Source organism: Xanthomonas sp. D-36-1, from assembly GCF_017746155.1.
GTDB lineage: Bacteria > Pseudomonadota > Gammaproteobacteria > Xanthomonadales > Xanthomonadaceae > Xanthomonas > Xanthomonas cissicola.
The window spans coordinates 1-57,671 of sequence record NZ_JAGHWR010000076.1; the positions used below are offsets into that span (position 1 = coordinate 1).

The 57,671-nt window shown below is 64.2% G+C and carries 52 protein-coding genes and 2 tRNA genes (1 of these 54 running past the window's edge); 6 read left to right on the forward strand and 48 right to left on the reverse strand.

Translation table 11 applies throughout. The features are described 5' to 3' along the window. Nucleotides 1-143: 143 nt before the first annotated feature. From ppnN to grxD, 5 genes are all read right to left on the reverse strand, one after another. On the reverse strand, nt 144-1,529 hold the full coding sequence (gene ppnN / locus J7367_RS18490; RefSeq protein WP_057661727.1) for a nucleotide 5'-monophosphate nucleosidase PpnN: 1,386 nt from the start codon (nt 1,527-1,529) through the stop codon (nt 144-146). A 106-nt stretch (nt 1,530-1,635) separates the two neighbouring features. Then, nucleotides 1,636-4,860 carry a TonB-dependent receptor gene (locus tag J7367_RS18495; RefSeq protein WP_057661725.1) on the reverse strand — a complete coding sequence of 1,075 codons (3,225 nt, stop codon included), beginning with the start codon at nt 4,858-4,860 and terminating at the stop codon, nt 1,636-1,638. Between the two features lie 627 nt (nt 4,861-5,487). Then, a complete protein-coding gene (locus J7367_RS18500; protein WP_003485603.1) occupies nt 5,488-6,087 on the reverse strand; it encodes a YhgN family NAAT transporter in 600 nt (199 codons plus the stop codon). After that, nucleotides 6,084-6,827: an SDR family NAD(P)-dependent oxidoreductase gene (locus J7367_RS18505; RefSeq protein WP_057661723.1), complete on the reverse strand. Its 744-nt coding sequence runs from the start codon at nt 6,825-6,827 to the stop codon at nt 6,084-6,086. The genes J7367_RS18500 and J7367_RS18505 overlap by 4 nt, the downstream gene beginning before the upstream one ends. Further along, entirely contained in the window at nt 6,824-7,144 is a 321-nt protein-coding gene (gene grxD / locus J7367_RS18510; protein WP_057661721.1) for a Grx4 family monothiol glutaredoxin, read from the reverse strand. The genes J7367_RS18505 and grxD overlap by 4 nt, the downstream gene beginning before the upstream one ends. Before the next feature lie 121 nt (nt 7,145-7,265). Here grxD and J7367_RS18515 point away from each other — a divergent pair, with 121 nt between their 5' ends. Then, complete coding sequence (locus tag J7367_RS18515; protein WP_057661719.1) at nt 7,266-7,844, forward strand: Fe-Mn family superoxide dismutase; 579 nt, start codon at nt 7,266-7,268, stop codon at nt 7,842-7,844. Nucleotides 7,845-7,984: 140 nt separating this feature from the next. Here J7367_RS18515 and J7367_RS18520 read toward each other — a convergent pair whose 3' ends face one another. Both J7367_RS18520 and purE read right to left on the reverse strand, forming a co-directional pair. Then, nucleotides 7,985-9,130, reverse strand: coding sequence for a 5-(carboxyamino)imidazole ribonucleotide synthase (locus tag J7367_RS18520; RefSeq protein WP_057661717.1), 1,146 nt, complete (start codon nt 9,128-9,130; stop codon nt 7,985-7,987). Further along, entirely contained in the window at nt 9,127-9,630 is a 504-nt protein-coding gene (gene purE, locus J7367_RS18525; RefSeq protein ID WP_003485592.1) for a 5-(carboxyamino)imidazole ribonucleotide mutase, read from the reverse strand. The genes J7367_RS18520 and purE overlap by 4 nt, the downstream gene beginning before the upstream one ends. Before the next feature lie 58 nt (nt 9,631-9,688). Here purE and J7367_RS18530 point away from each other — a divergent pair, with 58 nt between their 5' ends. The 3 genes from J7367_RS18530 (at nt 9,689) to J7367_RS18540 (ending at nt 11,957) form a co-directional block, all read left to right on the forward strand. Further along, nucleotides 9,689-9,958 carry a Trm112 family protein gene (locus J7367_RS18530; protein WP_008570984.1) on the forward strand — a complete coding sequence of 90 codons (270 nt, stop codon included), beginning with the start codon at nt 9,689-9,691 and terminating at the stop codon, nt 9,956-9,958. Then, nucleotides 9,955-10,842: a carboxylating nicotinate-nucleotide diphosphorylase gene (gene nadC / locus J7367_RS18535; protein WP_057661715.1), complete on the forward strand. Its 888-nt coding sequence runs from the start codon at nt 9,955-9,957 to the stop codon at nt 10,840-10,842. Before J7367_RS18530 ends, nadC begins: the two co-directional genes overlap by 4 nt. Nucleotides 10,843-10,904: 62 nt before the next feature. Then, nucleotides 10,905-11,957 carry a DUF2272 domain-containing protein gene (locus tag J7367_RS18540; RefSeq protein WP_057661713.1) on the forward strand — a complete coding sequence of 351 codons (1,053 nt, stop codon included), beginning with the start codon at nt 10,905-10,907 and terminating at the stop codon, nt 11,955-11,957. A 277-nt stretch (nt 11,958-12,234) separates the two neighbouring features. On the opposite strand, the gene pnp is transcribed toward J7367_RS18540, so the two are convergent. The 25 genes from pnp to tpiA form a co-directional block, all read right to left on the reverse strand. Continuing rightward, complete coding sequence (gene pnp, locus J7367_RS18545) at nt 12,235-14,349, reverse strand: polyribonucleotide nucleotidyltransferase (RefSeq protein ID WP_057661711.1); 2,115 nt, start codon at nt 14,347-14,349, stop codon at nt 12,235-12,237. 168 nt (nt 14,350-14,517) lie between these two features. Next, on the reverse strand, nt 14,518-14,778 hold the full coding sequence (rpsO, locus tag J7367_RS18550) for a 30S ribosomal protein S15 (protein WP_003485583.1): 261 nt from the start codon (nt 14,776-14,778) through the stop codon (nt 14,518-14,520). 156 nt (nt 14,779-14,934) lie between these two features. Next, on the reverse strand, nt 14,935-15,861 hold the full coding sequence (truB, locus tag J7367_RS18555) for a tRNA pseudouridine(55) synthase TruB (protein WP_057661709.1): 927 nt from the start codon (nt 15,859-15,861) through the stop codon (nt 14,935-14,937). A gap of 79 nt (nt 15,862-15,940) precedes the next feature. Further along, entirely contained in the window at nt 15,941-16,333 is a 393-nt protein-coding gene (gene rbfA / locus J7367_RS18560) for a 30S ribosome-binding factor RbfA (RefSeq protein ID WP_022559493.1), read from the reverse strand. Nucleotides 16,334-16,476: 143 nt separating this feature from the next. Continuing rightward, nucleotides 16,477-19,191, reverse strand: coding sequence for a translation initiation factor IF-2 (gene infB / locus J7367_RS18565; protein ID WP_003485576.1), 2,715 nt, complete (start codon nt 19,189-19,191; stop codon nt 16,477-16,479). Nucleotides 19,192-19,286: 95 nt separating this feature from the next. After that, nucleotides 19,287-20,798, reverse strand: coding sequence for a transcription termination factor NusA (nusA, locus tag J7367_RS18570; RefSeq protein WP_057661707.1), 1,512 nt, complete (start codon nt 20,796-20,798; stop codon nt 19,287-19,289). 4 nt (nt 20,799-20,802) lie between these two features. Next, entirely contained in the window at nt 20,803-21,393 is a 591-nt protein-coding gene (gene rimP, locus J7367_RS18575; protein WP_007963101.1) for a ribosome maturation factor RimP, read from the reverse strand. A 196-nt stretch (nt 21,394-21,589) separates the two neighbouring features. After that, nucleotides 21,590-21,666: transfer RNA gene (locus J7367_RS18580), tRNA-Met, on the reverse strand. A 198-nt stretch (nt 21,667-21,864) separates the two neighbouring features. Next, a complete protein-coding gene (gene nuoN, locus J7367_RS18585; protein ID WP_007963102.1) occupies nt 21,865-23,325 on the reverse strand; it encodes an NADH-quinone oxidoreductase subunit NuoN in 1,461 nt (486 codons plus the stop codon). 36 nt (nt 23,326-23,361) lie between these two features. Further along, nucleotides 23,362-24,864, reverse strand: a complete 1,503-nt coding sequence (locus tag J7367_RS18590) for an NADH-quinone oxidoreductase subunit M (RefSeq protein ID WP_057661706.1) — start codon at nt 24,862-24,864, stop codon at nt 23,362-23,364. 20 nt (nt 24,865-24,884) lie between these two features. Beyond that, on the reverse strand, nt 24,885-27,044 hold the full coding sequence (gene nuoL, locus J7367_RS18595) for an NADH-quinone oxidoreductase subunit L (protein ID WP_057661703.1): 2,160 nt from the start codon (nt 27,042-27,044) through the stop codon (nt 24,885-24,887). 7 nt (nt 27,045-27,051) lie between these two features. Further along, complete coding sequence (nuoK, locus tag J7367_RS18600; RefSeq protein WP_005914274.1) at nt 27,052-27,357, reverse strand: NADH-quinone oxidoreductase subunit NuoK; 306 nt, start codon at nt 27,355-27,357, stop codon at nt 27,052-27,054. Then, the gene (locus J7367_RS18605) at nt 27,354-28,016 is read right to left on the reverse strand and encodes an NADH-quinone oxidoreductase subunit J (RefSeq protein WP_016849582.1); all 663 of its coding nucleotides are present in this window, start codon (nt 28,014-28,016) and stop codon (nt 27,354-27,356) included. The genes nuoK and J7367_RS18605 overlap by 4 nt, the downstream gene beginning before the upstream one ends. A 4-nt stretch (nt 28,017-28,020) precedes the next feature. Next, nucleotides 28,021-28,509, reverse strand: coding sequence for an NADH-quinone oxidoreductase subunit NuoI (gene nuoI / locus J7367_RS18610; protein ID WP_003485557.1), 489 nt, complete (start codon nt 28,507-28,509; stop codon nt 28,021-28,023). A 3-nt stretch (nt 28,510-28,512) separates the two neighbouring features. Continuing rightward, nucleotides 28,513-29,604, reverse strand: a complete 1,092-nt coding sequence (gene nuoH / locus J7367_RS18615) for an NADH-quinone oxidoreductase subunit NuoH (RefSeq protein WP_057661702.1) — start codon at nt 29,602-29,604, stop codon at nt 28,513-28,515. Continuing rightward, entirely contained in the window at nt 29,601-31,835 is a 2,235-nt protein-coding gene (nuoG, locus tag J7367_RS18620; RefSeq protein ID WP_057661701.1) for an NADH-quinone oxidoreductase subunit NuoG, read from the reverse strand. The genes nuoH and nuoG overlap by 4 nt, the downstream gene beginning before the upstream one ends. Continuing rightward, nucleotides 31,832-33,166 (reverse strand): NADH-quinone oxidoreductase subunit NuoF, encoded by a 1,335-nt coding sequence (gene nuoF, locus J7367_RS18625; RefSeq protein WP_057661700.1) that lies wholly within the window; start codon nt 33,164-33,166, stop codon nt 31,832-31,834. Before nuoF ends, nuoG begins: the two co-directional genes overlap by 4 nt. A 3-nt stretch (nt 33,167-33,169) precedes the next feature. Next, nucleotides 33,170-33,697, reverse strand: coding sequence for an NADH-quinone oxidoreductase subunit NuoE (gene nuoE, locus J7367_RS18630; RefSeq protein ID WP_007963122.1), 528 nt, complete (start codon nt 33,695-33,697; stop codon nt 33,170-33,172). After that, nucleotides 33,694-35,001 (reverse strand): NADH-quinone oxidoreductase subunit D, encoded by a 1,308-nt coding sequence (locus J7367_RS18635; protein WP_057661699.1) that lies wholly within the window; start codon nt 34,999-35,001, stop codon nt 33,694-33,696. Before J7367_RS18635 ends, nuoE begins: the two co-directional genes overlap by 4 nt. Then, nucleotides 34,998-35,750, reverse strand: coding sequence for an NADH-quinone oxidoreductase subunit C (locus J7367_RS18640; RefSeq protein ID WP_007963134.1), 753 nt, complete (start codon nt 35,748-35,750; stop codon nt 34,998-35,000). Before J7367_RS18640 ends, J7367_RS18635 begins: the two co-directional genes overlap by 4 nt. 36 nt (nt 35,751-35,786) lie before the next feature. Continuing rightward, the gene (locus J7367_RS18645) at nt 35,787-36,341 is read right to left on the reverse strand and encodes an NADH-quinone oxidoreductase subunit B (RefSeq protein ID WP_005914280.1); all 555 of its coding nucleotides are present in this window, start codon (nt 36,339-36,341) and stop codon (nt 35,787-35,789) included. Further along, nucleotides 36,332-36,688 carry an NADH-quinone oxidoreductase subunit A gene (locus J7367_RS18650; protein ID WP_003485539.1) on the reverse strand — a complete coding sequence of 119 codons (357 nt, stop codon included), beginning with the start codon at nt 36,686-36,688 and terminating at the stop codon, nt 36,332-36,334. The genes J7367_RS18645 and J7367_RS18650 overlap by 10 nt, the downstream gene beginning before the upstream one ends. A 102-nt stretch (nt 36,689-36,790) precedes the next feature. Then, nucleotides 36,791-36,875 (reverse strand) — tRNA-Leu (locus J7367_RS18655). Between the two features lie 49 nt (nt 36,876-36,924). Beyond that, a complete protein-coding gene (secG, locus tag J7367_RS18660; protein ID WP_005914281.1) occupies nt 36,925-37,398 on the reverse strand; it encodes a preprotein translocase subunit SecG in 474 nt (157 codons plus the stop codon). Between the two features lie 33 nt (nt 37,399-37,431). Continuing rightward, complete coding sequence (gene tpiA / locus J7367_RS18665; protein WP_007963143.1) at nt 37,432-38,187, reverse strand: triose-phosphate isomerase; 756 nt, start codon at nt 38,185-38,187, stop codon at nt 37,432-37,434. Between the two features lie 112 nt (nt 38,188-38,299). Here tpiA and J7367_RS18670 point away from each other — a divergent pair, with 112 nt between their 5' ends. Continuing rightward, nucleotides 38,300-39,100, forward strand: coding sequence for an SDR family NAD(P)-dependent oxidoreductase (locus J7367_RS18670; RefSeq protein ID WP_007963144.1), 801 nt, complete (start codon nt 38,300-38,302; stop codon nt 39,098-39,100). Between the two features lie 184 nt (nt 39,101-39,284). Here J7367_RS18670 and J7367_RS18675 read toward each other — a convergent pair whose 3' ends face one another. The 10 genes from J7367_RS18675 to trpB form a co-directional block, all read right to left on the reverse strand. Continuing rightward, nucleotides 39,285-39,713, reverse strand: coding sequence for a group 1 truncated hemoglobin (locus J7367_RS18675; RefSeq protein ID WP_022559500.1), 429 nt, complete (start codon nt 39,711-39,713; stop codon nt 39,285-39,287). Continuing rightward, nucleotides 39,713-40,585: a DUF3034 family protein gene (locus J7367_RS18680; RefSeq protein WP_057661698.1), complete on the reverse strand. Its 873-nt coding sequence runs from the start codon at nt 40,583-40,585 to the stop codon at nt 39,713-39,715. Before J7367_RS18680 ends, J7367_RS18675 begins: the two co-directional genes overlap by 1 nt. Further along, entirely contained in the window at nt 40,582-42,948 is a 2,367-nt protein-coding gene (locus J7367_RS18685) for an EAL domain-containing protein (protein ID WP_057661697.1), read from the reverse strand. The genes J7367_RS18680 and J7367_RS18685 overlap by 4 nt, the downstream gene beginning before the upstream one ends. Further along, on the reverse strand, nt 42,945-43,628 hold the full coding sequence (locus J7367_RS18690) for a methylamine utilization protein (RefSeq protein WP_057661695.1): 684 nt from the start codon (nt 43,626-43,628) through the stop codon (nt 42,945-42,947). The genes J7367_RS18685 and J7367_RS18690 overlap by 4 nt, the downstream gene beginning before the upstream one ends. 205 nt (nt 43,629-43,833) lie before the next feature. Beyond that, a complete protein-coding gene (locus J7367_RS18695; RefSeq protein WP_007962912.1) occupies nt 43,834-44,772 on the reverse strand; it encodes a 2-oxoglutarate and iron-dependent oxygenase domain-containing protein in 939 nt (312 codons plus the stop codon). 123 nt (nt 44,773-44,895) lie between these two features. Further along, a complete protein-coding gene (gene glmM, locus J7367_RS18700; protein WP_007962913.1) occupies nt 44,896-46,245 on the reverse strand; it encodes a phosphoglucosamine mutase in 1,350 nt (449 codons plus the stop codon). Further along, nucleotides 46,242-47,129 (reverse strand): acetyl-CoA carboxylase, carboxyltransferase subunit beta, encoded by an 888-nt coding sequence (accD, locus tag J7367_RS18705; RefSeq protein ID WP_022559505.1) that lies wholly within the window; start codon nt 47,127-47,129, stop codon nt 46,242-46,244. Before accD ends, glmM begins: the two co-directional genes overlap by 4 nt. Before the next feature lie 255 nt (nt 47,130-47,384). After that, the gene (trpA, locus tag J7367_RS18710; RefSeq protein ID WP_022559506.1) at nt 47,385-48,191 is read right to left on the reverse strand and encodes a tryptophan synthase subunit alpha; all 807 of its coding nucleotides are present in this window, start codon (nt 48,189-48,191) and stop codon (nt 47,385-47,387) included. 43 nt (nt 48,192-48,234) lie between these two features. Continuing rightward, nucleotides 48,235-48,615: a hypothetical protein gene (locus tag J7367_RS18715; protein WP_022559507.1), complete on the reverse strand. Its 381-nt coding sequence runs from the start codon at nt 48,613-48,615 to the stop codon at nt 48,235-48,237. A gap of 44 nt (nt 48,616-48,659) precedes the next feature. Next, complete coding sequence (gene trpB, locus J7367_RS18720; RefSeq protein ID WP_057661694.1) at nt 48,660-49,877, reverse strand: tryptophan synthase subunit beta; 1,218 nt, start codon at nt 49,875-49,877, stop codon at nt 48,660-48,662. A 105-nt stretch (nt 49,878-49,982) separates the two neighbouring features. Between trpB and J7367_RS18725 the strand changes: the two genes are divergently transcribed. Further along, nucleotides 49,983-50,909 (forward strand): LysR family transcriptional regulator, encoded by a 927-nt coding sequence (locus J7367_RS18725; protein ID WP_057661691.1) that lies wholly within the window; start codon nt 49,983-49,985, stop codon nt 50,907-50,909. Between the two features lie 420 nt (nt 50,910-51,329). On the opposite strand, the gene J7367_RS18730 is transcribed toward J7367_RS18725, so the two are convergent. The 6 genes from J7367_RS18730 to J7367_RS18755 all read right to left on the reverse strand — a co-directional run. Next, nucleotides 51,330-51,998, reverse strand: coding sequence for a phosphoribosylanthranilate isomerase (locus J7367_RS18730; protein ID WP_022559508.1), 669 nt, complete (start codon nt 51,996-51,998; stop codon nt 51,330-51,332). Beyond that, a complete protein-coding gene (gene truA, locus J7367_RS18735; RefSeq protein ID WP_007973634.1) occupies nt 51,995-52,768 on the reverse strand; it encodes a tRNA pseudouridine(38-40) synthase TruA in 774 nt (257 codons plus the stop codon). Before truA ends, J7367_RS18730 begins: the two co-directional genes overlap by 4 nt. 175 nt (nt 52,769-52,943) lie before the next feature. Beyond that, nucleotides 52,944-53,351 carry a VOC family protein gene (locus J7367_RS18740; RefSeq protein WP_007973636.1) on the reverse strand — a complete coding sequence of 136 codons (408 nt, stop codon included), beginning with the start codon at nt 53,349-53,351 and terminating at the stop codon, nt 52,944-52,946. Continuing rightward, nucleotides 53,348-55,276, reverse strand: a complete 1,929-nt coding sequence (locus tag J7367_RS18745; RefSeq protein WP_057661689.1) for a FimV/HubP family polar landmark protein — start codon at nt 55,274-55,276, stop codon at nt 53,348-53,350. Before J7367_RS18745 ends, J7367_RS18740 begins: the two co-directional genes overlap by 4 nt. A 691-nt stretch (nt 55,277-55,967) precedes the next feature. Continuing rightward, nucleotides 55,968-56,993 carry an aspartate-semialdehyde dehydrogenase gene (locus tag J7367_RS18750; RefSeq protein ID WP_007962932.1) on the reverse strand — a complete coding sequence of 342 codons (1,026 nt, stop codon included), beginning with the start codon at nt 56,991-56,993 and terminating at the stop codon, nt 55,968-55,970. 83 nt (nt 56,994-57,076) lie between these two features. After that, nucleotides 57,077-57,671 carry the 3' portion of a D-glycerate dehydrogenase gene (locus J7367_RS18755; RefSeq protein WP_057661687.1) on the reverse strand. The gene runs 479 nt beyond the window's last position, so only the last 595 of its 1,074 coding nucleotides appear in the window; its start codon lies beyond the right edge, outside the window; its stop codon occupies nt 57,077-57,079.

Here is a 57,671-nt window from a genome sequence, read left to right on the forward strand (position 1 = left end):
TGCCGGCGATGGGGAGCGTGCGTCTGTGAACCGGGAAATTCCCGCGGAAAGCGCCAGAAATGGCGAAATTCCGAAGTTCCAAAAGCCACTCTTCGGAACGACGCCACCTTCCGCCCTGTCAGGTCTCGTTGTTCAGACCTTCCCTAGGTCACCACCCGATAACAAGGCCGATAGTCCCCCGAGATCTTCATCCGGCGCTGCTCGACAAAGCCACGCAGGAGTTCGTCCAGGGCCTGCATGATCTCGGGGTCGCCGTGGATTTCGAAGGGGCCGAATTCCTCGATGCGCCGCATGCCGTCTTCTTTGACGTTGCCGGCCACGATGGCGGAGAAGGCGCGGCGCAGGTCGGCGGCCAGGGCCGGCGCCGGGCGGCCGTGGTGTAGATCCAGCGCGGCCATCGCTTCATGGCTGGGCTCGAACGGTTGCTGATACTCGAGCGGGATGTGCACGGACCAGTTGAAGTAATACGAGTCTTTCTGGTCCTTGCGGTGCGCCCGCACTCCGTGCACCCCTTCGGCCATGCGGCGCGCCACGGCGACTGGGTCGCCGACGATGATCTCGTAGCGCGAAGCGGCAGCGTCCCCCAGGGTGAGGCGAATGAAACGGTCGATCTGCTCGAAGTACGGCGCGGCGATGGTCGGGCCGGTGAGGATCAGCGGGAACGGCACGTTCGCGTTTTCTTCGCGTAGCAGGATGCCGAGCAGGTAGAGAATTTCCTCCGCGGTGCCGACGCCGCCCGGGAATACCAGGATGCCGTGGCCGATGCGGACGAAGGCCTCGAGGCGCTTCTCGATATCCGGCATGATCACCAGATGGTTGACGATCGGGTTCGGCGATTCGGCAGCGATGATGCCGGGCTCGGTGACCCCGATGTAGCGGGTATTGTGCTTGCGCTGCTTGGCATGCGCGATCGTGGCGCCCTTCATCGGACCCTTCATGGCGCCTGGGCCGCAGCCGGTGCAGATATCCAGCCCGCGCAGGCCGAGCTCGTAGCCGACCTGCTTGGTGTACAGGTATTCGTCGCGCGAAATGGAATGGCCGCCCCAACACACGACCAGGTTCGGGTCCAACGGCTGCAGGATGCGCGCATTACGCAGCTGACCGAACACGGCATTGGTGATGCCTTCGCTGGTGTCCAGATCGCCGCGTTGCGCTTCGAGCTCGATGGCCATGTAAGCGAGGTCGCGCACGACGGCAAACAACAGCTCCGCCACGCCGCGGATGATCTCCCCATCGACGAAAGCCATTGCCGGCGCATTGGTCAGATCGATGCGGATGCCGCGATCCTGCTGGTTCACCTGAATGTCGAAATCCGGGTAGAGATCGCGCGCGGCGCGTGGGTCGTCCGATGCGCTTCCGCTGGTCAGCACGGCCAGTGCGCACCGGCGCAACAGCTCATGCATGCCACCGCTGGATGCGTCTCGCAACCGGGCTACTTCTGCCTTGGACAACACATCCAGACCACCACGCGGGTAGATCCGCGCATCCACCACCGGCAGCGCCCGTGCTGCCGTACTGCTGAGTTCCATAGCATGCTCCTGTCGTATGCACGGAACTTTAGCGTACTCACCCGCACAAAAGAAAACGGCCGGGAGATCCCGGCCGTTTTTGCAAACATCGACACGCTAGCCGGCTTTAGAACTGGTAGCGGAAGCCCAGCTGCAGCGCCCAGCGGGAGATGCCCTTGTCGTCGTAGATGGTCGCGGCATCCGGCTCGTTGAAGCGGTAAACGTACTTGCCAGTTGCTGCATCGATGCCGCCGTATTCAGCAACGCCCTTGAAGCCCGGGAATGCGTACTCATCGACGCGACCCCATTTTTTGTTGAGCAGATTGCCGACATTCATGACGTCGACCCAGATCTGCGCCTTGTTGCCATCGAAGAAGCCAGGAAGCTCCTGCTCAATGTGCAGATCGAATTGGTTGACCCACGAATTACGTACCGCATTGCGGCCGGCAACCTGGCCCTTGTGCGTGGACAAGTACTGGTCGTTGTTGACGTAGTTCCAGAACGCGTTTTCTTCAGCCGCGTTACGGAACAGCACATCGCCACGCGCCGCCGGGATGTACAACAGGTCGTTGGAGCGACCGTCGCCATTGGCGTCGTTGTCGAACGTATAGCTGTAGGGACGACCGCTGCGGCCTTGATACACAAGACCGACCTTCGTTGCAAAATCCCCGAAGAAATTATGCTTCCACTGCAGCGTACCCAGGAAACTGTCCTTAATTTCGTACGCGGAGGTTGCATTGACCTCTTCATTCGCCTGGAAGGTTGCGGTGTTGAGCAACTGCGAACTCGAAGTGGAACTGGTCAGACCACTGACTTCCTTCGCGTTGGAGTAGGTGTAAGCCAAACTCCACGACCAGTCGCTGTCATTGAACGGCTTGTTCAAGCCGACAGTGAAACTCTGCGAGCCACCCTGATCGGTGGAGCGCGCGATGATGGCATCGTTGAAGCTCGTGTTGCGACCAGCACGGATATCGGTACCGCTGTTCACACATGACGAACCAGCCGCCACGCCGGTCTCACGAAGACAGGCATTACCGAGGGAATTCCAGTTAGCCGGATTACGGCCATTGGCATTCCAGTAGATATCACGACCATCCTGGCCAACTGCCGTCGGATTACCAAGATTGAGCTGCTGGTAATAAATCGCTTCCTTGACCTTGGTCACCACACCTTCCATCGAGGCGACGATGCCGTACCACGGCAACTCGGTATCGAACGCGAGGTTTGCTTTCCAAACGGCCGGCTGACCCAGATCCTTGTCAACAAAGTCGACCGACTGCGTGGCGCCCGATGTTCCGCGCGGCTGGTTGTTGACATCCGGCGTGAAGCGGATACCACTGTTGGACGCGTTGTTGAAGTTGTAATCGGTATAAGCCAAACCAGTGTTGGAATACGGGTTGGACAACCAAACCGACGCGGCAGCACCCTGAAACAGACCAACGCCGCCACGCAGCTGGGTAGGACGATCTGCATCGAAGGTGTAGTTGAAACCAAAGCGCGGCTGCCACAAGCCGTTGCCGTCAATGGTTTCATCATTGCGGAGACCGAATGCGTTGAACGCAGCCTGGTTGAACTGTGGTGAGTTCTTCACCATCGGCTCGTCATAACGCAGGCCGAAGTTCAGTGTCAGGTTGCTATTGACGGCCCAAGAGTCCTGCAAGAACACGCCCACGTTCCGCATGCCCCACTTCGCAGCAATATTGTCGATCCCGGTCGGCGAATACGAGTAACGATACGCGTTCGGCAAATTTGCCTGGTAATTGGCCACCGAATTGAAGGTGTAGCTACCGAAGACGCGCGGCCCATACAAGTTGTAGATGTCGTTGTCTTCGTAGTCGAACCCGAACTTGACCGTGTGGTCGTTCAAGAACAGCGTGCCGGCGAAGAACGCGTTCCAGGTTTCGGTACGCAACTCGTTAGCCTGGGTATTTGCCTCAGTACCGAGGTTTAAGGTGTTGTTGCCGAAACGCACAGCGATAGCCGGCAACTGCGATGCCGCAGTACGAACTGCCGAGTAATCACGATACGACACCTTGGCTTCGGTCGAGAAGGTATCGGTCCAGTCGCTAAACAACTGACCGGTGTAGGTCTCGAGTTCGAAGTCGCGCACATAATGGTACGAGTTCAACGCCAGCTGGTTGTTGCCGAAACCGTTGAGATTGGCCGTGCTCTGCTCGGACTTGCCATAGCGGAACGAACCACGATGCTTGTCGCTGATGTTCCAATCCAGCTTGAAGCCCTTCTCTTCCGAATCAGAATCCAATGCCGGCAAGGCCAGGGTCCCAGGGTCGAAGCCATAGACATTGCGCGAGATATCGATCACCTGATCGACCTGCGCCTGGGTAATACCGACTTCATTGCTGGCACCAGAACCGGCCGGACCGTAGCCACTGTTACCGGTAAACACGCCCTTGCCCTTGTACTTCTCGTAGTTCGCGAAGAAGAACAATTTGTCCTTGACGATCGGGCCACCCAGGGTCAGACCATACGTCGCTTCATTGTCGAACAGCTGCGGGCGGATGTTGTTCTGGTTCTTGCCCGACCAATCGTTCTCGCGATAAGTGCCGTAGACCGAGCCGTGGAATTCGTTGGTGCCCGACTTGGTGACGGCATTGATCACGCCACCGGTGCCGCCACTGATCGTCACGTCGTAGTTCGCCACGTCCACCGAGATTTCATCGATGACGTCCATCGAGAACGGCTGGCGCGGGGTCGGCAGGCTGTTGGATTCCAGACCGAAGGCGTCGTTGGTGCTGATGCCGTCGACTCGGATCGCGTTGTAGCGCGGGTTCTGGCCGGCGATGGAGATTTCGTTGCGCGCCTTGTCGGTTTGCGCAACGCGCGGATCCAGGCGCACATAGTCCTGCAGGTTACGGTTGATCGACGGCAGCGACTCGATTTCTTCGCGGGTCACGTTGGTACCGGTACCCATCTTGTTGGCGCTGAAAATGGCCGAGCCGTAGTTGCCGGCGATCGCCTGCACGGTGCCCAGCGTCGCCAGATCGCCGCCCAGGGCGGCATCGACCTGGTTGACCTTGTCCAGATTCAGATACACGCCTTCGCGGGTGGTGTTGCCAGCGCCCGAGGCGGTGATGGTGATGGTGTACGGCCCGCCCACACGCAAGCCGCGCGCGTTATAGCGTCCGCTGGCATCGGTGGTGGCGCGGCTGACCGTTCCGGACTCCACGTGCGTAATGGTGACTTCGGCATTCGGGACGGGCTGGCCGCCACTGCCGGTCACCAGGCCGGCGACGCCAGCCGAGGTGCTTTGCGCAAACACAGGAGCGGCGGCGAGCGCAGCGACAAGGCCAAGCGTCAGCTTGGACATGCGGAGATAACGGGGGTGGGTCATTTCGGTAGCCTCGATACAGGTTGGGCAGTGACAAAAAGGCGCAGTCAGCCCAACCGTTCCCGGGGGTGGGCTGCCGATGATCTGGGGTCCCTTGCCGCGCGACTGGTTGCTGCCGCAACGGTTAACAACAGATTAACACGCTAAGGCCTGATTGTGACGGCGGCGTGACAAACTTCGCGCACTGCTACATGAATTGCGAAGGTAAAGGCGGAGTCGCCAGATCGTGCAAGATCGCAACCGGAGCGAGACGCGCGTCGCGCCTTTGGCGCTGCCGAGTCGGCAAACAGGATCAAGCGGTCCAAACGCCTGCCTTCGGCCAGCGCATGCGTGCCGCACGTGGGGGTGCCACATGGCCATGCACCTCGCCGAATATGACACTCCACTTGCCGTCTTGCTTCACTGACCGAGCAACCTCAAGACAGTCGCAAGCGGCCAAGGGCGACCCGTTCCCATCGTCCAGAAACCATCACGTGGCACCGCTACTGTCTGGGCGCCACGTTGCGCTGGTCAGTCGCTGGAACCATGGGCCTAGAGCACGTAAACCACGCCAGTGCGGGTTGAGACCTAGCCCATCGGCGCACATTGCGGCCATACGCCGAGGTAATCGGCAAGCCGCCGAGAGCTGCGCTAGATCGACACCGGCAGCTTGAAGTACGTGCCCAGGCCGTCCAGGAACATCTGTACCGAGATGGCGACCAGCAGCATGCCCATCAGGCGCTCGATGGCCGTCAGGGCGCGGTGGCCGAGCAATTTGTACAACAGCGGCGCGGCGGCCAGGATCGACGAGGCGCCGATCCAGGCGATCATCAGCGCAAGGCTCCAGTCCCACAGCCGCGTGGGCTCGTTGCTGCCCATGAGCATCACCGCGGCCATGCCGGACGGGCCGGCCACCAGCGGGATGGCCAGCGGCACGATGAAGGGTTCGCCGTCGGGGATTTCGCCCATCAGGCCTTCGGGCCGCGGGAAGATCATGCGGATGCCGATCACAAACAGCACGATGCCGCCGGCAATGGCCACCGATTCCTGGCGCAGGTGCATCAGCTCCAGCGCGTACTTGCCGCCCCACAGGAACGCCATCAACACGCACAGCGCGATCAGCAGTTCACGCGCAAGCACGAAGCGCTGGCGCTTGGGCGGCAGCGGCTTGAGCACGCTGAGAAACACCGGAATGTTGCCCAGCGGGTCGAGAATCAGGAACAGCAGCAGCGCCGCAGAAAGAATGGTCATACCGGCGGACTCCAGATCGCACCGCGATGCGTCGCCCCTGCGGCCGATAGCACGCTGACGCATGCAGGGGCGTAACGTGCGGCATCGAGCGCGTCGTTGTCTTCGTGATGGGTGAAAGCGCGTGCGCGCAATGCGGTGCGCATCGGGCCGGGCTGCAGGCCGCTGACACGCACAGGGCCGGCGGCGGTTTCATGATGCAAGGTGGCGATCAAGCCACGCTGCGCATGCTGGGCGGCGCCATACGCCCCCCAATAGGCCTGACCCACGCGCGCGGGGTCGTCCACCACGAAGACGACCGCCGCATCGTCCTGCTGCCGCAACAGCGGCAGACACGCCTGGGTCAGCCAGGCGCGCGCGGTCAGGTCCACGTGCAAGGTGCGTGCGAAATCTGCAGGTGGGACGAGTTCGGTCGGCGTCAGGCCGGAAAAGTCGGCGGCGCAGTGCAGCAGGCCATGCAGGCCACCAAGCTCGGTCTGCAACCGTTGCGCAAGCGTGGCGTAGTCGTCCGGCGTGGCGCCGGCCAGATCCAGCGGATATAGCAGCGGCTCGTCACCCAGCGCTGCAACCGCGTCGTAGATGCGCTCCAGCGGGCGCACCTTGCGACCAAGCAAGACCACCGTGGCGCCTGCCGCCGCGCATGCCTGCGCCGCAGCGGCGCCGAGGCCACCGGCGGCGCCGGTGATCAGCACGACGCGCCCCGACAAGGCAGCCGACTGCGCCTGGGCCTGCACCGAACTCACGGCTGGTACGCCTCGCTGACGATGCGCTTGAGCTCGCCGGCTTCGAACAGCTCCAGCGTGATGTCGCAGCCGCCGATCAGCTCGCCATGGATGAACAGCTGCGGAAACGTGGGCCAGTTGGAGTAGCGCGGCAGATTGGCGCGCATTTCGGGTTCTTCCAACACGTTGACCGTGCGCAGTTGGTCGGCACCGGCGGCGACCAGGGCCTGCACGGCGCGACTGGAAAACTCGCACATCGGAAATTGCGGGGTGCCTTTCATGAACAGGACGATCGGGTGTTGTTCGACTTCGGCCTGGATCCGTTCCATCACCGGCATTGGACTCTCCTGACTGGGAGCGGCAGGCCCGACCGCCGGGTCGGATAGACTTCCGCAAAGGCGCGCATTGTAAGCCTTCAGCGCGACCTATCGCCGCACTCCCTTCGCTGCCACTGCCATCATGCCGATCGAACACGTTGCACTGCCCTACTCCCGCGCTGCCCTGGAACCGCATCTGTCGTCTGCGACACTGGAGGCGCATCACGGCCTCTGTCACCGCAGCGAGGTCGAACAGCTCAACGCGCGCCTGGAAGGCAGCGAACTGGCCGAGTTGACGCTGGAAGAAATCATCGCCCAGGCGCAGGGCACGCTGTTTCATCTCGCCGCGCAGGTGTGGAACCACAATTTCTATTGGCAGTGCCTGCGTCCGCGCGCTGGCGGGGAGCCGCTTGGGCGGCTGGGCGACGGCATCGCCAAATCGTTCGGCGACTTCGTGCATTTCAAGCAGGAGTTCAATCGTGTGGCCTTGACCAGCTTCGGCTCGGGCTGGGTGTGGCTGGTGCAGCGCCCGGACGGCGCGCTGGCGGTGGTCGCCACACCCAACGCCTCCACCCCACTCACCGGGCCGGACGTTCCGCTGCTCGCCTGCGACATCTGGGAGCATGCGTATTACCTGGACTACCAGCAGGATCGCGCGCGCTACCTGGAGGCTTTCTGGAAGCTGGTGAACTGGGATTTTGTCGCAAGCCGGCTGGGCTGACCTGCCCGCTCAGCTTTCAGTCGCAGATGCAGACTGGCTCATCTGCTGAAACATTGCAGAACGGGTCCGCGTCCGACACCGACTTGCCTCGCAGACAGCGCGTGACCTCGCACGTAATGGCCACCGACATGCTGCGCGCATCACGCTTCGTTCAAACGCGCAACCACCGGCCGGGCTTGCGCATCGCGCTGCAGCGCCGCGCCGGCATCGCTCACTGCCAGCGAAAGCGCCTGCGCTGTCTCCGCGCGCAGCGTTGCGTGCCCCACCTTGCGTCCATCGCGCGCTTGCTTGCCATAGTCGTGCCAATGCCCACCGGGCACCGCCAGAAACGCCCCGGCGTCTGGCATCGCGCCCAACCAGTTGAGCATGCAGGCGTGGCCGCGCATCGCCGTACTGCCCAGTGGCAAGCCAAGGACCGCGCGCACATGATTTTCAAATTGCGAGGTCTCGGCGCCTTCGATGGTCCAATGCCCCGAGTTATGCACGCGCGGCGCCATTTCGTTGGCAAGCAACTCACCGTCGCGCACGAACAGCTCCAGCGCAAATACGCCGACGTAGTCGAGCTTTTCGGCCACGGCACGCGCGTGCGATTCGGCCACGGCCTGAAGTGCTGCCTCCACGCTGGCCGGTGCCAGGCTGGCCGACAGCACACCGTCCACATGCCAGTTTTCGGTCAATGGCCAGGCGCGGAATTCGCCGTCGCGCCCACGCACTGCAATCACGCTGACCTCGCGCTGAAACGGCACGAACGCTTCCACGATCAATCCGACGTGCGCCGCCTGTGCGCCAAGCGCGTCCCACGCTGCATCGGCATCGGCGAGCGACTTGATACGGAACTGGCCCTTGCCGTCGTAGCCGAAGCGGCGCGTCTTCAGCACGCAGGGCGTGCCGATCCGTGCGAGCGCTGCATCCAGGCCGGCGCGGTCGTCGATTGCGGCAAACTCGGGCACCGGAATGCCGAGCTCGCGGAACAAGGTTTTTTCGCTGAGCCGGTCCTGCGCAACCGCAAGCGCAGCCGGACTGGGAAACACCGGCACCCGGGCAGCGAGTTGCTGCGCGCTGGTGGCCGGCACGTTTTCGAAATCGAAGGTGATCACATCCACCTGCTCGGCGAATGCGGCAAGGGTCGCCACGTCATCGAACGCGCCAACCTGCAGCGGTGCCACCTGGCCAGCGCATGCATCGGCTGCCGGATCGAAGACCGCAAAGCGTATGCCGAGCGGTGCACCGGCCAGTACCAGCATGCGCGCCAGCTGGCCGCCACCGAGAATGCCGACCGTGCTCATTGGCGTGGGTCGTCGCTGGCCATGACATCGTCGGTCTGCTTGGCGCGGAATTGCGCCAGCGCCTGACCGATCTGCGTCTGCTCCGGCGCCAGCATGGCCGCCGCAAACAACGCCGCATTGGCCGCACCGGCATTGCCGATGGCAAAGGTGGCCACCGGAATACCGGCCGGCATCTGCACGATCGACAGCAGCGAATCCATGCCGTTCAACGCCTTGGACTGCACCGGCACGCCAAGCACCGGCACTGCAGTCTTGGCAGCCAGCATGCCCGGCAGATGCGCCGCGCCGCCGGCGCCGGCGATGATCGCGCGCAGTCCACGGGCGCCCGCCTGTTCGGCGTAGGCGAACAAGACGTCCGGGGTGCGGTGCGCCGAGACCACCTTGACTTCGTACGGCACGCCCAGCGCGTCGAGCTTCTGAGCTGCGTGTTGCATGGTCTCCCAGTCCGAACGGGAACCCATCACGATGCCGACCAGCGGCGCGGAGTGGTTGGAGGTCATGGCCCTGCCCTGCGGTAAAGACGTATTCTAGCCAATCTCCACGCAAGACAAGACTTCGATGGATCGCAAATTGCTCGACCTGCTGTGCTCGCCCGACACCCGCCAGCCGCTTTCGCTGCTCGACGGCAAGGGCCTGGAAGCACTCAATGCCGCCATCGCAGGCGGAACCCTGCAGCGCGCCGACGGCGCCGCACAAACCCAGCCGCTGCGTGAAGCGCTGATCACCCGCGACCGCAAGCAGATCTTCCGCGTCGACGACGGCATTCCGGTGCTGCTGGCCGAAGAAGCCATCGCCACCGCACAAATCGCCGACTTCCCCGAGAAGTGAGCCTGCCCGTGCGCACCAACGTGCCGGACGCGCCGCCCGTCGAATCGATCGAAGCGGATGTGGCGCGCGCCCTGGCCGAAGACATCGGCAGCGGCGATGTCACCGCCGCGCTGCTGCCCGACCAGGCCGACAGTGCCTACCTGCTGTGCAAGCAGGATGCGGTCATCGCCGGCCGCCCCTGGTTCGATGCCACTCACCGCGCGCTCGACCCGCAGGTACGCATCGACTGGCAGGTGCACGAAGGCCAACGCGTCGCTGCAGGCACGGTGCTCGCGCTGCTGCACGGTCGCAGCCGCAGCCTGGTCAGCGCCGAACGCACCTCGCTCAATTTCATGCAGACGCTGTCTGCCACGGCGACCACCACCGCGGCATATGTGGCTGCGGTGGCCGGGACGCACGCGCGCATTCTGGACACACGCAAGACGCTGCCGGGCCTGCGCGCCGCGCAGAAATACGCCGTGCGCTGCGGCGGTGGCGACAATCACCGTATCGGCCTGTTCGACACGGTGATGCTGAAGGAAAATCACATTCGCGCCGCCGGTTCGTTGAGCGCGGCCGTGCATGCCGCACGCGCGCAGCAACCGCAGTTGCCGCTGGTGGTCGAAGTGGAAACGCTGGAGCAGCTACGCGAAGCATTGCAGGTTGGTTGCACGCGCATCCTGATCGACGACTTCGACCAGGCCATGCGCCGAGAAGCGGTGCGTATCGTTGGCGCATTACCGCCAGAACGGCGCATTCCGCTGGAAGTTTCCGGCAGCGTGGATCTGGCCGGCATTCGTACGATTGCCGAAGACGGGGTGGACTGCATTTCCATCGGCGGGCTCACCAAGCATGTGCAGGCAGTGGATCTGTCGCTCAAACTCGGCCCGCCGCCAGCGCGCTGATTTCACGCGTGCGCGCAGCCGGCTCTGGCAGCCTGCTGCGATGTTTCCGTGCAGGACCTGCAATGACCGTCAAACCTTGGCCGTGGATCTGCCTCTTGCTGGCAGGTATCGGAAGTAGCGCTGCGGCTGCGGAGGTGTGCGATATCCCGCCACGGTTCGGAACGAGTCCCGCCGCGATCGCCATCGTGCGCAGCGCCTGCAATGAGCACCGTTTGTGGCAGCACCCGTTTATCGATGCCAAGGGCCGCCTGGCCAGCCTGGGCGTGACCGAAGCCGAATCCGGTTATCTCGCCGATCACGGTGTGGTCGCCTGGCAACGCGTTGCAGGCTACTGGCGCGACAGCGGCACGCTTGCGTCGATGGGCGGCAGGCCTGGCGCATCGAGCTGCGCGGCATTGGATGGCACGCGCTACACCGTCAGCGACTGCCGCGCATTTCTGATCGACAACCCATGGTCGGCCGCTTTCATTTCCTGGGTGATGACGCAGTCGGGGCTGGGCGGTTTTCATCGCTCCGCGCGGCATCTGGATTACATCCGCAGCGCCTACAACGACGGCGCTACCGGACCGTACCGGTTTACCGATCCGGCGGTCGAGAAGCCGGCGCCCGGCGATCTGCTGTGTCTGCTGCGCGGCCGCAGCACCGCGATGGGCTATGCCGGCCTGAAGGCCGCGTTGGGTGGCAGCGCACCGATGCCATGGCAATCGCATTGCGATGTGGTGGTGGCCGCCAATGTCGGCGGCGATCGCACCCTATACCTGATCGGCGGCAACGTGTTCAACACGGTGATGATGCGCAAGATGCCGCTGGATCGCGCCGGCCGCGTGGTGTTGCCAACACCGCAATCGGACAGCACGCAGGACCAGAACGAAGACAGCCTGGGCATCGCCAGCGAATGCACGCCGGCGCACGAAGAATTGTGCGACTTCAATCGCCGCGACTGGGCCGCACTACTGAAACTGCGTCCTGATGCGGCAGTGGTTGCGCCGCCGCCGACGGCGCCGCTGCCGACACCCAGCACCGCGCCCGCAGAACAAACGATGCCGCCGGGTTTCCCTCGCGTTGTGCCGCCGCGTCCGGACACGCAGCCCGCGCCGACGCAGCAACAAGGATAGATCAAGTTGTAAGGCCGGACACACCCTCATCCGCCCCCGCCGGGCACCTTCTCCCATGGGAGAAGGATTCACAGCCCCTCTCCTGCGGGAGAGGGCTGGGGTGAGGGTAAGGGGCGAAACTGCGCATCCCGAATATCACGAGGCCTTTGCCGCGCCTTCATCCGGCGCTGCGTGCCACGTGCTCCCAACGGGAGAAGCAATCGAGCACACAACAAAAAAGCGGGCCGAAGCCCGCTCTTTCGTCATGCATCACGCATGATGCATCAGCACGCAGCGATTACTCGGCCGACGCCTGCACGCCTTCGCCTTCTTCCACTGCCTTGATCGACAGGCGGATGCGGCCCTGCTTGTCCACTTCCAGCACCTTGACGCGGACCAGATCGCCTTCCTTCAACTTGTCGCCGACCTTCTCCACGCGCTCGCTGGAAATCTGCGAGACGTGCACCAGGCCGTCCTTGCCCGGCAGGATGGTGACGAACGCACCGAAGTCCATGATCTTGGCGACCTTGCCTTCGTAGATGCGGCCCGGCTCCACGTCCGAGGTGATCTGTTCGATGCGCGACTTCGCAGCCTGCGCGGCGATGGCATTGACCGAGGCGATGATGATCGTGCCATCGTCCTGGATGTCGATCTGCGTGCCGGTTTCCTTGGTGATGGCCTGAATGGTCGAGCCACCCTTGCCGATCACTTCGCGGATCTTGTCCGGGTGGATCTTGATGGTGAGCAGGCGCGGCGCGTAGTCGCTCAGCTCCTGACGCGGGGTGGTCAGCGCATGCGCCATCTCGCCCAGGATGTGCAGACGGCCAGCCTTGGCCTGCTGCAATGCCTGCTTCATGATCTCTTCGGTGATGCCTTCGATCTTGATGTCCATCTGCAGGGCGGACACGCCTTCGGCAGTACCGGCCACCTTGAAGTCCATGTCGCCGAGGTGATCTTCGTCACCCAGGATGTCGGAGAGCACGACGAAGTCGTTGCCTTCCTTGACCAGACCCATTGCGATACCCGCGACCGGCGCCTTGATCGGCACGCCAGCATCCATCAGCGCCAGCGAGCTGCCGCAGACCGATGCCATCGAGGACGAACCGTTGGACTCGGTGATTTCCGAGACCACGCGGATGGTGTACGGGAATTCTTCAAGGGTCGGCATCACTGCCAGCACGCCGCGCTTGGCCAGGCGGCCGTGGCCGATTTCGCGACGCTTCGGCGCACCGAAACGACCGCACTCGCCCACCGAGTACGGAGGGAAGTTGTAATGAAACAGGAAATTTTCCTTGTACTCGCCCGACACCGCGTCGATGACCTGACCGTCGCGCGCGGTGCCCAACGTGGTGATCACGATCGCCTGCGTCTCGCCGCGGGTGAACAGCGCCGAGCCATGGGTACGCGGCAACACGCCGGCCGTGGCGCTGATCGGACGCACGGTATCCAGTGCACGACCGTCGATACGCACCTTGGTGCTCAACACCGAACCACGCATGGTCTGGTATTCCAGCTCGCCGAATTCCTTGGCCAGATCACCGGCAGCCCAGCCTTCGATGGTGGCGCGCGGCGCCAGTGCGCCCAGCACGTCTTTCTTGATCGCCGAAATCGCATCGCGACGCTGCAGCTTGTCGCGCACCTGGAATGCCGACGCCAGCTGGTCGCCAACCGCTTCCTTCAGGGCAGCGATCATGCCGTCCTTCTTCGCCGGGGCCACCCAGTCGGACGGCTTGGTGCCGGCCTCGACGGTCAGCTCGTTGATGACGTTGATGACCTTCTGCATCTCGCGATGGCCGAATGTCACTGCGCCCAGCATGACTTCTTCGGACAGCAGGTCGGCTTCGGACTCGACCATCAGCACCGCGTTGGCGGTACCGGCCACGACCAGCTCCAGCTGCGAATCCTTCAGCTCGGTCACGGTCGGGTTGAGGATGTATTCGCCGTTCTTGTAGCCGACCTTGGCGGCGCCGATCGGGCCCTTGAAGGGAGTGCCGGCCAGCGACAGCGCAGCCGAGGCGCCGATCAGCGCGGCGATATCGCCGTCGATGTCCGGGTTCATCGACATCACGGTGGGGATGATCTGCACTTCGTTCTTGTAGTCCTCCGGGAACAGCGGACGGATCGGACGATCGATCAGGCGCGAGATCAACGTTTCCTTCTCGGTCGCGCGTCCTTCGCGCTTGAAGAAGCCGCCCGGGATGCGGCCGCCAGCGTAGAACTTCTCCTGATAATCGACCGTCAGAGGAAAGAAGTCCTGCCCTTCGCGCGCGCTCTTGGCGGCGACGGCGGTGACCAGCAGTACGGTGTCGTCGAACTTGACGATCACGGCGCCGCCTGCCTGGCGAGCGATTTCGCCCGTCTCAAGAGTGACGGTGTGCTTGCCGTACTGGAAGGTTTTGGTGATTTTTGCCACGGAGGTTTTTTCCCTTAGGTATTGCTGTCTGCGTTGGACCGTCGTCGACCCATGCCGAGAACGGGCGGCCGGGAGGCTCCGGCCCAAGAGTGCGCATTGCGTGAAACGTAGTGCGATTGAACAAAACAAAACCGCGGCGCATCGCTGCGCCGCGGCGGTAGGACTCGATTAGCGGCGCAGGCCGAGCTTCTCGATCAAGGACTTGTAACGCTCGTTGTCCTTCTTCTTCAGGTAGTCGAGCAGGCTGCGGCGACGGTTGACCATCTGCAGCAGACCACGACGGCTGTGGTGATCCTTCTTGTGGGTCTTGAAGTGGCCGGTCAGCAGCTCGATGCGCGCGGTCAGCAGGGCCACCTGCACTTCCGGCGAACCGGTGTCCTGGGCGCTGCGCTTGTTGTCTTCAATAACTTTCTGGGTGTCGACGGACATGATGTTTTCTCGATAGATGCGTGGTCGACAGGAACGTGCATGACGCACCGTCGGACTCGCCGTTTGCTTAGGATGAGCGCGCTTGGCGCTAAGGTGCCCCGATCGGGGCCGCGAAATTGTAACGTCGCCCGGCCCAGGGAACAAGTTGACAAAATCTTAACAGGCCGGAATTTCGTTCAGTCCATTGAACAATCGTTGTGGCGACAAGCGCCCGTCGGCGTCCACCAGGCCTAGTCCCGAGGGGGTTCCGTCAGGACCGAATACGGCCACCTGCCCTGTCGGAAATGCAGCATCACGCAAGCGCTGGCCCATGCGGAAACGTGCCGCGCGGGTTTGATCGAGCACGATTCGCGCAAAATCGGCCAGGCCGGCCTCGATCGGCAGCAGTAGTGTCTGCGCCTGGGCACCCGCCTCCAAAATTGCCGACAACGCCTCCAGCGTGATCATCTGCGGAGCGCGAAACGGCTCCACCCACAGCCGACGCAGCGAGGCGATGTGCGCTCCACATCCCAGCACCTCGCCCAGGTCGCGCGCCAGGCTGCGGATATACGTGCCCGAACCGCAGGTCACGCGCAGGCGCAGACGCGGGGTGCCGTAGCCCAGCACCTCGATCGCCTGCACATCCACTTCGCGCACCGGCGCTTGGATACGTTCGCCGCGTCGCGCCTTGGCATACAGCGGCTTGCCGCCCTGCTTGAGCGCGGAATAAATCGGCGCCTGTTGCTGGATACGGCCGATGAAAGGCGCCAACGCCGCCTGGAAATCGGCCTCGCTCAGATCCGGCACCGCGCGCTCGCGCAGCGGCTCGCCGTCGGCATCGTCGGTGTCGGTGGTGACGCCCAACACGATCTCGGCGTCGTACGCCTTGGCTGAACCGAGCAGCAGTCCGGCGATCTTGGTCGCTTCGCCAAAACAGAGCGGCAACAGGCCGGTGGCCAGCGGATCCAGGCTGCCGGTATGGCCGCCCTTTTCTGCGCGCAATAACCGGCGTGCGGCCTGCAATGCATTGTTGGAGCTCAGCCCCGACGGCTTGTCCAGCAGCAGGATGCCGTGCAACGGGCGGTAGACGATGCGGGGTTTCAAAAGATCGGTGCTCGAATCAGGCGCAGTGCGCGCCCGCGGGAATCAGGGCCGCGGCAGAAGCGGCAGGCCGTGACAGCGCTCAGCGCTGTTCGGCATCTTTGTCGCTGGACGTGGCCTCGGGGCCAACGTCGTCCAGGTCACGCAGCAGATTGTCGATGCGTTCGCCGCGATCGACCGAATCGTCGTAATGGAAGTGCAGCTCGGGTACGTGACGCAGCTTCATCGCGCGCGCCAACTGCGTACGCAGCTGGCCGGCGATTTCCTTGAGCCCCTTGACCGCTTCGGCCGAACGCTCCTGCTGCAGCGCGGTGACGAAGACCTTGGCGTGCGCCAGGTCGCGACTGATTTCGACGTCTGACACGCTGACCGACGGCAGGCCATGGTCGCGCACGGCCGCGTGCACGATCGTGCCGAGGTCGCGACGCACCTGCGCAGATACGCGGTCGGTGCGATGGAATGATTTGGTTGGCATGGTCGGGGACCTGGTTGATTCGGAGGGCCAGTAGGCACCGAAGCCAAAAACAAACGCGGGCGGCCATGCCGCCCTCGCCTTGCAGAACCTGCATTGGACAACTCCGCAGGACGGAGTCCGGGGCCCGCGAGCCCCGGCAGCCGTTACAGCGTACGGGCCACTTCGATACGCTCGAAGCACTCGATCTGGTCGCCGGCCTTGACGTCGTTGTAAGCCTTCACGCCGATACCGCATTCGGTACCGTTGCGCACTTCGTCGACGTTTTCCTTGAAGCGACGCAGCGATTCCAGCTCGCCTTCGAACACCACGACGCTGTCGCGGAGCACGCGGATCGGCTTGCTGCGCTTGACCACGCCTTCGATGACCATGCAGCCTGCAACGGCGCCGAACTTCGAGCTGCGGAACACATCGCGCACCTGTGCGATACCGATGATCTCCTCGCGGATTTCCACGCCGAGCAGACCGGAGGCCACCTGCTTCACCTGATCGATCACGTCATAGATGATCGAGAAGTAACGCAGGTCGATCCCGTTGGACTCGACGATCTTGCGCGCCGAGGCATCCGCACGCACGTTGAAGCCGATGATCGTCGCCTTGGAAGCAGCGGCCGAATTTGCGTCGGATTCGGTGATGCCGCCCACGCCGGAGTGGATCACGTTGATGCGGATGTCCTCGTTGGACAACGCCACCAACGACTGCTTGAGCGCTTCCACCGAGCCCTGCACGTCGGCCTTGATCACCAGGTTCAACACCTGCTGGCCTTCGCCCTTGCCCATCTGGGCCAGGATGTCTTCCATGCGGTTGGTCGCCGAGGCAACCAGACGCGACTCGCGGCGCTTGGTTTCGCGCTGCTGCGCCACGTCCTTGGCCAGACGCTCGTCGTCGACGACCACGAAGTCGTCGCCGGCTTCCGGAACGCCGGACAAACCCAGCACCTGCACCGGAATCGACGGGCCCGCCGAGGCCGGCTGATGGCCGGTTTCGTCGAACAACGCACGCACGCGACCGTACTGGATGCCGCACACCAGATAGTCGCCACGCTTCAGCGCACCCTGCTGCACCAGCACCGTCGCCACCGGGCCGCGGCCCTTGTCCAGCGAAGATTCGATGACGGTACCGCTGGCGCGGCCCTCGGCAACGGCCTTGAGTTCCAGCACTTCGGCCTGCAGCGAAATCGCGTCCAGCAGCGTGTCCACGCCGGTACCGAGCTTGGCCGACACTTCGATGAACTGGGTGTCGCCACCGAACTCTTCGGCCACCACGTTTTCGGCCAGCAGCTCGTTCTTGACCCGCAGCGGATCCGCGCCGGTCTTGTCGATCTTGTTGACCGCCACGATCAGCGGCACGCCTGCCGCCTTGGCATGCGCAACCGCTTCCTTGGTCTGCGGCATCACGCCATCGTCGGCGGCAACCACCAGCACCACGATGTCGGTGATCTTGGCGCCGCGGGCACGCATCGAGGTAAACGCGGCATGGCCGGGCGTATCCAGGAAGCTGATGACGCCACGACCAGTTTCGACGTGATACGCACCAATGTGCTGGGTAATGCCGCCGGCTTCGCCGGAGGCGATCTTGGTACGGCGGATGTAATCCAGCAGCGAGGTCTTGCCGTGATCGACGTGACCCATGATGGTGACCACCGGCGGACGCGACGTGGCCTCGCCCTGCGCATCTTCGGCATGCGCCAGCAGCGCGTCTTCGAAGTCGGCATTGTCGGCACGCACGGCTTTATGGCCGAGCTCTTCGGTCACCAGTGCGGCGGTGTCGTGATCGATGCTCTGGGTGATGGTCGCCATGACGCCCATCTTGAACAACGCCTTGACCACGTCGCCGCCCTTGAGCGCGAGCTTCTGCGCCAGGTCTGCAACGGTGATGGTCTCGCCGATCGCCACTTCACGCACCACCGGTGCGGTGGGGCGCTCGAACCCGTGCGGGCCGCTGTTGGCCTGGCTGCCGCCACGGCCGCTGTCGTTACCGCGGCGCGAGGACGACGAACCCGGGCGACCGGTCGGCTTGCCGCGCACATTGGAACGGCGTGCGCGATCGGCCGCGGACAGATGCAACTGCCCGGCGAAGCGCTTGGTCGCATCGTCATCCTCGACCCCGGCTACCATGACGTGCGAACCGCGCGTCTTGTGCTTGGCGGCATTGCTGCGGTCGTCCGCACGTGCCGGCGCTGCCGGACGCGAGGCCGGAGATGCACCCGCCGGGCGTGCCGCACGCGGCGCGGAGGACGGCGAAGAAGGCGAACGCGCAGCCGGCGCCGCGGCAGACGGCGTCGGCGCATCAGCAACCGGGGCCGGCGCGCTGGCAGCCGCAGCGGCTTCCTCGGCAGCCTTGCGCTCGGCTTCTGCACGGTCCTTGGCGGCCTGCTCTTCCTCGCGCTTGCGCTGAATTGCTTCGTCGCGCACGCGGTCGCTTTCGGCCAGGCGCTGCTGCTCTTCGAGGTTGCGCTGACGCGACTCCTCGAGCTTCCGCAGGATATCGGCGCGTTCTTCGTCCGGCGTCATCGGCGCGGCGCGGCCGCCACCTTCGTTCTCGGACTTCACGTAGGTGCGCTTCTGCCGCACTTCCACGTTGACCGTGGTCTTGGTGCGGCCGGCGTTGACAGTGACTTCCTGCAGCTTGCGCCGGTTGAGCGTGATTTTCTTGGCTGCTTCACTCGCCGCTTCGGCAGACGTTTCGGCCTTGCCGTGCGTGCGACGCAGGAAGCCAAGCAGTTTCATCTTCTCGGTGCTGGTCACGACCTGGTCGGGACCGCTGAACTTCATTCCGGCCTCGGCCAGTTGAACCAGCAGTTTATCGACCGGCGTATTGACCAGTTCGGCAAGCTTGCGGATGGTGGTTTGCTGCGACATTCGGATCCTATGATCTGGTTGGCGCCCCCTCGCCCAGAGCAAGGGATACGCTGATTCTAAGCCCTGATGGGGTCAGGGCGCGGTTCATTGCCGGCTCATTCGCCGCGCTCCAAACGGGCGATCTCCTCGGCGCGGGCCGCCAGGATCAGCGCCGCAGCGCGCTCCTGGGTCATGCCCTCGATGCCGAAGTCGACGATCTCGTCCGCTGCCAGGTCGGACAAGTCCTCGCTGGTGCGCACGCCGTGCTCGGCCAGCGCAAAGGCCGTGTCCTCGTCCATCCCCTCCAGCGCCAGCAGGTCCTCGGTGGGCTGAGTTCCTTCCAGGCCCTCCTCCTCGGCCAGCGCGGCGTTCAGCAGCGCATCGCGGGCACGGGCACGCAGCTCTTCAACGATGTCTTCGTCGAAGCCCTCCACCGCCAGCAACTCGCCGACCGGCACGTAGGCGATTTCTTCGACCGTGTTGAAACCTTCGGAGACCAGGATCGCGGAGATTTCCTCGTCCACTTCCAGGCGGTCCATGAACAGCTGGCGTGCCGCGGCCTGCTCGGCCTCGGACTTGGCGGCCACCTGGTCGGCGGTCATCACGTTGAGCTGCCAACCGGTCAGGCGGCTGGCCAGACGCACGTTCTGGCCGCCCTTGCCGATCGCCTGCGCCAGGCGGTCTTCCGCCACGGCCAGATCCATCGAGTGCTTGTCTTCATCGACGATGATCGACTGCACTTCGGCAGGCGCCATTGCGTTGATGACGAAGTTGGCCGGGTTCTCGTTCCACAACACGATGTCCACGCGCTCGCCATTGAGTTCGTTGGACACCGCCTGCACGCGCGAACCGCGCATGCCGATGCATGCGCCGATGGGGTCGGTGCGGGCGTCGTGCGCGATCACGGCGATCTTGGCGCGGTCGCCCGGATCGCGTGCGCAAGCCTTGATCTCGACCAGGCCCTGACCGACTTCCGGCACTTCCAGCTTGAACAGTTCGATCATGAATTCCGGTGCGGCACGGCTGATGAACAGCTGCGGGCCACGCGGCTCGGAGCGCACTTCGGCCAGATAACCGCGCACGCGGTCGCCAGGACGCAGCACGTCGCGCGGAATGCCCTTGTCCTTCGGAATGAAGGCTTCGGCGTTGCCGCCAAGATCGACAAAAATATTGCCGCGTTCTGCGCGCTTGACCACGCCGGTGATCAACTCACCCACACGATCCTTCCACGCATCCACCACCTGCTGACGCTCGGCCTCGCGCACACGCTGCACGATCACCTGCTTGGCGGCCTGCGCGGCGATACGGCCGAAGTCGGGATTCTCGATCTGTTCTTCGATGTAATCGCCCACTTCCACGCCATCGGCTTCGTCGATGGCATCCATCAGACGCACCTGGCGGTCGGGGGATTCCATCACCACGTCATCGGCAACCACTTCCCAGCGACGGTAGGTTTCGTAAGTACCGTCCTTGTGATCGATGGTCACGCGGGCCAGCACGTCCTGGTCGGGATAGCGCTTCTTCGCTGCGGACGCCAGCGCGGCCTCGATCGCTTCGAAGATCACCTCGCGCGGCACGCCCTTCTCGTTGGCGACCGCATCCACTACCAGCAAAAGTTCCTTGCTCATTTCGTCACTCCGCGCGCGGCTTGCCAGCCGCCGACTCGTTGGATGGTTTCTTCTTTTCGTGCCCGGTTTTTTTCGGGCCGGGCTTGTTCGGTTTCTGCGGTGCCAGACCCAGCGCAACCCAATCCGGCACGATGCGCGCCTTGTCGATATTGTCGTAGCCGATCTGCACGTCCTTGCCATCGACGGCGAACACCACCGCATCTGCCTCGGCATCGATGCGCAGGATCTCGCCCTGGAAGCGGCGCCGACCATCCTGCGCCAGCTTCAAGACGATCTTTGCCGACTCACCGGTGTGGCGCGCGAACTGTTCCAGCGTGAACAGCGGACGATCCACACCCGGCGATGACACTTCCAGCGTGTAGTTGCCGCTGATCGGGTCTTCGACGTCGAGCTGGGCGGAGACTTCACGGCTCACGCGCTCGCAATCGTCGACATTGATGACACGCTCGGGCTGTTCGGCCAGCGGCACATCGATATACAGGCGCAAAGTGGCGCCGCCTGGAGCGGGAAGATATTCCACGCCCAGCAGTTCCAAGCCCAGGGACTCAACCGTTGGACTCAGCAGATTCGCGATTTCGGTCGCTTTTTCGCTCACAGACTGCCCTGATCAGATGATTGCCAGTAGAACCCCGGCAACCGGCAGCAAACTTTCCGGTTCCGGAAAAAACAAGGGGCCCGATGGGCCCCTTGCGTGAAAAAAGCCCGACCTCTCAGGGTCGGCGTAAAGACGGGAACATGCGTCCTTACGATCCAAGAGCTGAATCACTGCGATGAAGCAACAATTCGAAACTTGGTAGCGGGGGCAGGATTTGAACCTGCGACCTTCGGGTTATGAGCCCGACGAGCTGCCAGACTGCTCCACCCCGCAGCAGAAGCGGAATTATGAAGAACTTGAGCGGCAATTGCAAGCCCTAGTTTTTCATCTGTCGAACAGCGTGGCGGCTGTTCAACGTCGCGGCGAATAATACCCGCAATGCAACAAAAACGAAACAGTAAACACGGTTTATTTCAGTGCGATGCCAACTACACGATGTGGCACTGCGAGACCCAGCGTCGCGTAGAGGTCTTATGCGAGGCCGGCGAACGCGCGCTGGCACCACACCATGATCGGACTCCAGGCCAGGCCAAGTGCAAGCAGGGCCAGCGCATTGACGCCGAGCACGGTACCCAGCACACGATCGTTATTGGCCGGCAACGGCTCGCCTACCGGCTCGTCGAAGTACATGACCTTGATGACGCGCAGGTAGTAGTACGCACCGATCACGGCACAGATCACGCCGACCAACGCCAGCCACAGCATGTCGCCCTTCACTGCCGCGCCCAGCACCGCCAGCTTGGTCCAGAAACCGAGGAACGGCGGGATACCTGCCAAAGACGCCATGATGCATAGCACCAGGCCAGCCATCCAGGGATTGCGCGCGTTGAGTCCCTTGAAGTCGTCGATGTTTTCCGCCTCGAACCCATTGCGCGACAGCGCGATGATGGCGCCGAACGACGCAGTGGACATGATCGTGTAGCTGACCGCGTAGAACATCGCAGCCGCGTAGCCTTCTTCCCCGCCGCCTGCCACGCCCATCAGCAGGAAGCCGATATGCGAGACCGTCGAGTATGCGAGCATGCGCTTGAGGTTGCTCTGCGCAATGGCCATCAGGTTACCGACCACCAGCGACACCGCCGACAAGCCGCCGATCAGCAGATGCCACTGCGGCGACAACGGACCCATCCCGACTTCCAGCAGGCGATAGGCCATACCGAACGCTGCAAGCTTGGGCGCCGAGCTGATGAACAACGCGATCGGCGCAGGCGCACCCTGATACACGTCGGGCAGCCACATGTGGAAGGGCGCAGCACCCAGCTTGAAGGCGACGCCGGCGATCATGAAGATGGTGCCGGTCAGCAGCAACGTGCGCTCGTTGGAGCCTTCGATCGCATCATGGATGCCGGCCAGGCTGAGCGTACCGGTGGCGCCGTAGACCAGCGACATGCCGTACAGCAGCAGACCCGACGCGAGCGAGCCCAGGACGAAATACTTCATCGCCGCTTCGGTGGCCAAGCCATTGTCGCGATTGGAGGCGACCAGTGCGTAGGAGCACAGCGCCAGCAGCTCCAGGCCCAGATACACCATCAGCAGGCTACCGGCCGATGCCAGCAACATCATGCCGGCAGTGGCGAACAGCACCAATACCGGAATTTCGCCCTGGTAAAGATTGCGCTCGCGCAGGTAGGTCCAGCCATAGACCAGGCTCAACCCGCTGACCAGCACGATCACGGTCTTCATCACATCGGCCGCCGTGTCGCGCACGAACATGCCGTTGAAGATATCGCCCTGCCCGCCCGTGCCGGTCGCAAGCAACACGAGCACCACGGCAAGCACGGCAACGGAGAACAGGTGGGTCCAGACCTTGTTCCGCTGGCTCACGAACAGGTCGAGCATCAGCAGTGCGAAGGCGCCGCCGATCAGCACCAGCTCCGGTAAGAGCGGAGCCAGGTCAGCGGTGGTCAACGGCGCAAGCGTTGGCGTGGTCATCATTAAATCCTGGAAATCAAAACGTACGGCAAGCGGTCAGAGCTTGGTCGCGGCAATCTGGGTTGCCAGCTTGGCGATCGAGGGTTCCATCAGATCGGTCAGCGGCTTCGGGTACAGGCCCAGGGCGAGCACGCCGGCGGCGAACACTCCCAGCACGAACGCTTCGCGGCCATTGATGTCCTTCAGTTCGGCCACGTGTGCATTGGCCACTTCGCCGAAGAACACGCGCTTGTAGAGCCACAGTGTGTACGCAGCGGTGATCACCAGCGTGGTGGCCGCAGCGAAGGCCACCAGCGGGTGCTTCTGGAAGCTGGCCAGGATGACCATGAACTCGCCGACAAAACCACTCGTTCCAGGCAAGCCGGCATTGGCCATGAAGAACAACATGGAGAAGGTGGCGAACCACGGCATCACGTTGACCACGCCGCCGTAATCGGCGATGCGACGGGTATGCATGCGGTCGTAGAGCACGCCGATGCATGAAAACATCGCACCGGACACGAAACCGTGCGAAATCATCTGCACCATCGCGCCTTGAAGGCCCAGACGGGCAGCATCGGTGCTGCCGTACTCGCGCACCAAAGTGAAGGCGATAAAGGTGCCGAGCGTGACGAAACCCATGTGCGCGATGGACGAATACGCCACCAGCTTCTTCATGTCGTCCTGCACCAACGCCACCAGGCCGACATAGATCACCGCAATCAGCGACAGCGTGATGACCAGCCAGGCGAACTCATGACTCGCATCCGGCACGATCGGCAGGTTGAAGCGCAGGAAGCCGTAGCCGCCGATCTTCAACGCAATCGCCGCCAGGATCACCGAACCGGCCGTCGGCGCCTCGACGTGCGCGTCCGGCAACCAGGTGTGCACCGGGAACATCGGCACCTTGACCGCAAAGGCGATCAGGAACGCGAAGAAGATCCAGGTCTGTTCCTTGGTGGTCAGCTGCAGCGCGTAGAGATCGGCGAGCTGGAAGCTGCCGCCCTTCAGATACAGGTACACCAGGCCCACCAGCATCAGCACCGAGCCAAGGAAGGTGTACAGTAAGAACTTCATCGCCGCGTAGATGCGCCGCGGGCCGCCCCAGACACCGATGATCAGGAACATCGGGATCAGCATGGCTTCGAAGAACACGTAGAACAACATCGCGTCGGTGGCGGCGAAGATGCCGACGGTGACGCCTTCCAGGATCAGGAAGGCAGCGACGTACTGATTGACGCGCTTGTCGATCGAGCGCCAGGCACCGATCAGGGCCAGCACCGTCACCAGCGTGGTCAGCACGATCAACGCGACCGCGATGCCATCCACGCCCAGGTTGTAGCCGATGTTGTAGGCCGGGATCCAGGCGTGCAGTTCGATGAACTGCATGGCGTCATTGGCCGTGTCGTAGCCCAGCAGCGGCAGACTCAGCGCAAAGGTCGCCACCGCTACCGCCAGGGACGCCCAGCGGGCAGTCTCGGCGTTGCGCAACGCAAGGATCAGGGCGCCACCGATAATCGGCAGCCAGATCAAGATAGACAGTAAAGGCCAGTTCGACACGTTTTCTTATTCCGTACAGGTCAACGCCAGAAATGCATCAGTACCGCCAACAAGGCGATCAAACCGATGATCATTGCGAAGGCGTAGTGATAGAGGAAACCGGATTGCGTGCGACGCAGCAGATTTGCAGCCAGGTCGATCAGTCGGGCAGAACCGTTGACGACAGCGCCGTCGACCACATGGGTATCGACTGCACGTGACGCCTTGCCAAGCACAACGCCACCACCGGCGAAGCCATTGATCCAGAGCTTGTCGAAGCCGTACTTGTTTTCCAGCAACCACACGATCGGCGCGAATGTCTTGCGCGACTTGGTGGCCAGTTCCGGCTTCCACAGGTAGAACAGCGCTGCCAGCAACAGCCCGGCAACCGTCAGGAAGAACGGAGCGGCCAGCATGCCATGCAGCGCGAATGCGACCGGACCATGGAACTCTTCGGCCAACGCACCAACGGTATCGCGTGCCGGATCGTAGAAATCGACGATGCCAGTAAAGAACGAAACTGCCTGGCCCTGCATGGCGTGCGCTGCATGGTGGCCCTGCCAGTCGGTCCCGAACAACATCGGACCGATCGTGAAGAAGCCGATCGCGATCGAAGGGATTGCTAACAAGACCAGCGGCAGCGTTACCACCCACTTGGACTCATGCGGCTCGTGCGCACCATGGTGACCGTGTCCGTGATCGTCGTGACCATGCGTGTCGTGGCCATGCGCATCGTGCGAGTGGACCTGCGCTTCGGCATCGGTATGCGCGCTGTCGTGATGCGAATGCGCGTCGTGCGCATGGGCGTCGCGGAAGCGCTCCTTGCCGTGGAAGGTCAGGAACAGCAGACGGAAACTGTAGAAACTGGTCACCAGTACGCCGCCGAGCACTGCCCAGTAGCCATAGGTTGCGACCCAGCTATGCGACTCATGCGCATGATGCGCGGCCGCTTCGATGATGGTGTCCTTCGAGTAGAAGCCAGAGAAGAACGGCGTACCGACCAATGCCAACGTACCGATCACGCTGGTCCAGTAGGTCACCTTCATGTACTTGCGCAGACCACCCATCTTGCGCATGTCCTGCTCGTGGTGCATGCCGATGATCACCGAGCCGGCAGCCAGGAACAGCAGCGCCTTGAAGAAGGCGTGGGTCATCAGGTGGAACACGGCTGCCGAATACGCCGACACGCCCAAGGCCACGGTCATGTAACCCAGCTGCGACAGCGTGGAGTACGCAACCACGCGCTTGATGTCGTTCTGCACGATACCGATCAGCCCGGTGAAAAACGCCGTGGTCGCACCGATGAACAGGATGAAGTTCAGCGCGGTCTCCGACAGCTCGAACAGCGGCGACATGCGCGCCACCATGAAGATGCCGGCGGTGACCATCGTTGCGGCATGGATCAGCGCCGAGATCGGTGTGGGGCCTTCCATCGAGTCCGGCAGCCACACGTGCAACGGCACCTGGGCCGACTTGCCCATCGCACCGATGAACAGGCAGATGCAGATCAGCGTCATCACGCTCCATTCGTGGCCCGCGAACAGCTGCACCTTGGCACCGGCCATGGTGGTCGCATTGGCGAACACGGTGGAGTAATCCAGCGAGCCGAACCACAACAACACACCGGCGATACCGAGGATGAAGCCGAAGTCGCCGACGCGGTTGACCAGGAACGCCTTCATGTTGGCGAACACGGCCGTGGGACGCTTGAACCAGAAACCGATCAGCAGGTACGACACCAGACCCACCGCTTCCCAGCCGAAGAACAGCTGCAGGAAGTTGTTGCTCATCACCAGCGTGACCATGGAGAAGGTGAACAACGAGATGTAGCTGAAGAAGCGCTGGTAGCCCGGATCTTCTTCCATGTAGCCGATGGTGTAGATGTGCACCAGCAGCGACACGAAGGTCACCACCACCATCATCATTGCGGTCAGGCGGTCGACCATGAAGCCGACATGCGCAGAGTAATTGCCGACATCAAAGAACGTGTAGAGGTTCTGGTTGAACGGGCTGGCGCCCTGTTCCACCAGCTGATACAGCGTCACGCACGACAATACGCAGCTGACCGCAACACCGAGGATGGTGACGTACTGCGCGCCCTTGCGTCCGACCTGGCGCCCGAACAGGCCGGCAATGATGCTGCCGACCAGCGGTGCAAGCACCACTGCGATCAACAGACTCTTTGAGAGAGTGATTTCCATCTACAGGTCAGCCCTTCAACGTATCGACTTCGGCCACATTGATCGTGCGGCGCGTGCGGAACAGAGTCACCAGGATCGCAAGGCCGATTGCAGCCTCCGCAGCGGCAACCGTCAGAATGAAGAACACGAACAACTGACCAGCGGTATCGCCAAGCTCGCGCGAGAACGCGATGAAGTTGACGTTGACCGACAGCAGCATCAACTCGATCGACATCAGCAACACGATGACGTTCTTGCGGTTGAGGAAGATGCCGGCCAGCGAGATGCAGAACAGCACCGCGCCCAGTCCAAGCAGGTGGCCCAAGGTAATCAAGACTTCGCCTCCTGTCCGTCGGCCGCGTCGATCTGCGGCGCAACCTGTACCGGCTTTTCAACCGCCATTTTGACCATGCGCAGACGGTCGCCCGCTTTCACTCGCGACTGCTCGCCGGCATTCTGCAACTTGATGCCAGTGCGCTTGCGCAGCGTCAGCATCACTGCAGCCACCACCGCCACCGTCAGGATCACCGCCGCAAATTCGAACGGCAGCAGAAATTCGGTGTACAGGCTCTTGGCCAACCAGGTCAGGTTGGAACTGTCTGCCGCTTGCGCAGCTGCGTTGTCTGCCGGGAACGGCGTTGCGCTACGCGCCTTGACACCGATCAGCGTGACCATCTGCGCGAGCATGGCAACCGCCACGATGACGCCGAGCGGCATGTACTTGACCCAACCCTCGCGCAGGCGGCTGGTGTCGATGTCCAGCATCATCACCACGAACAGGAACAGCACCATCACCGCGCCGACGTAGACCAGCACCAGGGTCACGCCGAGGAATTCGGCCCCGACCAGCAACCAGATGCATGCCATCGAGAAGAACGTGAGGATCAGGCACAACACGGCGTACACCGGGTTGCGCACGCTGATCACCGCACCGGCGGACACGACCGCGACGGCGGAGAAGGCGTAGAAAGCAATAGAGACCCAGTCCATCATGACCTCAACGGAAGGCGGCATCGGCAGCGCGACGCTCGGCGATCTCGGTCTCTAACCGGTCTCCGATCGCCAGCAGCTGCGGCTTGTTGACAATGTTTTCGCCACGCTTCTCGAAGTGGTACTCGAGGATGTGCGTTTCGACGATCGAGTCCACCGGGCAGCTTTCCTCGCAGAAGCCGCAGAAGATGCACTTGAACAGGTCGATGTCGTAGCGCGTGGTGCGGCGGGTGCCGTCTTCGCGCTTGGCCGAGTCGATGGTGATCGCCAGCGCCGGGCACACCGCTTCGCACAGCTTGCAAGCGATGCAACGCTCTTCGCCGTTGGGATAACGGCGCAGCGCGTGCAGGCCACGAAAGCGCGGCGACTGCGGGAATTTCTCCATCGGATACAGCACGGTGTACTTGGGCTTGAACGTGTATTTCAACGTCAGCCACAAGCCGCCGAGCAATTCGAGCAGCAGCAGGCTCTTGAAGTAATGGGTGATCTTGTTCATCGATTACACGCCCTTCTGGATCACGCCGTAAAACACCATCAACGCCGTCACTGCGATCCACACGATCGTGAGCGGAATGAAGACCTTCCAGCCCAGACGCATGATCTGGTCGTAGCGGTAACGCGGGAAGCTGGCGCGGAACCAGATGTAGGCGCTGGCGAAGAAGAACACCTTCATCAGCAGCCACGGCCAGCCGCCCTTCCACAACCAGTCGATCCACGGCGAAATGTCCGCATTGACCCAGCCCTGGATCGGGCTCAACCAACCGCCGAGGAAGAAGATCGAGATCAGGAAGCTGACCAGGATCATGTTGGCGTATTCGGCCAGGAAGAACAGTGCGAACGCACCGCCTGAATATTCCACCATGTGACCGGCGACGATTTCCGATTCGCCTTCCACCACGTCGAACGGCGCGCGGTTGGTTTCGGCGACGCCAGAAACCCAGTACACGATGAACAACGGGAACAGCGGAATCAGGAACCAGTCGAAGAAGCCCGAGTTGCCGGCCTGCGCGAACACGATCTGGCTCAGGTTGACGCTGCCGGAGGCAATCATCACACCGACCAGCGCAAAGCCCATCGCAATTTCGTAGCTGACCACCTGCGCGGCCGAACGCATCGCGCCCAGGAAGGCGTACTTCGAGTTCGACGCCCAGCCGGCCAGGATGATGCCGTACACGCCCAGCGAGGTCATCGCCAGCAGATACAGCAGGCCGACGTTGGCATTGGACAACACGAGCTTTGCATCGAACGGCACCACCGACCACGCGGCGAAGGCCGGCGCCAGTGTCAGCAGCGGTGCGATGACGAACATCGCCTTGTGCGAGCTGGCCGGTTGCACGATCTCCTTGAACAGGAGTTTGAACACGTCGGCGAAGGCCTGGAAGATGCCCATACCCACGTACATGGGCCCGTAGCGCACGTGCATCCAGCCGATCAGCTTGCGCTCCCAGACCACGTAGAAGGCCACTGCCACGATCACCGGCACGGCGATCAGCAGGATCTTCAATACCGACCAGAGCACTACGCCGCCATCGCCCAGCCCCAGGAACCACTGGTGCAACGGGTCGACCAGGTTCAACAGCAATTCGTTCATGCAGCCACCACCGTTACACGACCGGCACCGAGCGGCGCGGTTGCACCATGGCCGGATTCGATCCACACCGTGCCCGGTGCGACGCGCTTGTCCAGCACCACCGGCAACGTTGCCTTACCGGCATCGGTACCGACCTTGACCATCTGACCAGCCTGGACCCGCAACTGCGTCGCCTGCTCCGGATGCATCGCCACGCACGGCGCGATGTTGAGCGGATGCGACTGCAGCGCGGCAGCCCGACGCACCACCGCATCGGTGCGGTAGATCGCAGCGGTGGCGGCAACTTCCAGCCCTTCGCTGGCGGCCGCTGGCTGCGCCGACGTCGTCGGCGTCACGCTGCGGTTCTGCATGCCGGCGCGCAGACCGATCAGGTCGATGAACTCGAAACCGGCCAGACCCAGTTCACCGCCAAGTGCGCGCAATACGCGCCATCCCTCGCGCGCTTCCACCGGCAAGCGACCGGCAGCACGTGCAGTCTGCACGCGACCATCCAGATTGGTCAGCGATGCATCGATTTCCGGCAACGCACCGATCGGCAGAATTACATCGGCCACATCGCGCGTCGACGCACAGGCAAACTGACTGAAGGCAACCACCTTGGCACCTGCCAGCGCACTGCGGGCAGCGGCGGCGTCGGCAAAATCCAGGCCCGGCTCGATGCCATACAGCACGTAGGCCTGACGCGGCTGGGCCAGCATGCCGGCGACATCGCGCGCGGTAGGCAGCACGCCCTGCGAGACCAGACCGACGGCATTGGCGCCCTGCGGGATGCGGCACAGCGACGCGCCGGTTGCGGCAGCAAAATCGCGTGCGGCGGCGCGCAACGCTGCAGCCTGCGGATGACTTTCGGCAAGCGCGCCCACCACGATCACGGCGCGGCTTGCAGCCTTGACCGTATCGCGCAGCGCCGCATCGCTCAGTGCATCCGCCAACTGCGAGGGCGCCACCACGGTGCGGCTGGTCTGGGTGAAGGCGAAATCGAAGTCGACCGGGTTGACCGAATGAATCTGGGTGCGGTTCTGGATGTGCGCCTTGCGCAGGCGCGCATGCAGCAGCGGCAATTCATGACGCACGTTGGTGCCGAACAACACCACCACATCGGCCTGCTCGATCTCGGCCAGCGGCGTGGCGAAGGCTTCGGCCACCACAGCGTCGGAGAAATCACGGTTGAGCAGACGGTGGTCCAGATTGCCGCTGCCCAGACCCTCGGCCAGACGTGCGAGCAATGCGCCTTCTTCGTTGGACGTGGACGGATGCACGAGGACGCCGAGCGAATCGCCGGCGTTTTCGCGCAGGATCTGCGTGGCGGCGGCCAGACCTTCGGCCCAGCTCACTTCAGTCCACTGCCCGTTGACCTTCTTCAGCGGCTTGACCGCACGGTCTTCGGCATACAGGCCCTGATGCGAATAACGGTCGCGGTCGGACAGCCAGCATTCGTTGACCGCTTCGTTCTCGCGCGGCACGGTGCGCAGCACTTCGCCACGACGCACGTGCAGGAACAGGTTCGAGCCCATTGCATCGTGATAGCCCAGTGACTCGCGCGCCATCAATTCCCACGGACGTGCGCGGAACTGGAACACCTTGTTGGTCAGCGCGCCCACCGGGCAGACGTCGATGACGTTGCCGGAAATTTCGGTGGTCAGCGGCTTGCCGTCGTAGGTGCCGATCTGCAGATTCTCGCCGCGATACATGCCACCGAGCTCATAGGTGCCGGCGATGTCTGCGGTAAAGCGCACGCAACGGGTGCACTGGATGCAGCGAGTCATTTCGGTAGCGACCAGCGGACCGATGTCCTCGTCCGGCACCACGCGCTTGCGCTCGTTGAAACGGCTCACCGAACGACCGTAGCCAAGCGAGACGTCCTGCAACTCGCACTCGCCGCCCTGATCGCAGATCGGGCAATCCAGCGGATGGTTGATCAGCAGGAATTCCATCACGCTGCGCTGGTACTTCAGCGCCTTCTCGCTACGCGTGGTGACCTTCATGCCGTCCATCACCGGCGTGGCGCAGGCAGGCGACGGCTTGGGTGACTTTTCGACATCGACCAGGCACATGCGGCAGTTGGCCGCGATCGGCAGCTTCTCGTGATAGCAGAAGCGCGGGATCGGGATGCCGGCCTTGTCGGCCGCCTGGATGATCATCGAGCCCTTCGGCACCACCAGGGACTGTCCGTCGATCTCGACGGTGACATGGTCCGGTGGCACGTTCGGGTTCACTGGTTGGGCGCTCATGCAGCCACTCCGACTTGCGTATCGACGATCGAACGACCGTTGACGATGTAGTACTCGAACTCGTCCCAGAACTGGCGCAGGAAGCCTTGAATCGGCCATGCCGCCGCTTCGCCGAACGCACAGATGGTATGGCCTTCGATCTGGCCGGCGACGGTGCGCAGCTGATGCAGGTCTTCCATCGTGGCCTTGCCGGCGACGATGCGCTCCAGCACGCGGTGCATCCAGCCGGTGCCCTCGCGGCACGGGGTGCACTGGCCGCAGGATTCCTTGTGGAAGAACTGCGAGATGCGGCAGGCGAAGCGGACGCAGCAGACGCTGTCGTCCAGCACCACGATGGCGCCCGAACCCAGACCGCTGCCGAGCGCGCGCAAGGTGTCGTAGTCCATCTGCAGGCCCGCGACCTGATCGGCCTTCAGCACCGGCATCGACACGCCGCCGGGCACCACACCCTTGAGCTTGCGACCGGGGCGCAGCCCGCCGGCCATTGCCAGCAGTTCGTCGAAGGTGGTGCCGAGCGGCACCTCGAAATTACCGCCCTTCTGCACGCAACCGGACACCGAGAAGATCTTCGGGCCGCCGTTCTTGGTCTTGCTCAAACCGAGGAACCACTCCGGACCGTTGCGAATGATCGCCGGCACCGACGCGTAGGTCTCGGTGTTGTTGATGGTGGTCGGCTTGCCGTACAGGCCGAAATTCGCCGGGAACGGCGGCTTGTAGCGCGGCTGGCCTTTCTTGCCTTCCAGCGATTCCATCAATGCGGTTTCTTCGCCGCAGATGTAGGCGCCAGCACCCAGCGCACCGTAGATGTCGATATCCACGCCGCTGCCGAGAATGTTCTTGCCCAACCAGCCGTTGGCGTATGCGTCGGCCAGCGCCAGCTCGAAGTTTTCGAACGGCTCGTGGTGGAATTCGCCACGCAAGTAGTTGTAGCCCACCGTCGAACCGGTGGCGTAGCAGGCGATCGCCATACCCTCCACCACCGAATGCGGGTTGTAGCGCAGGATGTCGCGGTCCTTGCAGGTGCCCGGCTCGGATTCGTCCGAGTTGCACAGGATGTACTTCTGCATCGTGCCCTTGGGCATGAACGACCACTTCAACCCGGTCGGAAAGCCCGCGCCACCACGGCCGCGCAGGTTGGACGCCTTGACCATTTCGATGACATCGGCCGGCGGGATCTTCTCTTCGAGGATTTTGCGCAGCGCGGCGTAGCCACCGGTTTTCAGATAGCTCTCATACGACCACGGAGTGTCGTAGTGCAGGGTCGTGTAGACGACCTGATGCGGCTGCGGCGCCGGACCGACCGGGCCTGAGGGTGCGTGATGATGTGCCATGTCTTACTCCAGCCCGTCCAGCAGCGCGTCGACCTTTTCTTTCGTCAGGTGCTCGTGATAGTGGCCGTTGATGACCATCATCGGCGCTGCGGAGCAGGCAGCCAGGCACTCTTCTTCGCGCTTGAGGTAGACGCGGCCATCGGCCGTCGACTGACCCAGCTTGCAACCCAGCTTCTTTTCCGCATGGGCCAGCAGGTCTTCGGCGCCATTGAGCCAGCAGCTGATGTTGGTGCAGAACGCCACGTTATGGCGGCCGACGCGCTCGGTCTCGAACATCGAATAGAAGCTGGCGACCTCATAAGCCCATACCGGTGGCAGCTCCAGGTACTTGGCCACGCCCACGATCAATTCGTCGGTCAGCCAGCCCTGGTTCTGTTCCTGCGCAGCATGCAGACCCTGCAGCACCGCCGAACGCTTGCGGTCCGGCGGGAACTTGGTCAGCCAGTGATCGATGTGCGCGCGCGTCTTCTCGCTCAGCACCACCTGCGGATCGACGTCGCGCGCCGCTTCGAAATTACCCGTCGCCTTCATCGGTCAACCTCACCGAAAACCAAATCGTAAGTACCGATCATCGCCACGACGTCGGCCAGCAAATAGCCACGCACCACTGCGTCCATCGACGACAGATGCGCAAAACCCGGCGCGCGCAGATGCACGCGGAACGGCTTGTTGGCGCCGTCTGACATCAGGTAGCAACCGAACTCGCCCTTGGGCGCTTCGACCGCGCTGTAGGTTTCGCCGGCCGGCACGCAGTAGCCTTCACTGAACAGCTTGAAGTGATGGATCAACGCTTCCATGTCGTCCTTCATGCCTTCGCGGCTGGGCGGGGCGACCTTGAAATTGGTGACCATGACCGGGCCGGGGTTGGCCTTCAGCCACTTCACGCACTGCTTGATGATGCGGTTGGATTCGCGCATCTCGGCCACGCGCACCAGGTAGCGGTCATAGCAGTCGCCGTTGGTGCCCACCGGGATATCGAAATGCACCGCGTCGTACTTGGCGTAGGGCTGCTTCTTGCGCAGATCCCACTCGATACCCGAGCCACGCAGCATCGGACCGGTCATGCCCCAGGCGCGTGCCAGATCCGGGCTGATGATGCCGACGTCGACGGTACGCTGCTTCCAGATGCGGTTATCGGTCAGCAGGGTTTCGTATTCGTCCACGCGTGCCGGGAAGGTATTGGTGAACTCCTCAAGGAAGTCCAGCATGGTGCCTTCGCGACCGGCATTGCGCTTCTTCAGCGCCCCGCCCTTGTGCCAACGCGACTCCTTGTACTGCGGCATGCGATCGGGCAGATCGCGGTAGACGCCGCCGGGACGGTAGTAGGCAGCGTGCATGCGCGCGCCACTGACCGCCTCGTAGACGTCCATCAGTTCTTCGCGCTCGCGGAATGCATACAGCATCACCGCCATCGCACCCAGATCGAGCGCATTGGAACCGACCCACATCAAGTGGTTCTTGATGCGGGTGATCTCGTCGAACATGGTGCGGATGTACTGCGCACGCTCGGGCGCCTCGATCCCCATCAGGGATTCGATCGCGCGCACGTAAGCGTGCTCGTTGCACATCATCGAGACGTAATCCAGGCGATCCATGTATGGAACCGACTGGTTGAACGGCTTGGACTCGGCCAGCTTCTCGGTGCCACGGTGCAGCAGACCGATATGCGGATCGGCACGCACCACGGTCTCGCCGTCCATTTCCAGGATCAGGCGCAACACGCCGTGCGCCGCAGGATGCTGCGGGCCGAAGTTCATCGTGTAATTGCGGATTTCCTGCTTGCTTTCGACAGGATTGCTCGCGAAGGCATCGGTTGCCTGGCGGAACTCACTCACTTGGCAGTCTCCGACTTGCCCACTTCACCAGCGGCAGTCTCATAACGGGCATCGTCGCGAATGACGCGCGGCACGCCGACGCGCGGCTCGACCGAGGTCACCGGCTCGTACACCACGCGCTTGCGCTCGTCGTCGTAACGCACTTCGACGTTGCCGATCAGCGGGAAGTCCTTGCGGAACGGGTGGCCGACGAATCCGTAGTCGGTCAGGATGCGGCGCAGGTCCGGATGCCCATCGAACACGATGCCGAACAGGTCGAACGCCTCGCGCTCGAACCAGTTCACGCCCGGCCAGATATCGGTCACCGACGCCACCACCGGCACCTGCTCGTCCGGCGCGTAGCAACGCACGCGCAGACGCTGGTTGTGCTGGTAGGAAATCAGCTGCGCGACCACCGCAAAACGCCGCTTGGGCAGCTGCTGCGGCTGCGCGCCAGCGGAGCTTTCCTGGCTGGGGAATTCGCCCCAGGCGAAACGGCCGACCGCCTTGCCTTCGACGCCGCGACTGAAGCCCTGCGACGACACGTCGGCGGTATCCCACTCGTCGCTGCCATAGCCGAGGTAATCGACGCCGCACAGGTCGCTGAGCTGTTCGAAACCGAGCTCGTCACGCAGTGCAAGACAGGTGGCGTGCCAATCGGCGGCGGCCACTTCCAGCGTCACTTCGCCGCGCGGCAATGCCACGGCAATCTGCGCACCGGCGAAACGTGCCGCAAGTCGGTCAGTGAAGGAAGATGCTTGCTCTGCCATGGGGGCTTGGCTGCTCTCGGTAGAAGAAGACGGGTGTCAGCGCGCGATCGTCTGGGTACGCCAGATCTTCTTCTGCAGCTGCAAGATGCCGTAGACCAGCGCCTCGGCGGTCGGCGGGCAGCCCGGGACGTAGATGTCCACCGGCACGATGCGGTCGCAACCGCGCACCACCGAATACGAATAGTGATAGTAGCCGCCGCCGTTGGCGCAGCTGCCCATCGAGATGACCCACTTCGGATCCGGCATCTGGTCATAGACCTTACGCAGCGCCGGGGCCATCTTGTTGACCAGGGTGCCGGCCACGATCATCACGTCGGACTGGCGCGGCGACGGGCGGAACACCACACCGTAGCGGTCCAGATCCAGGCGCGAGGCGCCCGCATGCATCATCTCGACGGCGCAGCACGCCAAGCCGAAGGTCATCGGCCACATCGAGCCGGTGCGCGCCCAGTTCAGCAGCGCATCGACGCTGGTGGTCACGTAACCCTTTTCGAGCAACGGGTTTTCGCCTTCCGGGCGCAGGATGTCTTCCACCCGGCCTTCCGGCATCGGGTTGGTCATCAGACTATCCAGGGTCTGAATCACTCCCATTCCAGCGCTCCCTTCTTCCACACGTAGATAAAGCCGAGGAACAACATACCGACGAACAGCCCCATGGTGACCAGCGAACGTGCGCCGATCTCCATGAACACCTGTGTCCACGGCACGATGAAGATGATTTCCAGATCGAACACGATGAACTGGATCGCGATCAGGTAGTAGCGCACATCGAACTTCATGCGCGCGTCTTCGAAGGCTTCGAAGCCGCACTCGTAAGGCGAGAGCTTGCGCGGGTCCGGGCTACGCGGACCGAGGAATCGACCGACCAACATCAGCACGATGCCGATACCGGTGGCGACGATCAGAAACAGCAGACTCGGCAAATATTCGGCCAGCACAGCGATTCTCTCTTGCCTCTGCCCGCACGCGCCGCGTGCCGGCATGGGGTATAGGCAGACCCCGCGCGCGACAAGCGATGCGCAGGAACTGCAGCCAAACAATGGTGCCCAAGAGGGGACTCGAACCCCTACGACCTAAGTCGCTACCACCTCAAGGTAGTGCGTCTACCAATTCCGCCACCTGGGCATACGTTGCGCCGCTGGGCATCCCAGTGCGCAGCGTATTGTAACCGGCTTCAGCGTTTTTGTGCTGGTTCTGAAGCGTTTTCTTCGCTTGCTGCAGGCGCCGGCTGCGCCGGTGCGGACTGCGCAGGCGCGACTGGCGGAGCGGCGGCCGGAGCCGGCTGCGACGGGGCGGTCGGCACCGCACCTGCGGCCGGAGCCTGCGGCAACGGCTGGGTGAGCTCGCCGGCGGCGGCCGGAGCCGGAGTCGCCGACTGTGACATCACACCCAGGTTCTGATCCGTGGGACGTGCGCCGTGCGTGGCATACCACGCCATGAACAGGCTGATGCTGAAGAACACCACCGCCAGCCACTTGGTCGACTTGGACAGGAAGTTCGACGCACCCTGCGAACCGAACACGGTGCCCGACGCGCCGGCGCCGAATCCGGAACCGGCCGCTGCGCCTGCGCCACGCTGCATCAGGATCAGCGCAATCATCGCCAGGGCGACCAGCACGTAGACCACATTGAGGATCAACATCAGCATTTCGAAATCCGTCCCCGGACAAAACTTAATGGGTTAGCACGCGGCCGCCGCGCGTGCGATGGCCAGGAAATCTTCGGCGACCAGTGATGCGCCTCCGACCAGCCCGCCATCGACGTCAGGCTGTGCGAACAGCTCGCCGGCGTTGTCGGGCTTGACACTGCCCCCGTACAGGATGGGCAACGAATCGGCGATTCTAGCATCCGCCTTCGCGACTTCGCCACGCAAGAAAGCGTGCACCGCCTGGGCCTGCTCCGGGGTTGCGGTGCGGCCGGTGCCAATGGCCCAGATCGGTTCGTAGGCCAGCACCGCGCCCGCAAAACCGGCACTGCCCACCAGCGCCAGGACCGGGTCGAGCTGGGCACGTAGGATTGCCTCAGTCTGACCGGCTTCACGCTGTTCCAGCGATTCGCCCACGCACAGCACCGGAATCAGCCCGGCATGAAGGGCGGCGGCGAACTTGCGCGCTACCAGTTCGCTACTCTCCCGATGGTATTGGCGGCGCTCGGAGTGGCCGACCAGCCCGTAGCCAGCACCGACATCGACCAGCATCGAGGCCGAGACCTCGCCGGTGTAAGCGCCCTTCTCATTGCTGCTGACGTCCTGGGCTCCGAACGACAGGTGATGGGCCTCGAAATCCTCGATCAGGTCGCCGAGGTAAGGCAGTGGCGGCAGGATGACGACGTCGACACCCTCCAGGGGCATGTGCGCGGCCACCTTGGCCACCAGTTCGGTGGCGAAGGCGCGGCTGCCATGCAGCTTCCAATTTCCGGCAACGATCTTTCGACGCATCAGGCGCAGGTTCCTGAGTTGAAGACAGGCGACAGAATAGCCCAAGGCCTGTCGGCAACCGGCACACTTCTGTCCGCCAGATGTCCTCCCCCTCCCCTTACAGGAACCTGACATGTCCGTTTCGCCTGTCTTCGCCTTGATCACCGGCGCCTCCAGCGGCATCGGCCGCGAGATTGCGCGCGCATACGCCAGGCGCGGCATGCCATTGATCCTGACCGCACGACGGGTGGACCGGCTGCTGGCATTGGCCGAGGAATTGCGCAGCACGGTTCGGGTGGAAGTGCTGCCGGCCGATCTGGCCGACCCTGCCGCGGCCGAAGCGCTGGCAACGCAGATCCAGGGCAACGGCTGGACCGTGGGCACACTGGTCAACAACGCCGGTTACGGCGTGCCGGGCCGCTACCTGCACAACGACTGGGCCACGCATGCGCGCTTCCTGCAGGTGATGGTGGGCGCGGTGTGCGAGCTGACCTGGCGACTGCTGCCAATGATCCGTGCCAGCGGCCAGGGCCGCATTCTCAACGTGGCCTCGTTCGCCGCACTGACGCCCAGCGCCGATGGGCAGACCCTATATGCGGCCAGCAAGAGTTTCATGCTGCGCTTCAGCGAATCGCTGGCGCTGGAAAACGCCGATTGCGCGGTCAAGGTGTGCGCCCTGTGCCCGGGGTTTGCCTGGTCCGAATTCCACGACGTGACCGGCACCCGCGAGGCGATGTCTACCCTGCCCGCCTGGGCCTGGCTGCAGGCCGACGCAGTGGCCGAGCATGGAATCGCCGCACTGGAGCGCGGCCAGGTGCTGGCGGTGCCGGGCTGGCGCTATCGGCTGGTCAATGCAGCACTGCGGCTGTTGCCGCATGCGCTCGCCCTACGCCTGATGGCGCGCGGTTCGCATCGGGTGCGGCCGCTGGATTGAGTGCAGGAGCGATCGCCCGTGCTTGGCAGCGCTTCGTGCGTGGCTTCAACCTGGGCGACCGTAGGACTTGCGATAACCAAGCAAGCGCATGTATCGAGCGTCAGTGATTGGATGCAGCGCATGCCAGCCCAAATCGACATCAGCTCACGCGCTTTACCGCCAGCGCTAGAGCCATTCGCTGGATTCAGTGATTAACGATCTCGCCGTGCATGGCCGCCAGGCGCGCCAGCAGGCGGTTTTGCGTGCGACGCGGAATCTTGCGCTGATCCATCGCCCAGTTCAGATCTTCGACCAGGGCATTGAAATCGCCTTCGCGGATGGCCAGGTGTGCATGCGCCTGCTGCATCGACTTGGCCGTATCAGGGCATGGGCCGTCGGCGACATGGCAGAACTTCTGCACCAGCCGGTCGTTGAGCATGACGATATTGACGCGTGCGAATTTGTCGACGATGCGCGGGTCGTCGGCGATGCGCGAGAGCATGGTTTCCACCAGCGCCTCGATGCCCGCCTGGCCGCCAAGTTCGTCGTACAACGTCTGCCGCGGGTGCGTGCTGGCGCAGGCGCTCGTCAGGCCTAGCATGCAGAGCAACGACCAGCGCAGCCATCGGTTCATCAGAACGCCACCTGCAACGAGAGATAAGGACCGCGCTGATGGGCAAGCGTGGCGATATCGCCAAGATCGGCCCAGGCGGCGGTCAACGAAACATGCTTATTGGGGAACCAGGCGACGAATGCATCCGCCCACGCTTGCTCGCGCGCGAAACCGAGGTTATTGGGTTTGTCGCGATATTCCACACCCACCGCCCAGGACGGCGACAGCACCACTGCAGCACTGACCTCGGGCACCAGACGATAGCTGTTGCGGCGATCGCCGCCAAAGCCGAGCAAACCGGCCTGGTTGGCGCGGGTAGCGCGCAAGGTGCCGTTGAGCAGCAGCTGATATCCAGCGGCGCCCTGCAGCAACAAGCGGCTCGCGCTGACGTAGATGTCGGTGCCGTGATCGTCGCGCGCACCGATCGCCAACGGCAAGGTGCCGTTGCGCAGGCGTTTGTATTGCACGCCCAAGCTGACTTGCGGCGCATGTCCGTACACAAGATCGCCGGCCAAGCGCACCTTGGCACCGAACACGTCCTGGCCAAGCGCATTCCACGGCAAGCCGAGCCGGTCCTGCAGAGTGCCCAGATCCAGACGCTGGCGGGCAAGCGACAGCTCCAGCCGATTGCCAACCGTGAGCGCGGCGCCCTGCACGTCAAGACGGTAATCGCCGCTGTCGACGTGGGTTGCGAACGCGACGGTGCCAAGCTCGTCGCGCGTGCCGTACCCAGACAACGTGGCCCACGGCACGATGCCGCCGCCGCTACTGCCTTCGATCATCGATACGCCGCCGGTGGCGAGCAGGCGCCCGTCGCCGGCCCGGGCATGCAGCGGCGCGAACACCCCGGCCACCGCAGCAGCAAGCAGCGCGACACGCAGATGCAGGCTCATCGCTGCACACCTGCATGTGCTGGCGTGCTCATGCCGAGTTGGCGCATGCACCAGGCCACCAGCGGCGCTTCTTCCAGCGGTGGCGAATACAGATAGCCCTGCACCATGTCGCAGCCGTAGCCGCGCAGCAACGCGAGGGCCGCGGTGTTTTCGACGCCTTCGGCAATGACGCTCAGCCCCAGGTTATGCCCCAGATCGATCGTGCTGCGGACAATGAAGGCATCGTCGGTGCCGTCGGCCAGCTGCATGACGAAACTCTTGTCGATCTTCAATTCGTCCACCGGCATGCGCTTGAGTTGTGCCAACGAGGAATAGCCGGTGCCGAAGTCGTCGATGGACAGGCGCACACCGACACTTCGTAGCTGATGCAGCATGTGCAGCGCGAATTCGACATCGCGCATCAAGGCGCTTTCGGTCAATTCCAGTGTGACCGACTGCGCTGGCACGGCGTGATGCTCCAGGCAGCCGCGCACGAAGTCGGGCAAACCGGGATCGGACAGATCCAGTGCTGACAGGTTGATGGCCATGCCCAGCTGCAGCCCCTGCTTGCGCCATTGCGCCTGGCAGCGCAGCGCTTCGTCCAGCACGAAGCGGGTGAGCGGATGGATCACGCCGGAGTGTTCGGCAAGCGGGATGAATTCGTCCGGACCGATCGGCCCGAGCACCGGATGATGCCAGCGCACCAGCACTTCGACCTGTTCGACATGATCGGTGCGCAGACAGATCTTGGGCTGGAAGCGCAAGGTGAGTTCATTAGCGCCGATGGCCTGACGCAGATCGCCGGTGAGGCGCAAACGCCGCAGATGCTGTTCGTCCTGGCCCATGCGGTAGACGCTGGCGCCGAAGGTGGCTGTCGTACCGACCTGCCGCCGTGCGATGTCGGCCCGGCGCAACAAGGTGTCCGGGTCGGCGCCGTGCTCGGGAATCAAGGCAATGCCGATGCTGGCTTCGAGCTGGATGCGCGCCTGCGGCAACACCAGCGGGCGGCGCAACTGCAGCAGCAGGCGCTGCGCATCCTGCTGCACGCTGGCCGCATCGGCTTGCGCCACCACCACCATGAATTCATCGCTCCCCAGCCGGCCCACCAGATTGGGCTCCTGCACGACCTCCACCAACCGACGCCCGGCTTCCACCAACACCTGGTCGGCGAAGTCGTGGCCCAGGCTGTCGTTGAGTTCCTTGAAGCGCTCCAGATCCAGGATCAGCACCGCGGCGGTGCCACCGGAGGCCACGGTCTGATCCACCACGTCCTTCAAGCGCTCCAGCAACCAGATGCGGTTGGGCAACCCGGTCAGGGCGTCATGGCGGGCCTGATGCAGGATGTGCTGTTCGCGGCTGGCGATCTGGTGCTGCATGCGCCCGAAACTGTCGGCCAGTTCGGCGAGTTCGCGGCCCGGCGGCACCTGCACGGCGGTGCGGTAGTCGCCGCGCTGAATGCGCCGTGCGGCCTGGACCAGTTGTGCAACGGGCTTGCTCACGCTGCGCGCAAGAACAATCGCCACGCCCAATGCCGCGACCGTGGCCAAGCCTGCCAGCAGCAGGATCCGCAGCTTGAGGCTGCGGTACGGCGCCACGGCACGATCCAGCGATGCCTGCAACGCCACCCGCACCTGGCTGTCGCCCTGGATCGACTGCAGCCTGACCAGATAACGCGACTGGTCCAGCGTCAGCGGGATCGATGCTGCCTGCACCTTCTCTGCCAGGGGCAGTTGCTGCGCGAATTGGGCGCGCGCCGAGGGCTCCAGGGTAGAGGCCAGCACGCGCACCGGTGGGCCATCGGTGAAGAAGATCGCATCCAGCCCGGTGGTGGTGCGGAAATCCTGCGCCAGGCCATCGCCGGATTCGTTGCCGATCCCAATCCAGCCGACGCGGTTCGGCGCCAGCACCTGCACCACTGCCAACCGCACGATGTGTTGATTCAGCGCCACCACGCCGACCGCGCGTCCATCGCGTTGCGCTTGTTGCAGCAATGCCTGCACCGCGCGCAATTGTTCGGCCTGCGGCACGTCGGCCAGGCCGGTCAAGAATTCGCCATCGGGCGACAGCAACAGCGCGGTTTGCGCCGACATGCGCGCGGCGTGATTGCGCAGGGCCGATTGCATGGTCGGCACATCGCCACTGGCCACGGCCGCACGAAACCCGAAATCGTCGGCCAGCACCGACGCCGACTGCAGCAGCTGTTCGTCCCGGCGCATGTTGATGCGTTGCCAGACCCGCTGCCCGATCTCGAGCTCTTCGCCAAGCTGCGCCTTGACGCTGCGCTCGGTCGCCACCTGCACGGCCAGGAATGTCAACGCCTGCGTGGCAAGCACGACCAGCACGAGCAAGGCCGCGATGCGGGTATGCAAACGCATCGACCTCATGGGCGCGGCTTCTTCGGGTCGGCGTTACGGAACTTGTCCTGCAGCGCGCGCACGCGCGCATCCGGTGGCGCCGCGGCCGGCGCGGCGCCGGTGGTCTGCAGGGTCACGCGGCGCTGCACTGGCTCGCGCGCGATCACCAACGGCTCGCTGCTGGCAGCGCCCTTGATGCGCGGGTGCCAGACCCGCAGCGTGTAATTGCCCGCAGGCGCCTTTAGCTGGGCGCGACCATCGCTGCCGGTCTTGCCGAAATACGGCGTCTCCAGCACCACGATGTACCCCAGCATCCAATCGTGGATATTGCAGCCGATGGTGACCAGACCCGCCTGATCGAAACGCACCGGCGTCGCGGTGGTGCCTTGAAACAGCGGCAGCTCGAAGCGCTTGGCCGGAGAGAACGAATACACCTGATGGCGAATCTGATCGTTATTCGGAAAGCGCACCAGGGTGCCGGTGCGCACGGCCAGCACGGCAGGCACGAACTGCGAATTGACCTGATCCATTTCCGCGGTCCTGGTCGCGGTCGGCGGAGCGGGCCGCGCCGGCTCCAGGCTCACGACCGCATCGACCAGCACGCCACCTGCATCGGCGACGGTCACGCTGACCGCTGTCGCCGATACCGAGCCTGCGGCGGCACAGGCCGCCAGCACCGACACGACACCCACCCATTTGATCCATCGCATGCGCACGCCCCAGCCCTGTGCAATCGGCAGCGGGCGCCAGGCGAGTCCGACGTCGCGCTAGCGATTAGCCTCGGTTATCGGCCCGAGTGAACGCAAGCTTTAACCAGGCGCGAGCAGAATTTTCTGAACAGAAGTGCGGCGCTGGTCACCGGTCGTGTTGCGAGCGCGGCTATTTGCGCCGCGCAACGCGTCCCGACGCGCCGGATTACTTCAGCTTGATTTCGCGCAGACGCTCTTCCAGGAAGCCATGCGCCGTGATCGGCTCCGGATAACGGCTGGGATTGTCCGCGCTGATGCACGAGGACAGCACGTCGATGAGGAAATCCGGATTGGGGTGCAGGAAGAACGGCACCGAATAGCGCGGTTGGCGTGCCTGCTCTCCCGGTGGATTGACCACGCGGTGGATGGTGGACGGATACACATGGTTGGTCAGGCGCTGCAGCATGTCGCCGATGTTGACCACGATGGTGTCGGCGTCGGCAGTGAACGGCACCCACTCGCCATCGTGGGAACGCACTTCCAGGCCGGCGGCACTGGCACCCACCAGCAAGGTGATGAAATTGATGTCGCCATGCGCGCCGGCACGCACATTGGGGATGTCGTCGCTGGTGATCGGCGGGTAATGGATCGGCCGCAGGATCGAATTGCCGTTGTTGGTCTTGTCGACGAAGTAGTCCTGCGGCAGGCCGATATGCAGCGCCAGCGCCGACAGCACGCGCGAACCCAATTGATCCAGTTGCTGGTACAGCTGGTAGCCGCGCTCGCGGAAACCAGGCACTTCGCTGGGCCACAGATTCGGCGGCATCACTGCGCGGTACGGCGAATCGTCCGGAATCTCGCGGCCGATGTGCCAGAACTCCTTGAGATCGAAGTGCTTGGAATCCTTGGCGGTTTCCACGCCGAAGGCGGTGTAGCCACGCGCGCCGCCGCTGCCTTCCACGTGATAACGGCGCTTGGTCGCTTCCGGCAACGCGAAGAACGCCTTGAACACTTCGTAAGCGGCGTCGATATCGGCCTGGGCGATGCCGTGATTGCGGATGCCGGCAAAGCCCCACTGCCGATAAGCCGCTCCGAGCTCGGCGACGAAGGCGTCGCGGTCGGTGTCCAAACGGGTGATGTCCAGCGTGGGAATGCGCGCGCTCATACGGATGTCTGCAGTCAAGGTCGAAAAGGTCCAGAGAAACCTGCGGGTCAGATCAGCAGGCGATACAACAGGTAGAACGTCGCGGCCTTGGCGATGACCACGCAGACGCCAATGACGATCGACTCACGCCGCGTCACGCACTGCACCTGAGAGCCGGTCGAGCGTGTCCTGCATCAGGCCGGCGTCGTCGGCTTCCACGGTCACCCGCACCACCGGCTCGGTGCCCGACGGGCGCAGGAACGCGCGACCGCGGCCTTGCACGGCGGCCTGCGCCTGTTGCAGCGCCTGTTGCACGTTGGCCGCTTCCACAATGGCCTTGGCGGCGCCGCCATCCAGGCGCACGTTGACGGTCTTCTGCGGCACCTTGCTCAGGCGCGTCAGCGCGTCGCGCAGGCTCTGCCCATCGCGCCCCAGCGCTTCGAGCACCTGCAGCGCACTGACGATGCCATCGCCGGTGCTGGCACGGTCCAGGCACAACAGGTGACCGGACGTTTCGCCGCCCAACGTGCCGCCGCCTTCGACCAGGGCCTGATGCACGTAGCGGTCGCCGACCTTGGCGCGCTGGAACGGAATGTGCAGCGCGGCCAATGCCTGTTCCAGGCCGTAATTGGTCATCAAGGTGCCGACCACGGTACCCGTCAGCCGGCCGCTGGCCTGCCACGAGCGCGCGAGCACGTACAGCAGATCGTCGCCATCGACCGGGTTGCCCTGGTCGTCGGCCATCAGCACGCGGTCGCCGTCGCCGTCGAAGGCGATACCCAGATGCGCACCGCACTCGCGCACCTTGGCAGCGAGATTATCGATATGGGTCGAGCCCACACCGGCGTTGATGTTGAGCCCGTCCGGCGCGGCGCCGATGACCACCACCTCGGCGCCCAGCTCACGGAACAGCATGGGTGCGATGTGATAGGTGGCGCCATGCGCGCAATCCAGCACCATCTTCAGCCCGTGCAGGGTGAAACCGCGCGCCACGCTTGCCTTGCAGAATTCGATATAGCGGCCGATGGCGTCACGCGTGCGGATGGCCTTGCCCAACCGCTCCGATTCCACCGTGTGGAACGGCTCGTCCAGCGCTGCTTCGATCGCCGCTTCGGTGGCGTCGTCGAGCTTCTCGCCTTCGGCGGAGAAGAACTTGATGCCGTTGTCGTAATGCGGATTGTGCGAGGCGCTGATCACCACCCCCGCGTCGGCGCGCAACGTGCTGGTCAAAAAGGCGATGGCCGGGGTCGGCATCGGCCCGATCAGCTGCACGTCGGCACCGGCGGCAACCAGGCCAGCTTCCAGCGCCGCTTCGAACATGTAGCCGGAAATGCGGGTGTCCTTGCCGATCAGCACCAATGGCCGCTTGCTGCGGCCCTGGGTCAGTACACGGCCGAGCGCATTGCCCAGGCGCAGCACGAAATCGGCCGAGATCACGCCCTGCCCGACCCGACCGCGGATGCCGTCGGTGCCGAAATACTTGCGTGCGCTCATGCGGCGTCGGCGTCTTGCGGATGCGGCTGACGCATCATCATCGCGGTGAGCTCGGCGATGCGGTCGCGCATCTGTCGGCGGTCGCAGATCTGGTCGATGGCGCCGTGGTCGAGCAGGAACTCCGAGCGCTGGAAACCTTCGGGCAGCGTTTCGCGTACGGTCTGTTCGATCACGCGCGGGCCGGCAAAGCCGATCAGCGCATGCGGCTCGGCGATGTTGATATCGCCGAGCATCGCGAACGAGGCCGACACGCCACCGGTGGTGGGATGGGTCAGCACCGAGATATACGGCAGGCCGGCTTCGCGCAGGCGGCCGAGCGCGGCCGAGGTCTTGGCCATCTGCATCAGCGAGAACAGGCCTTCCTGCATGCGTGCGCCGCCACTGGCGGAAAAGCACACGAACGGGCAGCCGACTTCCAGCGCCACTTCGGCCGCACGCGCAAAGCGCTCGCCCACCACCGACCCCATCGAGCCGCCCATGAAGGCGAAATCGAACGCAGCGGCGACCAGCGGGTTGCCCTTGAGCGTGCCGCGCATGGCGATCAGCGCGTCATATTCGCCGCTGGCTTTCTGGCTGGCCTTGATGCGTTCGCCGTAGCGCTTCTGGTCCTTGAACTTGAGCGCGTCGACCGGACCGAGCTGAGCGGCGATTTCAGTGCTCGCGGTCTCCGGATCGAACAGCGAATTCAGGCGCGCGCGGGCGCGGATCGCCATGTGGTGATCGCATTTCGGGCACACCTCGAGGTTTTCCTCGAGTTCCGGGCCGTACAGCGCACTCCCGCAATTGCTGCACTTTTCCCACAGGCCCTCGGGGACGCTGCGCTTCTTGGCCGGGGTGTTTTCGGTGCGGATGCCGGAGGGCATCAATTTGCTGAGCCAGCTCATGCGTGTATGACAATCCATGCAGGGCGGCCTGGCGGGCCGCAGAGGGGCGACAGTCTAACGCGCCGTGGGAATGCCAAGGTAGCCGGCGTCATGAATGCGGGATCTGGCGCAGAGACTTCCGGGCTTGGGCGGCTGAATGTCTCTGCGAGCGATGGCCGCGAATGGATCGCGGCGGCTGCCGTGGCGCGATGCGGCGCAGGCACGTGGCTGCGCCTGCGCCCCAATCCCTCTAGCGGTGGGAAAGACGCTCGGTTCTCATCCCTGGTCGAGCGCCTGGCGCAACGGGGCCAGGAACGCTTCGGCGCGTTCACGGGCGCTGCGGACCTCGCCCGCGTCCGCCAAAGCAGCGACCAATGCACTGCCCACCACCACGCCGTCGGCATCCACGGCCATGGCAGCGGCGCTGGCCGCATCCTTGATGCCGAAGCCGGCCACCACTGGCGCGCCGGCACGCTGACGCAGCTGGCGCAGGCGGTCGCTGGCGGCATGGGTGTCGAGCAGATTGGAGGCGCCGGTGACGCCGGCAAAGCTGACGTAGTACAGATAGCCCTGCGCGGTGCTGCACAACATATCCAGGCGCTGCTCGCTGGTGGTGGGCGAGGCCAGTGCGATCAGCGCCAACCCGACCTCGGTAAAGATGGCGCGCGTTTCGCCGGCTTCTTCCGGCGGCAGGTCGACCAGCAGCACGCCATCCACGCCCGCGGCGACCGCGGCCTCGGCGAAGCGTCGCGTGCCATGGATCTCGATCGGGTTGAGGTAGCCCATCAGCACCACCGGGGTGGTGGCATCGTCGCGACGGAACTCGTGCACCGCTTCCAGCACATACGCCAGGCCAGCGCCACGAGCCAGCGCGCGCTCGGAGCTGCGCTGGATGGTGGGGCCGTCGGCCATCGGGTCGGAGAACGGCACACCCAGCTCGATCACATCGGCACCGGCGCGCACCAGCGCGTGCATCACCGGTACGGTGGCTTCCAACGATGGGTCGCCGGCGGTGATGAAAGGGATCAGTGCCTTGCGCCCATTGGCGCGCAGCTCGGCGAAGCAGGAATCGATACGACGCATGAAATCACTCGAACAAGGGAGGAAAGCCGGCCGCCATCTAACCTCAGGCGGCAAAGAAATACCGCATCAGCGCAAAGCACAGCGCAAACAGGTAGCCGTAGGAAAATCGATCGATGCGCAGCACCGGGTCGCCGCGGCGCGCGCGCCACGCACCAAGCGCGGCCATCAGGCCACCGGCGACCGGCGGCGCGATCACCAGCGCTGCCAGTCGCGCGCCAAAGGTCGCAGTGAGGTGCTGCGGCAGCAGCCAAAGACTGACACCGCCAAGTAACGCACCCAGGATTGCGTAGCCGACTGCCGCCAGCCCTGGCGAGGGCCTGCGCTCGAACGACTCGGCGACAGAGTGCAGGCCAAGTTCGATCAGCAGCTCGGCCAAGGCCTGCAACAGCGCCTCGGCCACCAGCTGGAGCATTCCTTCGAGCATCGCCGCGTCCCTGCATCCGGAGAGAGAAGTCGCCGCCGCCACTCCTAAAGAGCGATCCCCTCGCGCGCCGCGATGGTGTGCACATCCTTATCGCCACGCCCCGACAGATTGCACAGCACCAACGCATCCCTGGGCAGCTCGCGCGCAAGCTTGATCGACTGCGCCACCGCATGGCTGGACTCGAGCGCGGCAAGAATGCCTTCGGTATGCGCCAGCAGATGGAAGGCGGCCATCGCCTCGTCGTCGGTGATGCCCTGATACACCGCGCGACCGCTGTCGGACAGAAACGAATGCTCCGGGCCCACACCGGGGTAATCCAGGCCAGCGGAGATCGAATGGGTCTCGGTGATCTGGCCGTCGTCGTCGCAGATCACATAGGTGCGATTGCCGTGCAGCACGCCCGGGCGCCCGGCGGCGATGGAGGCGGCATGGCGGCCGGTGGCGATGCCATCGCCGGCCGCTTCGGCACCATAGATCTTGACGCCCGGATCATTGAGGAAGGCATGGAACAGACCGATCGCGTTGCTGCCGCCGCCCACGCAGGCACTGATCGCATCCGGCAGCCGGCCATGGTCCTGCAGCATCTGTTCGCGCGCCTCGCGGCCGACAATGGCATTGAAGTCGCGCACCATGCGCGGGTATGGGTCCGGGCCGGCCACGGTGCCGATGATGTAGAAGGTGTCGCGCACGTTGGTCACCCAGTCGCGCATGGCTTCGTTGAGCGCGTCCTTGAGCGTGGCCGAGCCGGAAGTCACCGGGATCACCGTGGCGCCGAGCAACTTCATGCGGTAGACATTGATCTTCTGCCGCTCGATATCGGTGGCCCCCATGTAGACCACGCATTCCAGGCCCAGGCGTGCCGCCACGGTGGCACTGGCGACGCCATGCTGGCCGGCGCCGGTCTCGGCGATGATGCGGGTCTTGCCCATGCGGCTGGCCAGCAGGGCCTGGCCGATGGTGTTGTTGATCTTGTGCGCGCCGGTGTGGTTGAGGTCTTCGCGCTTGAGCAGGATCTGCGCCCCACCCACTTCACGGCTGAGCCGTTCGGCGTGGTAGATCGGGCTGGGCCGGCCGACGTAATGCTTGAGGTCCTTGTCGTATTCGGCGATGAAACTCGGATCCTGCCGCGCCTGATCGTAGGCGGCGGACAGTTCCTGCAGCGGGCCGATCAAGGTTTCGGCGACGAAACGGCCACCGAACTTGCCGAAGTGGCCGGCAGCATCCGGATAGGCGTAAAAGTCACTGATGGGCTGGGCCGACATGGAAATCCTCTGCAGCAATGCGTCATACGAGAGGCGTCACTTTAGCGCAGCCGCGGCATGCGATAAATCGATAAGATTGCTGCAACCTGTGACCTGGAATCACATATGAGTGGCTCATTTCCCCCGCTGGCGGCGCTGCGCGCGTTCGAAGCTGCCGCGCGCTTGCAGAGCGTCAGCCGTGCTGCCCAGGAACTGCACGTCACCCATGGCGCCGTCAGCCGGCATGTGCGTTCGCTGGAACAGGCATTGGGCACCGCGCTGTTTGCACGCCAGGGCCGCGGCCTGATGCTGACCGCGGCAGGGGTTCGGCTTCGCGATGCCACCGGCGAAGGCTTTGGCGTGATTGGTCAGGCCTGGGCGGGACTACAACGCCCGGCCGCCGAGGCGCCGCTGGTGCTGGGATGTTCGGGCAGCTTGCTGGCGCGCTGGGTGATTCCGCGCCTGGGACTGCTGCAGCAAGAGCTGCCGGACGTGCGCCTGCATCTGTCGGCCAGCGAACAGCCCCCTGGACCGGACCTGGACGGTCTGGATGCCGCCCTGCTGCTGGACACACCACCCTGGCCGAGCGAATGGCAGGTGCACGCGCTGGGCGTGGAGTGGATTGGGCCGGTGCTGAATCCGCAGCTCGCATCAATCTTGCAGATCGAGGGAAGCGACCCGGCCGTGCTCGGCGATCACGCGCTGCTGCACACCCGCTCGCGCCCGCAGGCCTGGCCGGAATGGGCACAGGCGCACGGGCTGGCTCCTGAGGCGCTGCGCTTCGGCACCGAATTCGAGCACCTGGTGTATCTGCTGGAAGCCGCTGCCGCTGGCCTGGGGATCGCGATTGCGCCGCAGCCGTTGGTCGCCGCGGACCTGGCAGCCGGGCGCCTGCTGGCGCCGTGGGGATTCAACGCCACGCATGGCCGCTGGGTGTTGTGCGCTGCCAAGCGCAACCCCGATCCACGTATCGAACGGCTGGCAGGTTGGCTAGGAAAAGCGCTGGCGGAAGATCAGCACAAGTTTCCGGCCATGGATGCAACGAAAGCCTGAGCGGCTATCGCGGATGTTCGGTGCAATACTGCATCGCCCGCCCACGCCTCGCGACGAGCGTGTGTACCGTCAGGTGCTATACCTGCCGAGCGGAAGGCCACGCATCGGCACAACTAGCCAGAAGACACAAAAACGTCATTTGCGGCTCGGCCTGAGGGAACGCCATCTAGGGCGCGAACGCTCGTTAAATCGCCTCAAATGGCGAAACCGCGGCTGTGTCCAGCGAGATAGACGCAAGGTGCGGGAAGGTCTCTAGATCGGCATTCGGCATTCGGCATTCGGCTTTCGGCTTTCGGCTTTCGGCTTTCGGCTTTCGGCTTTCGGAAAGCACGCTAACGCACACGCGCACTGCTAGCTATCCAAACGACCAAGCCGCGTTACGCGCCTGCTGTTACGACTCCCGAATCCCGAATCCCACCTTCACGACATCTCGTGACAATCCGCCCGCCGTACTTCCTCAACGAACTTGCGCATCTTGTGGCCGTCCTTGATGCCAGGCGCCAACTCCACCCCACTGGAAACATCCACGCCCCAGGGCAACGTGGCCACGATGGCGTCGAACACGTTGTCGGCGTTGATGCCACCGGCCAACAGGAACGGACGATGCAAGCCGGTGGGCAAGCGCGACCAGTCGAAGGTCTTGCCGGTGCCGCCGCCAGCGCCGGGCGCATGGCTGTCGAACAGAAAACCAGCGGTATTGGGATAGGACAATTGCAGCGTGCGCGCGTTGGCGTCTTCGCCATTCACGCCGCCGCTGCCCATCGGCACCGCCTTGAGATACGGCAGGTTGAAGCTACGGCAGAACGCGTCGTCTTCCTCGCCATGGAATTGCAACAGGGTCGGGCGCACGGTGCGCACCACTTCGCGCACTTCTTCTTTCGAATTGTTGCGAAACAATGCCACCACATCGACCATCGGCGCAGTGGCCTGGCGCATCGCGCGCGCCTCGGCCGGCGCCACGCGCCGGGGGCTGCCATGCGCAAAGATGAAACCTACCGCGTCCACACCCAGTTCGCCGGCCAGGCGGATATCGCCGGCGCGGGTCATGCCACAAAACTTGATACGGGTGCGGTACAGCGATCGATTCATTGGGTCACCTCAGCAGGCAGATGCCACTCTGCAGGATACAGAGGTCCGATAAATACCAGACCTTGTGGCGGCGCTGTCGGGCCGGCCACAGTGCGGTCGCGTCCGGCGAGCAACGTCGCGATCCAGTCGGCCGGCTGTTCGCCGGTACCGACCAAAATCAGCGAACCCACAATATTCCGCACCATGTGATGAAGGAATGCATTGGCCTGGACCTGCACCTCCACCACCTCGCCGAAACGCTGCACATGGATGGCCTGCAGGTGACGGCGCGCGTGCAAGGCCTGACATTGCACGCTGCGGAACGCGCTGAAATCGTTCTCGCCCAACAAGGCCTGCGCTGCGCCATGCATGGCATCGGCATCGAGCGGGCGACGCTCCCAGCTCAGGGTCTGCCGATACAGTGCCGGGCGAATCTGCCGATTGAGCAGGCGATAGCGGTAACGACGCGCGCGCGCGGAAAAGCGCGCGTGGAAGTCATCGGCGGCCGGTACGCACCAGCGCACGGCGATCGACGGCGGCAGGCGCGCAGTGGTGCCCAGCATCCAGCCACGCGGCTCGCGGCGTGCGTCGCTGTCGAAATGCACCACCTGGCATTCGCCATGCACGCCGGCGTCGGTGCGCCCGGCGCAGACCACCTGCACCGGCGCATCGGCGACCGACGACAAGGCCGCCTGCAGGCTGGCCTGCACGCTCGGCCCGCCATGCTCGCCCAACTGCTGCCAGCCCTGAAATTCGCTGCCGTCGTATTCCACGCCCAGCGCGTAACGCATCGGTACCTGCCCTATGAGTGAATCGATGAAATCTGCGTGGCGGTCATGCTGCCGCCATCGCCGGCGATGGCCAGCACAGCCCCGCCGCTGCAAAGAAGGTGAAGTGTACGAGCCGCATTGCCTGGTGGGTGCCGAGCCGCTGCGACGCGCGTGCGGCCTGCACGCAAGCGCGTGGTCAGTCGCCGGACGCGACGCTGCGCTCGGACCACACGGCCAACGTGGTGCCGCCGGGCTCGCGAAAATGAAACCGGCTGCCGCCGGGAAAGCCGAACACCGGCTTGACGATCTCCCCACCTGCAGCACGCACGCGCTCGATCACCGGGGCCAACGCGTCGGCATACAGCACAACCAATGGTCCACCCTCGTCCGGCGCTGGCGCGGCTGCACGGTAGAAGCCGCCGTCCAGGCGGCCATCGTTGAAGGCCAGGTAGTCCGGGCCGTAGGCCTGGAATTGCCAACCGAACACCGCTTCGAAGAACGCACGGCTGGCGTCCGGATCGGTGGAGGCGAACTCCACATAGTCGATCCGGCGCTCGCGTGCATCACTTTCCTGCGCGGGGAGGCGATCGATCGCCGGGCTCATGCCAGGCGTTCCAGCAGTTCGGCGGCTTCGGCGCGGGTGGCGTCGTCGCCGGTGGCGGCAACCTCCACCAGCAGGCCGCGCGCGGTGTCCTTGTCGCCCAGGTCCAGGTAGGCCACCGCCAGTTCCAGGCGATCGCGCCCGGCCGAGGCGACGTCCCGGCTGGCCGACGGGCTGGGCGCGGCACCCGGTGTCGCAGGCGAACCCTCGAAATCCAGGCTGTCTTGCGTGGCCACCGCGACTGGCGACGCCGCAGGCGGGACATCGCGGATCGTAGGCGCGACGTCGGCGTGGCTCGTCTCCACGGCTTCGGACGCCGGGTGCGGCGAAGCCTGCGCCTCGTCGACGGGCATGGTGTGCGGCGCCTGCGTTGCCGCCACCGGCGGCGTGGCACGCAGCGCACGCCAATCGTCGCTGTTGACCGCCGTGGACGCAGCAGCCGGTTCGGACGGCAGCGGCTCGCGACGCAGCACGTCCGATAACGGTTGGTGCGCGTCCTGGGCGCGCTCTTCGTCGCGCAGATCGGTCTGCTCGAATTCTGTCTCGTGCACCACATCGCGCTCGCTGGGCTCGGTGGTTTGCGTCGCCTCTTGCGGTTCGGCGGCCTGCACCGGCGCGCCAGGCAGGACGAAGTCGAACGGCCGACGCGGCAACGGCGGCAGCGGTGAGGGCTTGCGACGGCGCGCGGCCAGCCACGCCACCACGGCAGCGACGATCAACACCAGCCCGCCGATCAACCACAGCGGAAAACCGCCACCCTGTTGTGCGGTCGCAGGGGTTTCAGACAGGCGCTTCTGTGCGGCCGCCAGATCGCTGTCCTTCATGGCGATCAGCGCTTGCTGTTGCTGCCTGAGCTTTTCCAGATCCGCCACGCGGCTCCGCAGGTCCTGCAACTCCGCATCGCGGGTGGCAATGTCTTCCTTGGCCTGCTGCAACTGTTGATTGGCCGCCATCTCGCCCTCGCCTTCGGCACTGGTGCCGGACGTAATGCCGGCCTTGTTGGTCTGACTCGCCACTGCGGGGGCGATTTCGAGCCGCGCGCCGTTGCCGGCCGCTGCGCCAGGCGTAGCGGCCGGCGGCGTTGCGGCAGCGGCAGTGCCGGCTTCGGCAGGCTGCGGCACCGCCGATCGCGCCTGCCGCCACTGAGCGGCCTGCTCGCGCACCATGACCGCCGCTTCGGCCGCACCGACCTGGGCAAGCGCGTCTTCCTGCGGTGTGCGCAGCACCGCGCCCTGCTTCAGGCGGTTGATGTTGCCGTTGATGAAGGCGTCCGGGTTGGTGCGCAGCAACGCCAGCATGGTCTGGTCCAGCGAATGCCCGCTGGAACGCGCCACCCCCGCGGCGATCTCCGACAAGGTCTGGCCCGCGCGCACGGCCGGCAACGCATCGCCGGCCTGCGCGGCAGACGCAGCAGATGTACTGGCAGTTGCACGCGCGGCCGGTTCGGTCCTGGCATTGTCTTGCGCGGCGCGGTCGGCGACCGGCGCCGGCTCGCGTGCAATCGCATTGCTGGAACCGGCACGCGGCGCTTCGATGGCCGGCTCGGCGATCGCAGCCGCGGTGTTGGGCGCATCGACCAGGGCCGAATATTCGCGCACCAGCCGGCCCTGGCCCCACTCCACTTCGATCAGGAAGTTGATCGCCGGCTGGTCCACCGCCTGGCTGCTGGTCACGCGGATCACCGCACGCCCGCGCGCGTCCTGCGCGAACTGGAACTGCAGATTGCTGACCAGCCCTTGCGGACGCTCCAGGCCGACCCGCGCGAAGGTGGTGGCCGATGCCAGTGCCACGCGCGCGTTGTCGAGTTCGCCCGGCTCGTTGGAGATGACCGGAATCTCGGCCACCAGCGGTTGCCCGGGCTTGGACAGCACCCGGATATCGCCCAGTCCCAACGCCATTGCAGCGCCGCTGCAGGCCATCAGCAGCAACGCACCTATCCCTTGTATCGGACGCATCGCGCCCCCGCCCCTATGTTTCATGGGCATCAATATAGCCGCTGGATGAGCGAAAAAGTCGGTGCCGTGATGCAGAGCGCTGTAACGGCGACACTGCCGCAGTGCGGCATGCATGCGTGGCCAATGCATACCGGCAAGCGCTGATGGGCGATGACACTGCGCGAGGCATCAAGCGCGCAACGGCTTGTCGGCAGCTTGCGTGGTGCAACATCACGAGGCGCGTGATGCCACCTGTGGCGCCAATGGCGCGTCACCAGAGCCGGCAACGGAGTGCGCGAGCGGCGGGCGGCATGACTGCGCGACGCAAGCTGCAAGGTCCCTCGACGCGCAGGGCGTGCGATGTGAGGCGACACGCGCACGTGCGTCTGTCTGCAGGCGCGCGATGGGCAGCGCGCCTGCAGATTGAACTTTGGTTGAGAATCGAGCCGACTTCCACGCGCCGAACTGCACCCAGCCGGAGCGCTGGCGCGCGGTGAGCCTCTCCGGAAAGCATCGTCGCGCGCCGGCACGCGCCAGCACGTGCACGGCGGTCCAGAGCGCCGACCACACGTCGCGACCAGTCGTCCTGCGGGTACGGACGGCGCGCTCGGCACCGCAGTGGCCGGGTGATGCCTGCACCGGCCACGCCCGCATAGCGGCTGCGCGGTCGCTTTTATCGCGACCTTCAGCCTTCCTGTGCGACCAGTTCGGCCAACTGCACGGCGTTGAGCGCGGCGCCCTTGCGGATGTTGTCGGAGACGATCCACAGGTTCAGGCCACGCGGGTGCGAGAAGTCTTCGCGGATGCGACCGACGAACACCGCATCCTTGCCGGAGGCGTGCGTGACCGGCGTCGGGTAGCCGCCGGGAGCGCGCTCGTCCACCACTTCCACGCCCGGCGATGCCGCCAGCAGCGCGCGCGCCGCTTCCACGGTGATCTTGTCGCGGGTTTCGATCGCCACCGCTTCGGAATGGCCATAGAACACCGGAACGCGCACCGCGGTGGGGTTCACCTGGATGCTGTCGTCGCCGAGGATCTTGCGGGTTTCCCAGACCAGCTTCATCTCTTCCTTGGTGTAGCCGTTGTCCTGGAAGTCGTCGATGTGCGGAATCAGGTTGAAGGCGATCTGCACCGGGAACCGCTGCGGGTCGATGTCCTGGAAGCTCAGCAGCTCGCTGGTCTGCTTGCCCAGTTCTTCCATCGCCGAGCGCCCGCCGCCGGAGACCGACTGGTAGGTCGCCACATTGATGCGCTCGATGCCGTAGGTGCGGTGGATGGGGCCCAGGGCCACCAGCATCTGCATGGTCGAGCAATTGGGGTTGGCGACGATGCCGCGCGGGCGCTGCTTGAGCGCTTCCGGATTGACCTCGGAAACCACCAGCGGCACGTCGTCGTCGTATCGGAACGCCGACGAATTATCGATCACCACCGCACCGGCCGCGGCGAACTTGGGGCCGTATTCCTTGGACACGCTGCCGCCCGCGGAGAACAGCGCGATGTCCACGCCGGCGGGGTCGAACTCGGCCAGATCCTGCACATCGACCTTGCCGCCATTGAACTCCACCTGCCCGCCGGCCGAGCGCGACGACGCCAGCGCGTACAGGGTGGCGACCGGGAAGTTGCGCTCGGCCAGGATGCTCAGCATGGTCTCGCCGACAGCGCCGGTGGCGCCCACGACCGCGACGTTGAAACGACGGTTTTCGTTGCTCATGAGTTTGTCTTTATCGAAAGGGGAAATGAGGAAGCACTGCGCGCTGGGTTCGGGGAACCTCCAATGCTGGCCGCGGAGGTTCCCTATCGTTTGGTCGAGATGGTGCCGGTGACGCCGGCTTTTTTCGCATCCGCGCCGGTGCCGCCACGTTTGGCAGCGGCAACCGCGGCGGCGTTGAGCGCGCTCGGCGGATGGCCGGCATGAGGGCCTTTGCCCAGCGCAGCGATCAGGTTGTCCACCGCCAGTTGCACCATCGCGCGGCGCGTGGCCAGGCTGGCGCTGCCGATATGCGGGGTGAGCACCACGTTATTGAGCGCCAGCAGTTCCGGCCGCACGCGCGGCTCGCCTTCGTAGACATCCAGGCCGGCGCCAGCCAAACGCCCGTGGGCCAGCGCATCGGCCAGCGCCAGCTCATCGACGATGCCGCCGCGGGCGATGTTCACCAGTGTGGCGGTGGCGCGCATCTTGTCCAGCGCCGCCGCGTCGATGAGGTGGTGCGAGTCCTTGGTGTATGGCAACACCAGCACCAGGTGATCGGACTGCGCCAGCAGGGTGGCGAAATCCACGTACTGTGCGCCCAGCGCCTGTTCGGTGGCGGCCGGCAACTGGCTGCGGTTGTGATAGAGCACGCGCCTGCCGAAGCCGTGCGCGCCGCGCCGTGCGATGCCCTGCCCGATC

What these genes read in the sequence shown, in the direction of transcription:
- ppnN (WP_057661727.1), bottom strand. Translation starts at nt 1,529, where the DNA reads ATGGAACTCAGCAGTACGGCAGCACGGGCGCTGCCGGTGGTGGATGCG.
- J7367_RS18495 (WP_057661725.1), bottom strand. Translation starts at nt 4,860, where the DNA reads ATGACCCACCCCCGTTATCTCCGCATGTCCAAGCTGACGCTTGGCCTT.
- J7367_RS18500 (WP_003485603.1), bottom strand. Translation starts at nt 6,087, where the DNA reads ATGACCATTCTTTCTGCGGCGCTGCTGCTGTTCCTGATTCTCGACCCG.
- grxD (WP_057661721.1), bottom strand. Translation starts at nt 7,144, where the DNA reads ATGCCGGTGATGGAACGGATCCAGGCCGAAGTCGAACAACACCCGATC.
- J7367_RS18515 (WP_057661719.1), top strand. Translation starts at nt 7,266, where the DNA reads ATGCCGATCGAACACGTTGCACTGCCCTACTCCCGCGCTGCCCTGGAA.
- J7367_RS18520 (WP_057661717.1), bottom strand. Translation starts at nt 9,130, where the DNA reads ATGAGCACGGTCGGCATTCTCGGTGGCGGCCAGCTGGCGCGCATGCTG.
- purE (WP_003485592.1), bottom strand. Translation starts at nt 9,630, where the DNA reads ATGACCTCCAACCACTCCGCGCCGCTGGTCGGCATCGTGATGGGTTCC.
- J7367_RS18530 (WP_008570984.1), top strand. Translation starts at nt 9,689, where the DNA reads ATGGATCGCAAATTGCTCGACCTGCTGTGCTCGCCCGACACCCGCCAG.
- J7367_RS18540 (WP_057661713.1), top strand. Translation starts at nt 10,905, where the DNA reads ATGACCGTCAAACCTTGGCCGTGGATCTGCCTCTTGCTGGCAGGTATC.
- rpsO (WP_003485583.1), bottom strand. Translation starts at nt 14,778, where the DNA reads ATGTCCGTCGACACCCAGAAAGTTATTGAAGACAACAAGCGCAGCGCC.
- rbfA (WP_022559493.1), bottom strand. Translation starts at nt 16,333, where the DNA reads ATGCCAACCAAATCATTCCATCGCACCGACCGCGTATCTGCGCAGGTG.
- infB (WP_003485576.1), bottom strand. Translation starts at nt 19,191, where the DNA reads ATGTCGCAGCAAACCACCATCCGCAAGCTTGCCGAACTGGTCAATACG.
- nusA (WP_057661707.1), bottom strand. Translation starts at nt 20,798, where the DNA reads ATGAGCAAGGAACTTTTGCTGGTAGTGGATGCGGTCGCCAACGAGAAG.
- nuoN (WP_007963102.1), bottom strand. Translation starts at nt 23,325, where the DNA reads ATGACCACGCCAACGCTTGCGCCGTTGACCACCGCTGACCTGGCTCCG.
- nuoL (WP_057661703.1), bottom strand. Translation starts at nt 27,044, where the DNA reads ATGGAAATCACTCTCTCAAAGAGTCTGTTGATCGCAGTGGTGCTTGCA.
- J7367_RS18605 (WP_016849582.1), bottom strand. Translation starts at nt 28,016, where the DNA reads ATGATGGACTGGGTCTCTATTGCTTTCTACGCCTTCTCCGCCGTCGCG.
- nuoI (WP_003485557.1), bottom strand. Translation starts at nt 28,509, where the DNA reads ATGAACAAGATCACCCATTACTTCAAGAGCCTGCTGCTGCTCGAATTG.
- nuoH (WP_057661702.1), bottom strand. Translation starts at nt 29,604, where the DNA reads ATGAACGAATTGCTGTTGAACCTGGTCGACCCGTTGCACCAGTGGTTC.
- nuoG (WP_057661701.1), bottom strand. Translation starts at nt 31,835, where the DNA reads ATGAGCGCCCAACCAGTGAACCCGAACGTGCCACCGGACCATGTCACC.
- nuoF (WP_057661700.1), bottom strand. Translation starts at nt 33,166, where the DNA reads ATGGCACATCATCACGCACCCTCAGGCCCGGTCGGTCCGGCGCCGCAG.
- nuoE (WP_007963122.1), bottom strand. Translation starts at nt 33,697, where the DNA reads ATGAAGGCGACGGGTAATTTCGAAGCGGCGCGCGACGTCGATCCGCAG.
- J7367_RS18640 (WP_007963134.1), bottom strand. Translation starts at nt 35,750, where the DNA reads ATGGCAGAGCAAGCATCTTCCTTCACTGACCGACTTGCGGCACGTTTC.
- J7367_RS18645 (WP_005914280.1), bottom strand. Translation starts at nt 36,341, where the DNA reads ATGGGAGTGATTCAGACCCTGGATAGTCTGATGACCAACCCGATGCCG.
- secG (WP_005914281.1), bottom strand. Translation starts at nt 37,398, where the DNA reads ATGCTGATGTTGATCCTCAATGTGGTCTACGTGCTGGTCGCCCTGGCG.
- tpiA (WP_007963143.1), bottom strand. Translation starts at nt 38,187, where the DNA reads ATGCGTCGAAAGATCGTTGCCGGAAATTGGAAGCTGCATGGCAGCCGC.
- J7367_RS18670 (WP_007963144.1), top strand. Translation starts at nt 38,300, where the DNA reads ATGTCCGTTTCGCCTGTCTTCGCCTTGATCACCGGCGCCTCCAGCGGC.
- J7367_RS18675 (WP_022559500.1), bottom strand. Translation starts at nt 39,713, where the DNA reads ATGAACCGATGGCTGCGCTGGTCGTTGCTCTGCATGCTAGGCCTGACG.
- J7367_RS18680 (WP_057661698.1), bottom strand. Translation starts at nt 40,585, where the DNA reads ATGAGCCTGCATCTGCGTGTCGCGCTGCTTGCTGCTGCGGTGGCCGGG.
- J7367_RS18685 (WP_057661697.1), bottom strand. Translation starts at nt 42,948, where the DNA reads ATGAGGTCGATGCGTTTGCATACCCGCATCGCGGCCTTGCTCGTGCTG.
- J7367_RS18690 (WP_057661695.1), bottom strand. Translation starts at nt 43,628, where the DNA reads ATGCGATGGATCAAATGGGTGGGTGTCGTGTCGGTGCTGGCGGCCTGT.
- J7367_RS18695 (WP_007962912.1), bottom strand. Translation starts at nt 44,772, where the DNA reads ATGAGCGCGCGCATTCCCACGCTGGACATCACCCGTTTGGACACCGAC.
- glmM (WP_007962913.1), bottom strand. Translation starts at nt 46,245, where the DNA reads ATGAGCGCACGCAAGTATTTCGGCACCGACGGCATCCGCGGTCGGGTC.
- accD (WP_022559505.1), bottom strand. Translation starts at nt 47,129, where the DNA reads ATGAGCTGGCTCAGCAAATTGATGCCCTCCGGCATCCGCACCGAAAAC.
- trpA (WP_022559506.1), bottom strand. Translation starts at nt 48,191, where the DNA reads ATGCGTCGTATCGATTCCTGCTTCGCCGAGCTGCGCGCCAATGGGCGC.
- J7367_RS18715 (WP_022559507.1), bottom strand. Translation starts at nt 48,615, where the DNA reads ATGCTCGAAGGAATGCTCCAGCTGGTGGCCGAGGCGCTGTTGCAGGCC.
- trpB (WP_057661694.1), bottom strand. Translation starts at nt 49,877, where the DNA reads ATGTCGGCCCAGCCCATCAGTGACTTTTACGCCTATCCGGATGCTGCC.
- J7367_RS18725 (WP_057661691.1), top strand. Translation starts at nt 49,983, where the DNA reads ATGAGTGGCTCATTTCCCCCGCTGGCGGCGCTGCGCGCGTTCGAAGCT.
- J7367_RS18730 (WP_022559508.1), bottom strand. Translation starts at nt 51,998, where the DNA reads ATGAATCGATCGCTGTACCGCACCCGTATCAAGTTTTGTGGCATGACC.
- truA (WP_007973634.1), bottom strand. Translation starts at nt 52,768, where the DNA reads ATGCGTTACGCGCTGGGCGTGGAATACGACGGCAGCGAATTTCAGGGC.
- J7367_RS18740 (WP_007973636.1), bottom strand. Translation starts at nt 53,351, where the DNA reads ATGAGCCCGGCGATCGATCGCCTCCCCGCGCAGGAAAGTGATGCACGC.
- J7367_RS18750 (WP_007962932.1), bottom strand. Translation starts at nt 56,993, where the DNA reads ATGAGCAACGAAAACCGTCGTTTCAACGTCGCGGTCGTGGGCGCCACC.